This is a genomic window from Stutzerimonas azotifigens, assembly GCF_013522725.1.
Taxonomy (GTDB): domain Bacteria; phylum Pseudomonadota; class Gammaproteobacteria; order Pseudomonadales; family Pseudomonadaceae; genus Stutzerimonas; species Stutzerimonas azotifigens_A.
In genome coordinates this window covers 1-56278 of the sequence record NZ_JAAMRF010000009.1, presented here as the reverse complement: position 1 = coordinate 56278, position 56278 = coordinate 1, and the positions used below count along the sequence as shown (strand labels likewise).

At 61.2% G+C, this 56278-nt stretch carries 50 protein-coding genes, 3 tRNA genes and 3 pseudogenes; 32 read left to right on the top strand and 24 right to left on the bottom strand.

Features of this window, described 5'->3' with window-relative positions:
- The first annotated feature begins 82 nt into the window (after positions 1–82).
- The 6 genes from G7026_RS17105 to G7026_RS17080 are packed head-to-tail and all read left to right on the top strand — an operon-like array spanning position 83 to position 6009.
- Positions 83–1165, top strand: a complete 1083-nt coding sequence (locus tag G7026_RS17105) for an ABC transporter ATP-binding protein (RefSeq protein WP_181072123.1) — start codon at positions 83–85, stop codon at positions 1163–1165.
- Positions 1166–1174: 9 nt separating this feature from the next.
- A complete protein-coding gene (locus G7026_RS17100) occupies positions 1175–2272 on the top strand; it encodes an ABC transporter ATP-binding protein (protein ID WP_181072122.1) in 1098 nt (365 codons plus the stop codon).
- The gene (locus G7026_RS17095; RefSeq protein ID WP_181072121.1) at positions 2269–3135 is read left to right on the top strand and encodes a carbohydrate ABC transporter permease; all 867 of its coding nucleotides are present in this window, start codon (positions 2269–2271) and stop codon (positions 3133–3135) included. The genes G7026_RS17100 and G7026_RS17095 overlap by 4 nt, the downstream gene beginning before the upstream one ends.
- 10 nt (positions 3136–3145) lie before the next feature.
- A complete protein-coding gene (locus G7026_RS17090) occupies positions 3146–3946 on the top strand; it encodes a carbohydrate ABC transporter permease (protein ID WP_181072120.1) in 801 nt (266 codons plus the stop codon).
- A gap of 9 nt (positions 3947–3955) precedes the next feature.
- Positions 3956–4228 carry a DUF2160 domain-containing protein gene (locus G7026_RS17085; protein ID WP_181072119.1) on the top strand — a complete coding sequence of 91 codons (273 nt, stop codon included), beginning with the start codon at positions 3956–3958 and terminating at the stop codon, positions 4226–4228.
- Positions 4229–4269: 41 nt separating this feature from the next.
- On the top strand, positions 4270–6009 hold the full coding sequence (locus tag G7026_RS17080) for an ABC transporter substrate-binding protein (protein WP_181072118.1): 1740 nt from the start codon (positions 4270–4272) through the stop codon (positions 6007–6009).
- 68 nt (positions 6010–6077) lie between these two features.
- Here the strand turns inward: G7026_RS17080 and folD are convergent, their stop codons facing one another.
- The gene (gene folD / locus G7026_RS17075; protein ID WP_181072117.1) at positions 6078–6932 is read right to left on the bottom strand and encodes a bifunctional methylenetetrahydrofolate dehydrogenase/methenyltetrahydrofolate cyclohydrolase FolD; all 855 of its coding nucleotides are present in this window, start codon (positions 6930–6932) and stop codon (positions 6078–6080) included.
- A 268-nt stretch (positions 6933–7200) separates the two neighbouring features.
- Between folD and G7026_RS17070 the strand changes: the two genes are divergently transcribed.
- From G7026_RS17070 to G7026_RS17060, 3 genes are all read left to right on the top strand, one after another.
- A tRNA-Arg gene (locus tag G7026_RS17070) sits at positions 7201–7277 on the top strand.
- Positions 7278–7308: 31 nt separating this feature from the next.
- Positions 7309–7384: transfer RNA gene (locus G7026_RS17065), tRNA-His, on the top strand.
- Between the two features lie 54 nt (positions 7385–7438).
- A tRNA-Leu gene (locus G7026_RS17060) sits at positions 7439–7523 on the top strand.
- A gap of 156 nt (positions 7524–7679) precedes the next feature.
- Here the strand turns inward: G7026_RS17060 and G7026_RS17055 are convergent.
- Together G7026_RS17055 and G7026_RS17050 are read right to left on the bottom strand one after the other, a co-directional pair.
- Positions 7680–8372 (bottom strand): RES family NAD+ phosphorylase, encoded by a 693-nt coding sequence (locus G7026_RS17055; RefSeq protein ID WP_181072116.1) that lies wholly within the window; start codon positions 8370–8372, stop codon positions 7680–7682.
- Positions 8366–8770, bottom strand: a complete 405-nt coding sequence (locus G7026_RS17050) for an antitoxin Xre-like helix-turn-helix domain-containing protein (protein WP_181072115.1) — start codon at positions 8768–8770, stop codon at positions 8366–8368. Before G7026_RS17050 ends, G7026_RS17055 begins: the two co-directional genes overlap by 7 nt.
- 393 nt (positions 8771–9163) lie before the next feature.
- Here G7026_RS17050 and tig point away from each other — a divergent pair, with 393 nt between their 5' ends.
- The 6 genes from tig to G7026_RS17020 all read left to right on the top strand — a co-directional run bounded on the left by tig (position 9164) and on the right by G7026_RS17020 (position 17583).
- Positions 9164–10474 carry a trigger factor gene (tig, locus tag G7026_RS17045; protein ID WP_181072114.1) on the top strand — a complete coding sequence of 437 codons (1311 nt, stop codon included), beginning with the start codon at positions 9164–9166 and terminating at the stop codon, positions 10472–10474.
- Positions 10475–10564: 90 nt separating this feature from the next.
- The gene (gene clpP / locus G7026_RS17040; protein WP_138407454.1) at positions 10565–11209 is read left to right on the top strand and encodes an ATP-dependent Clp endopeptidase proteolytic subunit ClpP; all 645 of its coding nucleotides are present in this window, start codon (positions 10565–10567) and stop codon (positions 11207–11209) included.
- A 100-nt stretch (positions 11210–11309) separates the two neighbouring features.
- The gene (gene clpX / locus G7026_RS17035; RefSeq protein WP_181072113.1) at positions 11310–12590 is read left to right on the top strand and encodes an ATP-dependent Clp protease ATP-binding subunit ClpX; all 1281 of its coding nucleotides are present in this window, start codon (positions 11310–11312) and stop codon (positions 12588–12590) included.
- 130 nt (positions 12591–12720) lie between these two features.
- The gene (gene lon, locus G7026_RS17030) at positions 12721–15117 is read left to right on the top strand and encodes an endopeptidase La (RefSeq protein ID WP_181072112.1); all 2397 of its coding nucleotides are present in this window, start codon (positions 12721–12723) and stop codon (positions 15115–15117) included.
- 131 nt (positions 15118–15248) lie between these two features.
- Positions 15249–15521 carry an HU family DNA-binding protein gene (locus G7026_RS17025; RefSeq protein WP_004422505.1) on the top strand — a complete coding sequence of 91 codons (273 nt, stop codon included), beginning with the start codon at positions 15249–15251 and terminating at the stop codon, positions 15519–15521.
- Between the two features lie 205 nt (positions 15522–15726).
- Positions 15727–17583: a SurA N-terminal domain-containing protein gene (locus tag G7026_RS17020; protein WP_181072111.1), complete on the top strand. Its 1857-nt coding sequence runs from the start codon at positions 15727–15729 to the stop codon at positions 17581–17583.
- An 88-nt stretch (positions 17584–17671) separates the two neighbouring features.
- Here the strand turns inward: G7026_RS17020 and fabI are convergent, their stop codons facing one another.
- Genes fabI through G7026_RS16990 form a run of 6 tightly spaced genes read right to left on the bottom strand, consistent with a single transcriptional unit; the run spans position 17672 to position 25903 of the window.
- Positions 17672–18466, bottom strand: a complete 795-nt coding sequence (gene fabI / locus G7026_RS17015; protein ID WP_181072110.1) for an enoyl-ACP reductase FabI — start codon at positions 18464–18466, stop codon at positions 17672–17674.
- Entirely contained in the window at positions 18447–20096 is a 1650-nt protein-coding gene (locus G7026_RS17010) for an ABC transporter ATP-binding protein (RefSeq protein WP_181072109.1), read from the bottom strand. Before G7026_RS17010 ends, fabI begins: the two co-directional genes overlap by 20 nt.
- 1 nt (position 20097) lies before the next feature.
- Complete coding sequence (locus G7026_RS17005) at positions 20098–21117, bottom strand: ABC transporter permease (RefSeq protein ID WP_181072108.1); 1020 nt, start codon at positions 21115–21117, stop codon at positions 20098–20100.
- Between the two features lie 3 nt (positions 21118–21120).
- Positions 21121–22194 carry a microcin C ABC transporter permease YejB gene (locus G7026_RS17000; protein WP_181072107.1) on the bottom strand — a complete coding sequence of 358 codons (1074 nt, stop codon included), beginning with the start codon at positions 22192–22194 and terminating at the stop codon, positions 21121–21123.
- 2 nt (positions 22195–22196) lie between these two features.
- Positions 22197–24080 carry an extracellular solute-binding protein gene (locus G7026_RS16995; RefSeq protein WP_181072106.1) on the bottom strand — a complete coding sequence of 628 codons (1884 nt, stop codon included), beginning with the start codon at positions 24078–24080 and terminating at the stop codon, positions 22197–22199.
- A complete protein-coding gene (locus G7026_RS16990) occupies positions 24077–25903 on the bottom strand; it encodes an extracellular solute-binding protein (RefSeq protein WP_181072105.1) in 1827 nt (608 codons plus the stop codon). Before G7026_RS16990 ends, G7026_RS16995 begins: the two co-directional genes overlap by 4 nt.
- 143 nt (positions 25904–26046) lie before the next feature.
- On the opposite strand from G7026_RS16990, the gene G7026_RS16985 reads away from it, so the two are divergent.
- Positions 26047–27489 carry an HDOD domain-containing protein gene (locus tag G7026_RS16985; RefSeq protein ID WP_181072104.1) on the top strand — a complete coding sequence of 481 codons (1443 nt, stop codon included), beginning with the start codon at positions 26047–26049 and terminating at the stop codon, positions 27487–27489.
- 9 nt (positions 27490–27498) lie between these two features.
- Here G7026_RS16985 and G7026_RS16980 read toward each other — a convergent pair whose 3' ends face one another.
- On the bottom strand, positions 27499–29070 hold the full coding sequence (locus G7026_RS16980; protein ID WP_181072103.1) for a LysM peptidoglycan-binding domain-containing protein: 1572 nt from the start codon (positions 29068–29070) through the stop codon (positions 27499–27501).
- A 101-nt stretch (positions 29071–29171) separates the two neighbouring features.
- The gene (gene gloB / locus G7026_RS16975; RefSeq protein WP_181072102.1) at positions 29172–29948 is read right to left on the bottom strand and encodes a hydroxyacylglutathione hydrolase; all 777 of its coding nucleotides are present in this window, start codon (positions 29946–29948) and stop codon (positions 29172–29174) included.
- A 105-nt stretch (positions 29949–30053) separates the two neighbouring features.
- Here gloB and G7026_RS16970 point away from each other — a divergent pair, with 105 nt between their 5' ends.
- From G7026_RS16970 to G7026_RS16935, 8 genes are all read left to right on the top strand, one after another.
- Complete coding sequence (locus tag G7026_RS16970; protein WP_181072101.1) at positions 30054–30812, top strand: class I SAM-dependent methyltransferase; 759 nt, start codon at positions 30054–30056, stop codon at positions 30810–30812.
- Positions 30813–30894: 82 nt separating this feature from the next.
- Positions 30895–31350: a ribonuclease HI gene (gene rnhA / locus G7026_RS16965; RefSeq protein WP_181072100.1), complete on the top strand. Its 456-nt coding sequence runs from the start codon at positions 30895–30897 to the stop codon at positions 31348–31350.
- An 11-nt stretch (positions 31351–31361) separates the two neighbouring features.
- Positions 31362–32108 carry a DNA polymerase III subunit epsilon gene (gene dnaQ, locus G7026_RS16960; RefSeq protein WP_181072099.1) on the top strand — a complete coding sequence of 249 codons (747 nt, stop codon included), beginning with the start codon at positions 31362–31364 and terminating at the stop codon, positions 32106–32108.
- A gap of 75 nt (positions 32109–32183) precedes the next feature.
- Positions 32184–34436: an Orn/Lys/Arg family decarboxylase gene (locus G7026_RS16955; RefSeq protein ID WP_181072098.1), complete on the top strand. Its 2253-nt coding sequence runs from the start codon at positions 32184–32186 to the stop codon at positions 34434–34436.
- A gap of 175 nt (positions 34437–34611) precedes the next feature.
- Complete coding sequence (locus G7026_RS16950; RefSeq protein ID WP_181072097.1) at positions 34612–35424, top strand: crotonase/enoyl-CoA hydratase family protein; 813 nt, start codon at positions 34612–34614, stop codon at positions 35422–35424.
- A 37-nt stretch (positions 35425–35461) separates the two neighbouring features.
- Positions 35462–37144, top strand: a complete 1683-nt coding sequence (locus tag G7026_RS16945) for a ferrous iron transporter B (protein ID WP_181072096.1) — start codon at positions 35462–35464, stop codon at positions 37142–37144.
- Entirely contained in the window at positions 37144–37977 is an 834-nt protein-coding gene (gene nudC, locus G7026_RS16940) for an NAD(+) diphosphatase (RefSeq protein WP_181072095.1), read from the top strand. Before G7026_RS16945 ends, nudC begins: the two co-directional genes overlap by 1 nt.
- A 131-nt stretch (positions 37978–38108) precedes the next feature.
- Positions 38109–38756 carry a hypothetical protein gene (locus G7026_RS16935; RefSeq protein WP_181072094.1) on the top strand — a complete coding sequence of 216 codons (648 nt, stop codon included), beginning with the start codon at positions 38109–38111 and terminating at the stop codon, positions 38754–38756.
- Positions 38757–38816: 60 nt separating this feature from the next.
- On the opposite strand, the gene G7026_RS16930 is transcribed toward G7026_RS16935, so the two are convergent.
- From G7026_RS16930 to G7026_RS16915, 4 genes and pseudogenes are all read right to left on the bottom strand, one after another.
- Positions 38817–39584, bottom strand: a complete 768-nt coding sequence (locus G7026_RS16930) for an SDR family oxidoreductase (protein WP_181072093.1) — start codon at positions 39582–39584, stop codon at positions 38817–38819.
- Positions 39585–39642: 58 nt separating this feature from the next.
- On the bottom strand, positions 39643–40710 hold the full coding sequence (locus tag G7026_RS16925) for a phosphotransferase family protein (protein ID WP_181072092.1): 1068 nt from the start codon (positions 40708–40710) through the stop codon (positions 39643–39645).
- Positions 40711–40911: 201 nt separating this feature from the next.
- A pseudogene (locus tag G7026_RS16920) lies at positions 40912–41238 on the bottom strand (SCP2 sterol-binding domain-containing protein); the annotation flags it as partial.
- 49 nt (positions 41239–41287) lie between these two features.
- The gene (locus G7026_RS16915; protein WP_181072091.1) at positions 41288–41998 is read right to left on the bottom strand and encodes a histidine phosphatase family protein; all 711 of its coding nucleotides are present in this window, start codon (positions 41996–41998) and stop codon (positions 41288–41290) included.
- Between the two features lie 182 nt (positions 41999–42180).
- Here G7026_RS16915 and sohB point away from each other — a divergent pair, with 182 nt between their 5' ends.
- Positions 42181–43206, top strand: coding sequence for a protease SohB (gene sohB, locus G7026_RS16910; protein WP_181072090.1), 1026 nt, complete (start codon positions 42181–42183; stop codon positions 43204–43206).
- Between the two features lie 10 nt (positions 43207–43216).
- Positions 43217–44209: a YhdH/YhfP family quinone oxidoreductase gene (locus G7026_RS16905; protein WP_181072089.1), complete on the top strand. Its 993-nt coding sequence runs from the start codon at positions 43217–43219 to the stop codon at positions 44207–44209.
- A 250-nt stretch (positions 44210–44459) separates the two neighbouring features.
- Here the strand turns inward: G7026_RS16905 and G7026_RS16900 are convergent, their stop codons facing one another.
- The 3 genes from G7026_RS16900 to G7026_RS16890 form a co-directional block, all read right to left on the bottom strand.
- Complete coding sequence (locus tag G7026_RS16900) at positions 44460–44960, bottom strand: DUF934 domain-containing protein (protein ID WP_178077315.1); 501 nt, start codon at positions 44958–44960, stop codon at positions 44460–44462.
- Positions 44944–46602 (bottom strand): nitrite/sulfite reductase, encoded by a 1659-nt coding sequence (locus tag G7026_RS16895; RefSeq protein WP_181072088.1) that lies wholly within the window; start codon positions 46600–46602, stop codon positions 44944–44946. The genes G7026_RS16900 and G7026_RS16895 overlap by 17 nt, the downstream gene beginning before the upstream one ends.
- A 344-nt stretch (positions 46603–46946) precedes the next feature.
- Entirely contained in the window at positions 46947–47165 is a 219-nt protein-coding gene (locus G7026_RS16890) for a DUF2970 domain-containing protein (RefSeq protein ID WP_181072087.1), read from the bottom strand.
- A 284-nt stretch (positions 47166–47449) separates the two neighbouring features.
- On the opposite strand from G7026_RS16890, the gene G7026_RS16885 reads away from it, so the two are divergent.
- Positions 47450–48136, top strand: coding sequence for a substrate-binding periplasmic protein (locus G7026_RS16885; protein WP_181072086.1), 687 nt, complete (start codon positions 47450–47452; stop codon positions 48134–48136).
- On the opposite strand, the gene G7026_RS16880 is transcribed toward G7026_RS16885, so the two are convergent.
- The 3 genes from G7026_RS16880 to G7026_RS16870 form a co-directional block, all read right to left on the bottom strand.
- A complete protein-coding gene (locus G7026_RS16880) occupies positions 48133–48537 on the bottom strand; it encodes a 3-phosphoshikimate 1-carboxyvinyltransferase (RefSeq protein ID WP_181072085.1) in 405 nt (134 codons plus the stop codon). The two genes, G7026_RS16885 and G7026_RS16880, sit on opposite strands and share 4 nt — an antisense overlap.
- 14 nt (positions 48538–48551) lie before the next feature.
- Complete coding sequence (locus G7026_RS16875) at positions 48552–49925, bottom strand: leucine-rich repeat-containing protein kinase family protein (protein WP_181072084.1); 1374 nt, start codon at positions 49923–49925, stop codon at positions 48552–48554.
- A gap of 252 nt (positions 49926–50177) precedes the next feature.
- Positions 50178–51215, bottom strand: coding sequence for an RNA methyltransferase (locus tag G7026_RS16870; protein WP_181072083.1), 1038 nt, complete (start codon positions 51213–51215; stop codon positions 50178–50180).
- A gap of 136 nt (positions 51216–51351) precedes the next feature.
- On the opposite strand from G7026_RS16870, the gene G7026_RS16865 reads away from it, so the two are divergent.
- Positions 51352–51654 carry a DUF1883 domain-containing protein gene (locus G7026_RS16865; protein WP_181072082.1) on the top strand — a complete coding sequence of 101 codons (303 nt, stop codon included), beginning with the start codon at positions 51352–51354 and terminating at the stop codon, positions 51652–51654.
- Between the two features lie 15 nt (positions 51655–51669).
- Here G7026_RS16865 and G7026_RS16860 read toward each other — a convergent pair whose 3' ends face one another.
- Positions 51670–52194, bottom strand: coding sequence for an AAA family ATPase (locus G7026_RS16860; RefSeq protein WP_181072281.1), 525 nt, complete (start codon positions 52192–52194; stop codon positions 51670–51672).
- Complete coding sequence (gene pnuC / locus G7026_RS16855; RefSeq protein ID WP_181072081.1) at positions 52191–52754, bottom strand: nicotinamide riboside transporter PnuC; 564 nt, start codon at positions 52752–52754, stop codon at positions 52191–52193. Before pnuC ends, G7026_RS16860 begins: the two co-directional genes overlap by 4 nt.
- A gap of 58 nt (positions 52755–52812) precedes the next feature.
- Between pnuC and G7026_RS16850 the strand changes: the two are divergent.
- Positions 52813–52935: pseudogene (locus tag G7026_RS16850) on the top strand (IS110 family transposase); the annotation flags it as partial.
- Positions 52936–53071: 136 nt separating this feature from the next.
- Here the strand turns inward: G7026_RS16850 and G7026_RS16845 are convergent.
- The gene (locus G7026_RS16845; RefSeq protein ID WP_181072080.1) at positions 53072–53341 is read right to left on the bottom strand and encodes a DUF2798 domain-containing protein; all 270 of its coding nucleotides are present in this window, start codon (positions 53339–53341) and stop codon (positions 53072–53074) included.
- A 124-nt stretch (positions 53342–53465) separates the two neighbouring features.
- Between G7026_RS16845 and G7026_RS16840 the strand changes: the two genes are divergently transcribed.
- From G7026_RS16840 to G7026_RS16830, 3 genes and pseudogenes are all read left to right on the top strand, one after another.
- Positions 53466–54392, top strand: coding sequence for a LysR family transcriptional regulator (locus tag G7026_RS16840; RefSeq protein ID WP_181072079.1), 927 nt, complete (start codon positions 53466–53468; stop codon positions 54390–54392).
- Positions 54393–54419: 27 nt separating this feature from the next.
- Positions 54420–54587, top strand: a pseudogene (locus G7026_RS16835) (IS110 family transposase); the annotation flags it as partial.
- A 1168-nt stretch (positions 54588–55755) separates the two neighbouring features.
- Positions 55756–56278, top strand: a 523-nt coding sequence (locus G7026_RS16830) for an IS110 family transposase (RefSeq protein ID WP_181072078.1), incomplete at its 3' end; no start/stop codon positions are given.

Genomic DNA, 56278 nt, shown 5'->3' with positions numbered 1-56278 from the left:
AAAAGCGCCGTGCAGACGCGGCCGTGGGGTCGTGGCATGGTTATCGCTATGGAGGTCGGCATGACAACCATAAGGATGCGTCATGTCACTCACCCTGGATCATGTCTCCAGAGCGGTGGACGGCCAGCTTCACATCGATGAGGCGAGCCTGCATTTCGAGCCCGGATCCTTCAACGTGCTGATTGGCCGCACGCTGTCCGGCAAGACCTCGCTGATGCGCCTGATGGCCGGGCTGGACAAGCCGACCCGCGGGCGAATCCTGATCAATGGCGTGGACGTGACCGGCGTGCCGGTGCGCAAGCGCAACGTGTCGATGGTCTATCAGCAGTTCATCAACTACCCGACCTTGAGTGTCTTCGAGAACATCGCCTCGCCGTTGCGCCAGGCTGGCGTAGGCCGGTCCGAAGTCGAGCGCAGGGTCCGTGAAACCGCCGAGATGCTGCACATCGAGGCGTATCTGGAGCGGCATCCGCTGGAGCTCTCCGGCGGGCAGCAGCAGCGTACGGCGATGGCACGTGCGCTGGTCAAGGATGCCGAGCTGGTTCTATTCGACGAGCCTCTGGTCAACCTCGACTACAAGCTGCGCGAGGAGCTGCGCCAGGAGATGCGCGAGCTGTTCCGTACCCGCCGCAGCATCGCGGTATACGCCACCACTGAGCCCAACGAGGCGCTGGCATTGGGTGGAACCGCCACCGTCCTGCACGAAGGGCGGGTGCTGCAGAGCGGGCCGACCGCCGACGTCTACCACCGGCCCAACCAGATGCTCGCGGCCGAGCTGTTCTCCGAGCCGCCGATCAACCTGTTGGCCGGACGCATCGCCGCCGCCGAGGTGAGCTTCATGGATTGCCTGCATTTTCCCCTGAATGCCGACCTGCGAACCCTCGGCGAGGGCGATTACCGCTTCGGCGTAAGGCCGAGCCACATCGGCCTGGTGCCTTCGAACGACGATGATCTTGAGGTGTCGGGTAGCGTCGAGCTGGCCGAAATCAGCGGCTCGGAAACCTTCCTCCACGTGCGCAACGACCACTTCGGCCTGGTCCTGCATCTGCAGGGCGTGCACGACTACCCGGTGGACTCTCCGATCCGCGTCTACATCCCCACCCACAAGCTGTTCGTGTTCGATGCGCAGGGCCGCCTGGCCCAGGCGCCGGCGCGGCGTGCCTAGGAGCTGGCCATGGCTGAAATCCGTTTGCAGAACCTGGCCCACAGCTACGCCGAACGCCCGGTCGGGCCGCAGGACTATGCGATCCGCGAGATGGACCATGTCTGGGAGCAGGGCGGCGCCTACGCCCTGCTGGGGCCGTCCGGCTGCGGCAAGTCGACCTTGCTCAACATCATCTCCGGATTGCTCAGTCCGTCCGAAGGCAAGGTGCTATTCGACTCCCGCGAGGTGAACCGGCTGACGCCGGAGCAGCGCAACATCGCCCAGGTTTTCCAGTTTCCGGTGGTGTACGACACCATGACGGTGTTCGACAACCTGGCGTTCCCGCTGCGCAATCAGGGCCTGGCCGAAACGCGGGTGACGAGCAAGGTGAACGAGGTCGCCGAGGTGCTCGACCTGCAGCGGGTGCTGAGCAGGAAGGCGCGAAACCTGACGGCGGATGAGAAGCAAAAAGTCTCGATGGGGCGCGGCCTCGTGCGTGACGACGTTTCCGCAATTCTCTTCGACGAACCGCTGACGGTGATAGACCCGCACCTGAAGTGGAAGCTGCGGCGCAAGCTCAAGCAGATCCACGAGCAGTTCAACATCACCATGATCTACGTCACCCACGATCAGCTGGAGGCCTCGACGTTCGCCGACAAGATCGCGGTGATGCACGGCGGGCAGATCGTCCAGTTCGGCACGCCGCGCGAGCTGTTCGAGCGGCCTCGCCACACCTTCGTCGGTTTTTTCGTCGGCAGCCCTGGGATGAATCTGATCGAGGTCAAGGCCGAGCAGGGCGGCGTCGGCTTCGGTGAACAGCATCTGCCGCTGCCCGAGGGGCTGCGTCGGCAGCTTCCGGCGCTTGTAGGCAAGCGCCTGCAGATCGGTATTCGCCCAGAGTTCGTCCATGTCGCCGACGAGCCTTGCGCCGGCGCGATGCAGGCCGAGGCGGTGCGTCTCGAAGACCTGGGCACCTACAAGATTCTGAGTTTTCGCCTGCAGGGGCATCTGCTCAAGGCCCGTCTGCCGGAGGAGCAGACCCTGGCGCGCGACGTCGTTTGGGTGTCCTTCCCGGCGCAGTGGCTGATGCTCTATGCCGATGACCTGCTGGTGGAGGCGCAGTCATGAACCGGACGCCCAACAACCGCGCTTGGTGGCTGGTGCTACCGGTGTTCGCACTGGTGGCCTTCAGCGCCATCCTGCCGATGATGACGGTGGTCAATTATTCGGTGCAGGATATTTTCGATTCCTCGACGCGCTTTCTGGTCGGTGCGGACTGGTACCGCCAGGTGCTGCGCGATCCGCGTCTGCACGACTCGCTGCTGCGCCAGTTCATCTTTTCCGGCTGCGTGCTGCTGATCCAGATTCCGCTGGGCATCGCCGTCGCGCTGACCATGCCGACCCGCGGGCGCTGGGCCTCGTTGTGCCTGATCGTGATGGCCATTCCCTTGCTCATTCCGTGGAACGTGGTGGGGACCATCTGGCAAATTTTCGGCCGTGCCGACATCGGCCTGCTCGGCTATGCGCTGAACGCGCTGGGGATCAGTTACAACTATGCTTCCAACACCCGTGATGCCTGGGTGACGGTGCTGGTGATGGACGTCTGGCACTGGACCTCGCTGGTGGCGCTGCTTTGCTATTCGGGGCTTCGCGCGATCCCGGACGTGTATTACCAGGCGGCGCGTATCGATCGCGCTTCGGCCTGGGCGGTGTTTCGCCACATCCAGCTGCCCAAGCTCAAGAGCGTGCTGCTGATCGCCGTGATGCTGCGCTTCATGGACAGCTTCATGATCTACACCGAGCCCTTCGTGCTCACCGGCGGCGGGCCTGGCAACGCGACCACCTTCCTCAGCCAGACGCTGACCAAGATGGCGGTCGGGCAGTTCGATCTCGGGCCGGCGGCGGCGTTCTCGCTGATCTATTTCCTCATCATCCTGCTGGTGTCCTGGCTGTTCTACACGGCCATGACGCACAGCGACCAGACACGCTGAGGAGCCGATGATGAGCCTGCGCAAGCGAGCCGTGCTGCTGATCTACATCCTCTTCCTGATGGTGCCCATCTACTGGCTGGTGAACATGTCGTTCAAGAGCAACACCGAGATACTCGGTGGGCTCACGCTCTGGCCGCGGGACTTCACCCTGGACAACTACCGGGTGATCTTCACCGACCGGTCCTGGTACAGCGGCTACATCAATTCGCTGTACTACGTCTGCCTCAACACGGTGATCTCGCTGGTGGTAGCGCTGCCGGCGGCGTACGCGTTCTCGCGGTTCCGCTTTCTCGGCGACAAGCACCTGTTCTTCTGGCTGCTGACCAACCGCATGGCGCCGCCCGCGGTGTTCCTGCTGCCGTTCTTCCAGCTCTATTCCTCCATCGGATTGTTCGATACCCACATCGCCGTGGCGTTGGCGCATTGCCTGTTCAACGTGCCGCTGGCGGTGTGGATTCTCGAAGGGTTCATGTCGGGCGTGCCCAAGGAGATCGACGAGACGGCCTACCTCGACGGCTACAGCTTTCCCAAGTTCTTCGTGAAGCTCTTCATCCCCTTGATCGGCTCGGGGATCGGCGTGACGGCGTTCTTCTGCTTCATGTTTTCCTGGGTGGAGCTGCTGCTGGCCCGCACCCTGACGTCGGTCGACGCCAAGCCCATCGTCGCGGTGATGACCCGAACCGTATCGGCCTCTGGCATCGACTGGGGCGTGCTCGCGGCGGCGGGAGTACTCACCATCCTACCCGGGATGCTGGTTATCTGGTTCGTTCGCAATCATGTGGCCAAGGGTTTCGCCCTTGGCCGGGTATAGGAGGGCGACATGAGCTGGATGGCCTGGACCCTGCCCACGGCGCTGTTCTTCTGCGCGATAGGGCTGACGCTGGTGACCATGACGGTATGGGAGCTACGCCATCCCTGCGCGCCACGCCGCGGCTGGCTGCCGATCACCACTACCCGGGGCGACCGGCTGTTCATCGGATTACTGGGCAGCGCCTACTGGCACCTGATGCTGGTGGGGCTGACCGACTGGAGCATCTGGATAGCGTCCGCGCTGTCCGTCGTCTGGTTGTTTGTGGTGATGCGCTGGGGGTGAGCCACAAGGCCGCTCTTCCGAATAACCCAATGGAGGTGTCTATGTTCGACAATAAAAACAACACCCGACAGGGCATGGCGCTGGCGGCCCTGCTGACGTTGTCCGGCGCCGCAGGCTCGGCCTGGGCCGATGCCTATGAAGAGGCAGCCAAGAAATGGATCGAATCCGAGTTCAACCCCTCGACGCTGACGCCCGAGCAGCAGATGGAGGAGTTGCGCTGGTTCATCAAGGCGGCCGAACCCTTCCGCGGCATGGATATCAACGTGGCGTCGGAGACCATCACCACCCACGAGTACGAATCCAAGACTCTGGCGCGCGCCTTTCAGGAGATCACCGGCATCAGGCTGCGCCATGACCTAATGCAGGAAGGCGATGTGGTTGAGAAACTGCAGACCCAGATGCAGTCAGGCAAGAACATCTACGACGGCTATATCAACGATTCGGACCTGATCGGCACCCATTTTCGCTATGGCAAGGCCGTCGCCATCAGCGACATGATCGAGAACGAGGCCAAGGACTACACCCTGCCGACCCTCGACCTGCAGGATTTCATCGGCCTGTCGTTCACCACCGGGCCGGACGGCAAGGTGTATCAGCTGCCGGTCCAGCAGTTCGCCAACCTCTACTGGTTCCGCGCCGATTGGTTCGAGCGGCCGGAACTCAAGGCCCAGTTCAAGGAGCGCTACGGCTATGAGCTGGGTGTGCCGGTCAACTGGTCGGCCTATGAGGACATCGCCGAGTTCTTCAGCAAGCACGTCAAGGAGATCGACGGGCAGCGCGTGTATGGCCATATGGATTACGGCAAGAAGGACCCGTCGCTGGGCTGGCGTTTCACCGATGCCTGGTTCTCCATGGCGGGCGCCGGCGACAAAGGTCTGCCCAACGGGCTGCCGGTGGACGAGTGGGGTATTCGCGTCGAAGACTGTCATCCAGTGGGCTCGAGCGTTTCGCGCGGCGGTGCGACCAACGGTCCGGCGGCCGTCTACGCCACCCAGAAATACGTCGACTGGATGCGCGAGTACGCGCCGCGTGAAGCGCAAGGCATGACCTTTTCCGAGTCCGGTCCGGTGCCTGCGCAGGGCAACATCGCCCAACAGATATTCTGGTACACCGCCTTCACGGCCGACATGACCAAGCCGGGGTTGCCGGTGGTCAACGAGGACGGCACGCCCAAGTGGCGCATGGCGCCGTCGCCGAAGGGGCCGTACTGGGAGGAGGGCATGAAGCTGGGTTATCAGGACGCCGGCGCATGGACCTTCCTTGACTCGACGCCGGAGAAGCGCCGGCTGGCGGCCTGGTTGTACGCGCAGTTCACCGTGTCCAAGACCGTATCGCTGAAGAAGACCCTGGTGGGGCTGACGCCGATTCGTGAGTCGGACATCAACTCCCAGGCGATGACCGAGGCGGCGCCGAAGCTGGGCGGCCTGGTGGAGTTCTATCGCAGCCCGGCACGGGTGCAGTGGACGCCGACCGGTACCAACGTGCCGGATTATCCGCGCCTGGCGCAGCTCTGGTGGCAGTTCATCGCCGAGGCGGCCAGCGGGGACAAGACGCCCCAGGAGGCGCTCGATGGCCTCGCCGAAGCCCAGGACACCATGATGGCGCGGCTGGAGCGCGCCAAGGTGCAACCCAAGTGCGGCCCCAAAATGAACGAGCCGCGCGACCCCGAGTACTGGCTGAGCCAGCCCGGCGCGCCGAAGCCCAAGCTGGCCAACGAAAAGCCGCAAGGCCAGACGGTGAGCTATGGGGAGCTGATCAAATCCTGGCAGACGCCGCGCTGATCGCTCGATACCCGTAACGCAAAACGGCACCCGAGGGTGCCGTTTTTTATGCCTGTTTCAGGCGGGCATCAGGCGTGCAGATGCTCGGCCGCATGCAGGGTGTTTTCCAACAGGCAGGCCCGGGTCATCGGGCCGACGCCGCCTGGCACCGGCGTGATCCAGCCGGCTCGCTGCGACGCCGGCTCGTACTCCACGTCGCCGACCAGCTTGCCATCGGCCTGCCGATTGATGCCGACGTCGATGACGATCGCCCCAGGCTTGATCCACTCGCCCTTGACCAGACCGGTAATGCCGGTGGCCACCACCACCAGGTCGGCGCGCCGAACGTGATCGGCCAGATCGCGGGTGAAGCGGTGAGTAACGGTGGTCGTGCAGCCGGCCAGCAACAGCTCGAGTGCCATCGGCCTGCCCACGATGTTCGATGCACCCACCACCACGGCGTCGAGTCCATAAAGGTCGACTCCGGTGCTCTGCAGCAGGGCCATGATGCCCTTGGGGGTGCAGGGGCGCAGCAGCGGCATGCGCTGAGCGAGTCGGCCAATGTTATAGGGATGGAAGCCGTCCACGTCCTTGTCGGGGCGGATGCGCTCGAGCAGCAGGGAGGCGTCCAGATGCTTGGGCAGCGGCAGCTGCACGAGAATGCCGTCTACAGACGCGTCTTCGTTGAGCTGGTCGATCAGTTCGAGCAGGGCATCCTGCGCGGTGTCGGCGGGTAGGTCGTAGGCCTGGGACTTGAAGCCGACCTCTTCGCAGTCCTTGCGCTTGTGGGCCACATATACCTGCGAAGCCGGATCGGTGCCGACCAGGATCACCGCCAGGCCAGGTGCCCGCAGACCCTGCTCGCGGCGCTCGGTGACCCGCTTGGCTATCTGCTGGCGGATATTGGCTGCGATCGTTTTACCGTCGATCAATTGTGCGGTCATGACGCTTGGCTAACCATCGGATGGGTTGAAAAAGGACGCGCATTCTCGCATGGTGAGTCGGTCCGGCAAAGGCGGCGAGTCCCGGTTTTCCTGTAACTCCTTTATCTCGCTGAAATTTTTCGAAATTTGCTGTTGACGGGTAGCGGGCTGCTCTATAAGATTCGCCCCGCTTGTCGAGCACAGCCTGGCGCTGGGTAAGATGGCAGTGAAGGAGCAATCCTTCGCAGCCGGAGCTTCAAGTCTGCGCTCCGAACAGAATGCAGATAAAGCGCCCGTAGCTCAGCTGGATAGAGCATCCGCCTTCTAAGCGGATGGTCGCAGGTTCGAGTCCTGCCGGGTGCGCCATTAGGCCTCTGGCACAAGCAAATGTAATATGGTGGGCGTAGCTCAGTTGGTAGAGCACAGGATTGTGGCTCCTGGTGTCGTGGGTTCGATCCCCATCGTCCACCCCATATTCGAAAAGCGCCAGGCACCTCGCCTGGCGCTTTTGTTTAAAGCCCGTTTTTGCGGACGTGGTGAAATTGGTAGACACACCAGATTTAGGTTCTGGCGCCGCAAGGTGTGAGAGTTCGAGTCTCTCCGTCCGCACCATTACATATCGCTGTAATGACGAGTTGCTGAAAGCCCCTTAATTGGGGCTTTTTTGTGCCTGTCGTTTAGCGATTGGGCGTTATCAGGCGCGGGGTAGGGCGCTGATGTCTTCAGGTCGACGCATGCAGAGTGGGCGAACGCTGGTCTCTGCCCTGCTTATACGGCGCTGATGGCGCTGATGCTGGAGATGCGGCCGTTCCAGATCATCTCGTAATGGGCTGTCTGGATGATCGAGAAAACAGGCTTGGGCGTCATCAGTGCCCAGCAATCCTTTCCTTCTTCTCTTACCGATCGATAACGCAAGCCTGGCCTCACTGCCTCCTTGATCAATCTTCCAAGATGCCGTGAATGCCTGTAGTCGCTTGGGTGGTAGAGGGGGTCGGTGGCTGGTATGCCCGTGGCGTCAAGCATGCCGGTTTCGTCGAACAGGCACGACAATCCGCGAAAGACGAATCGCTCGAAGTTCAGATCGTCGACTTTCGACCAATACAGTTCTTGATGATGGTGCACCTCCGCCAGGGCTGTGTCCATGGTCGCTGCAAGGTAAAGCACACCGTAGGTGCCATCGCTGAAACGCGACCCCGAGGGGTTCACGTGGGTGAAGGGTGCTGTTGCGTAAGAGCAGCCCGGGATGCCGAAGGGGATTTCGCTGCGAGGGATCAGTTCCAGCCGGCCGGCCTCGTTTTGCAGTCTTGGATTGGTCAGGGCCTGCAACTGATACAGCGTTTCGAAATCGCTGGCGTCCGCGACGTCATCGAACAGCGCAATGGGTGGAAATTTGGAGTTGACCAGTCGATAGGCCTGCAGCTCGCCGCCGGTTCGCCCCGGTAGCTGGTCGGGCGTTACCACTGCGCGCCTCGCAGGCTGTCGATGCGTCTGAACGTTTCGTAGAGGGAGATCATGTCCCCTTGTGACATGACGTCCAGTGGGGATCGCCCGTTGAAAAAGGCGTTGCGGTTGGCCATGGCCGGGAAGCCGTATGCGTTTTCCGGATTGTCGAACATCGCCCGCAGCGCGGCATGAATATTCAGTACGAAGCTGATGCGCTGCATCTGGTCCGAGTCGAGGCTCACCGACCACGCGGAATCGCGGAGCTTGGCCCTGGTGTGAGTGCTGCGTGAGATCCGCAGGATTCGGCAGGCTTGTTCGGTCGATGCCTGCCATTTATCGAGAATACTCACGGCGGCTCTTAGCCCGGTGGCGCCCTGATCCTTGGTAAGTGGTTGCGCTTGAAGAATTGCGGTCATGGCTGATTCCTCGTGTCTGTAGATGCAATATAGCATCCAATGAGTCTGTAGAAGAAATAGCGCGCATTGTGCGCTACGCGGCCGGCTTCGTTAGTAGGGCGGTGTGCTCCGCCTAAACTGGCAGTTGTCGTGGTTGCACCTGGGCTGTCGTCGAGGCCTGATCCTGTTTGCCGATCTGTGATTTGCGACGCTTGGAACTGGCTGCGCTACCCTTCCTTTTCTTTTCGCATTTTTCTTCTTTTGCTTTCCCGGAGCCTGTAGGCCGCGTCATGCGTCTGCTGCGAGCGATACGGGAAGCGGGTGCGGGGTGACTTCTGTCAGTCGAGTCACTAGAATGCATGCCCATTCTTGGGCCGGAACGCCCGGCTAATGTCTGTGCAACGAGGAAAATACATGCAAGTTTCTGTTGAAAGCACCTCCGCTCTTGAGCGCCGCATGACCATCGGCGTGCCCGCCGAGCGCATCGAGACCGAAGTCAACAAGCGTCTGCAGCAGACTGCCAGCCGGGCGAAGATCCCGGGCTTCCGCCCTGGCAAGGTGCCCATGAGCGTCATTCGTCAGCGTTACGAAGCCGCTGCGCGCCAGGAAGTGCTGGGTGATGTCATTCAGGCGACCTTCTATGAGGCCGTGGTTTCCGAGAAGCTGAATCCGGCCGGCGCACCGGCTGTCGAGCCGAAAGTGTTCGAAAAAGGTAAGGATCTGGAATACATCGCTACCTTCGAAGTATTCCCGGAATTCGAAGTGGCCGGTTTCGATGGCATTGAAGTCGAACGCCTGAGCGCGGATGTTGCCGATTCGGACGTCGACAACATGCTGGAAATCCTGCGCAAGCAGAATACTCGCTACGAAGCGGTCGATCGCGCTGCCGAGAATGGCGACCAGCTGACCATCGATTTCGTAGGCAAGATCGACGGCGAAGCCTTTGCCGGCGGTTCGGCGAACGGCACTCAACTGGTGCTGGGTTCGGGCCGCATGATCCCGGGCTTCGAGGATGCGCTGGTTGGCGTCAAGGCTGGTGAGGAGCGTGTGATCAACCCGACGTTCCCCGAGGATTACCAGAATCTGGATCTGGCCGGTAAAACCGCCGAGTTCACCGTAACCGTCAGTGCAGTTGCTGCACCCCAGCTGCCGGAGCTGAACGAAGAGTTCTTCGCCCAGTTCGGCGTTCAGGAAGGCGGTCTGGACGGCTTCCGCGCCGAGGTTCGCAAGAACATGGAGCGTGAGCTGCGCCAGGCGATCAAGTCCAAGGTGAAAAACCAGGTAATGGAAGGGCTGATCACCACCAACCAGATCGACGCCCCGAAATCCCTGATCGACAACGAAGTCAATCGCCTTCGCGTCCAGGCTGTCCAGCAGTTCGGCGGCAACATCCAGCCCGATCAGCTGCCTGCCGAGCTGTTTCAGGAGCAAGCCAAGCGCCGCGTCGTGCTGGGTCTGATCGTGGCCGAAGTGGTCAAGCAAAAAGAGCTCAAGCCTGACGAAGCCCGCGTCCGCGAGCTGATCGAAGAGATGGCTTCGGCCTATCAGGAGCCTGAGCAGGTGGTGTCCTGGTACTACAAGAACGACGAGCAAATGAACGAAGTCCGCTCGGTTGTGCTCGAAGAGCAAGTTGTAGATACTGTTCTGCAGCAGGCTAAAGTGACCGACAAATCGGTCTCCTACGAAGAAGCAGTGAAGCCTGTGGAAGCGCCGCAAGCCGCCTGACTTTCTTCACATCGTTTGATGCGCAACCATAAGCCAGCCTCGTGCTGGCTTATGTCTTTGACGGCATGACATAGGGAGTATCGCTGGAACATGTCCCGTAATTCTTACATGCAAGCGCAAGCACCGGACATTCAGGCCGCCGGCGGTCTGGTCCCGATGGTTATCGAGCAATCGGCCCGCGGTGAGCGTGCGTACGACATCTATTCTCGCCTCCTGAAGGAGCGCGTGATTTTCATGGTCGGTCAGGTCGAAGACTATATGGCCAACCTGATCGTCGCGCAGTTGCTGTTCCTTGAGGCGGAGAATCCGGACAAGGACATCCACCTGTACATCAACTCGCCGGGCGGTTCGGTTACCGCTGGGATGGCCATCTACGACACCATGCAGTTCATCAAGCCCGACGTTTCGACGATCTGCATCGGTCAGGCCTGCAGCATGGGTGCTCTGCTACTCGCCGGCGGCGCCGCTGGCAAGCGCTACTGCCTGCCGCATTCGCGGATGATGATTCACCAGCCGCTGGGCGGTTTCCAGGGGCAGGCCTCGGACATTGAAATCCATGCCCGTGAAATCCTGACGATCCGCGAGCGGTTGAACAAGGTCCTGGCCGAGCATACCGGTCAGCCGATCGAGGTCATTGCCCGCGATACCGACCGCGACAACTTCATGAGCGGCGACGATGCCGTCACCTACGGCCTGATTGACCAGGTTCTGCGTCACCGTCAGGTCGCCAGCTGATTCCACTAGGGTCTGCGATGTCCGGCTACCTCGTGGGCTTGAAAAAGCCCACGATTGCCTTCATCTTGTGTTCCAAGCCTTCCCCGATTGGATTGATCGAATGACTGACACCCGTAACGGCGAAGACTCCGGCAAACTGCTTTATTGCTCTTTTTGCGGCAAAAGCCAGCACGAAGTTCGCAAATTGATTGCTGGGCCTTCGGTCTTTATCTGCGACGAGTGCGTCGACCTGTGCAATGACATCATCCGCGAGGAGGTGCAGGAAGCTCAGGCCGAAAGCAACGCGCACAAGCTGCCTGCGCCAAAGGAGATCAGCGGTATCCTGGACCAATACGTCATTGGTCAGGAACGCGCGAAGAAGATCTTGGCGGTGGCCGTTTACAACCACTACAAGCGGCTGAACCAGCGCGACAAGAAAGAAGAAGTCGAGCTGGGCAAGAGCAACATTCTCCTCATTGGACCGACTGGCTCCGGCAAGACGTTGTTGGCCGAAACCCTGGCTCGCCTGCTCAACGTACCGTTCACTATTGCTGATGCGACCACGCTCACCGAAGCGGGCTATGTTGGTGAAGATGTCGAGAACATCATTCAGAAGCTGTTGCAGAAGTGCGATTACGATGTCGAGAAGGCCCAGATGGGCATCGTCTACATCGACGAGATCGACAAGATTTCCCGGAAATCCGACAACCCGTCCATCACTCGCGACGTTTCGGGCGAGGGCGTGCAGCAGGCGCTGCTCAAGCTGATCGAAGGCACCGTGGCTTCGGTTCCTCCTCAGGGTGGGCGCAAGCATCCGCAGCAGGAATTCCTGCAGGTAGATACCCGCAACATCCTGTTCATCTGTGGCGGTGCTTTCGCGGGGCTGGAGAAGGTCATTCAGAACCGATCTACCCAGGGCGGTATCGGTTTCAATGCCGAAGTTCGCAGCAAGGATCCGGGCAAGAAAATCGGCGAGGCGCTGCGGGCGGTCGAGCCGGACGATCTGGTCAAGTTCGGTCTGATTCCGGAATTCGTCGGCCGCCTACCGGTCATCGCGACCCTGGACGAGCTGGACGAAGCGGCGCTGATCCAGATTCTGACCGAGCCGAAGAATGCGCTGACCAAGCAGTATGCGAAGTTGTTCGAACTCGAAGGGGTAGATCTGGAGTTCCGCCCCGACGCGCTTCGCTCGGTTGCCCACCGGGCGCTCGAGCGGCGCACCGGCGCGCGTGGTCTGCGTTCGATCCTCGAAGGCGTGCTGCTCGACACCATGTATGACATCCCGTCGCAGAAGGATGTCAGCAAGGTGGTCATCGATGAGAGTGTCATCGAAGGCACGTCCAAGCCGCTGTTGATTTATGAGAACAGCGAGCCGCCCGCCAAGGCGGCACCTGACGTGTGACTGTAAAGGGGCCTCCGGGCCCCTTTGCTTTTTAGCCGCTGTCCTTGTTTTTTAAGGGTGACACCCTCATCTTAATTCGAAGGGCATCCTGTCCGTTTCGGCCCCAGGGCCGCAATAGAGCTGAGACTTTATGAAGACAACCATCGAATTGCCCCTCTTGCCGCTGCGCGATGTCGTGGTGTATCCGCATATGGTGATCCCGCTGTTCGTTGGCCGCGAGAAATCCATAGAGGCGCTCGAATCCGCCATGGCGGGCGATAAGCAGATCCTGCTATTGGCGCAGAAGAACCCAGCTGACGACGACCCGGGCGAAGACGCTCTTTATCGGGTCGGCACTGTGGCCACGGTCCTGCAATTGCTGAAGTTGCCCGACGGTACGGTCAAGGTGCTGGTCGAGGGCGAGCAGCGGGGACAGATCGAGCGCTTTTTCGAGATCGACGAGCATTGCCGCGCAGAAGTGAGCCTGATCGACGAATCGGACATGGCCGATCGCGAGGCTGAGGTGTTCGTGCGCAGCCTGCTCAGCCAGTTCGAGCAGTACGTGCAGCTGGGCAAAAAGGTGCCAGCCGAGGTGCTTTCCTCGCTCAGCAGCATCGACGAACCGTCGCGCCTGGTGGACACCATGGCGGCGCACATGGCGCTGAAGATCGAGCAGAAGCAGGAAATTCTCGAGATCACCGATCTGGCAGCCCGAGTCGAACATGTGCTGGCGTTGCTGGATGCCGAAATCGATCTGCTACAGGTCGAGAAGCGCATCCGTGGGCGGGTGAAGAAGCAGATGGAGCGCAGCCAGCGCGAGTACTACCTGAATGAGCAGATGAAGGCCATTCAGAAGGAGCTGGGCGATATCGATGAAGGTCACAATGAAATCGATGACCTGAAAAAACGTATCGAGAACGCTGGTCTGACCAAGGATGCCCACGCCAAAGCGCAGGCCGAGCTGAACAAGCTCAAGCAGATGTCGCCGATGTCCGCCGAAGCGACCGTGGTGCGAACCTATATCGATTGGCTGGTCAACGTGCCCTGGAAAGCGGCGAGCAAAGTCCGGCTGGATCTGGGTAAGGCTGAGGAGGTGCTCGACGCTGACCACTACGGCCTGGAAGAGGTCAAGGATCGAATTCTCGAGTATCTCGCCGTGCAGAAGCGGGTGAAGAAGCTCAAGGGGCCGGTGCTCTGTCTGGTGGGGCCTCCCGGCGTGGGCAAAACGTCGCTGGCCGAGTCCATAGCGCGCTCGACCAATCGCAAGTTCGTACGCATGGCCCTGGGTGGCGTGCGGGACGAGGCCGAGATCCGCGGGCATCGCCGAACCTACATCGGCTCGATGCCAGGGCGGCTGATTCAGAAAATGACCAAGGTGGGGGTCCGCAACCCGCTGTTCCTGCTCGACGAGATCGACAAGCTGGGCAGTGACATGCGAGGCGATCCGGCCTCGGCGCTACTTGAGGTGCTTGACCCCGAGCAGAATCACAATTTCAACGATCACTATCTGGAGGTCGATTATGACCTGTCGGATGTGATGTTCCTCTGCACCGCCAACTCGATGAATATCCCGGCGCCGCTGCTCGACCGCATGGAAGTCATCCGCTTGCCAGGGTACACCGAGGACGAAAAGGTCAACATTGCCCGGCGTTACCTGGCACCCAAGCAGATTCAGGCCAACGGCATGAAGAAGGGTGAGCTGGAGTTCGACGAGGCGGCGTTGCTCGACATCATCCGCTACTACACTCGCGAGGCTGGCGTTCGCAGCCTGGAAAGGCAGATTGCCAAGGTCTGCCGCAAGGCGGTCAAGGAGCACGCTGCCGAGAAGCGTTTCAAGGTTCAGGTGACCGCCGACTCGCTCGAGCACTTCCTCGGCGTGCGCAAATTCCGCTACGGCCTTGCCGAGCAGGAGGATCAGATTGGCCAGGTGACAGGCCTGGCGTGGACTCAGGTCGGTGGCGAATTGCTGACGATCGAGTCCGCCGTGGTTCCGGGCAAGGGTCAGCTGATCAAGACTGGCTCGCTGGGCGACGTTATGGGTGAATCCATTACCGCTGCGCTGACCGTAGTACGCAGTCGCGCGAAGAGCCTCGGCATCGCTGCCGACTTCCAGGAAAAGCAGGACATTCACATCCATGTGCCGGAAGGCGCAACGCCGAAGGATGGTCCAAGCGCGGGCATCGGTATGTGCACGGCATTGGTATCTGCCTTGACTCACATACCGGTGCGCGCGGATGTCGCAATGACGGGTGAAATCACTTTGCGAGGTCAGGTCCTCGCGATCGGCGGGCTGAAGGAGAAATTACTTGCCGCTCATCGCGGTGGAATCAAGACGGTGATCATCCCGGAAGAGAATCAACGTGATCTGAAAGAGATTCCTGAAAATATTAAGCAGGACCTGCAGATTAAACCGGTCAAGTGGATTGACGAGGTCCTGCAAATTGCGCTGCAATACGCGCCGGAGCCCTTGCCCGATGCGGCTCCCGATCTGGTTGCAAAGGATGACAAGCGCGAGTCTGATTCCAAGGAGCGAATCAGCACGCATTAGCCGGAGGCTTCCTTGACACAATTTTGAGGCCCTTGTTATAAACCGGCTCTTTGTGTCTGTGCCATTCCAGCACCGCTTTGCTTACACCTAAAAAATTATAGATAGACTCAACAGAAATAAGGGGACTTAGAGTGAACAAGTCGGAACTGATCGATGCCATCGCTGCATCTGCTGATATCCCGAAAGCTGTTGCTGGCCGTGCGCTGGACGCAGTGATCGAATCCGTCACTGGCGCCCTGAAGGCTGGTGACTCTGTGGTACTGGTTGGTTTCGGTACTTTCGCCGTGAAAGAGCGCGCTGCTCGCACTGGCCGCAACCCGCAGACTGGCAAGCCGATCAAGATCGACGCTGCCAAGATCCCGGGCTTCAAAGCTGGCAAGGCTCTGAAAGACGCTGTTAACTAAGCGTTTTCCGATCCGGTCCGTGCTCGGTTAGACTGGCACTGATCTGGAGCGGTTGAACCGGCAGGCAGCGCCTGTTGCGCGCCGGCTCGGGGATAAGCCCAACCGCTCCAAAGCTCCGCGAAGGCGCATCCATGGATGCGCCTTTGTTCTATCTGGATTCCACCCATGCTGCGGTAAGCACGTGCAGCTGTTACCTGGGGGACGCATGCTTCAGAACATCAGGGACAATTCACAAGGCTGGATTGCCAAAACCATCATCGGCATCATCGTCATGCTTCTGGCGCTGACTGGTTTCGACGCGATTTTCAACGCGGTGAGCAACAGTCGAGATGCCGCGTCGGTAAATGGCGAAGAGATCTCACAGGATGAGCTCACTCAGGCGATAGACATGCAGCGCCGCCAGCTAGCTCAGCAGCTTGGCCGTGATTTCGATCCGACGTTGCTAAACGACAGGTTATTGCGCGAGTCGGCGTTGAACTCCCTGATTGAGCGGATGCTCCTTCTACAGGCAGCTAAGTCTTCCGATTTCGCCTTTTCCCAGCAGTCGCTTGACCAGCTGATCCTGCAGACTCCCGAGTTTCAGGTCGAGGGCGCTTTCAATGCTGCGCGCTTCGATCAGGTACTGCAGCAGATGGGCTACACCCGTATGCAGTTCCGTAGACTGCTGGAGCAGGAGATGCTGATCGGTCAGCTGCGGGCGGGTATCGCGGGAACGGGTTTCGTTACTGATCGCCAGATCGAGGATTTCGCTCGGCTGGAAAGGCAGACCCGTGATTTCGCAACCGTGACCATCGCAGCCGATGCCGCCGCTGTCGAGGTTGGCGACGATGAGGTGCGCGCTTACTACGAAGCGCACGCCGATCAGTTCCGTACCCCTGAGCAGGTGGTTCTGGAATATGTGGAACTCAAGAAAGACGCATTTTTCGATCAGGTCGAGGTATCCGACGAGGAATTGCAGGAGCTGTACCACAACCAGATCGCCAACCTCGCCGAGCAGCGTCGTGCAGCGCACATCCTGATCGAGCCGGGTGATGATCTGAGTGACGAACAGGCGCGTGCGAAGGTCGAGGAGATCCGCAAGCGTGTCGAGGCGGGTGAGGACTTCGCGGCGCTGGCCAAAGAGCTCTCACAGGATCCGGGCTCGGCAGGCGAGGGTGGTGATCTTGGCTACGCAGGCCCAGGCGTCTACGATCAGGCGTTCGAAGACGCGCTCTACGCGCTCAACGAGAATCAGCTCTCTGAGCCGGTGCGCTCCGAGTTCGGCTGGCACCTCATCAAGCTGCTCGGTGTGCGTTCGCCGGAAGTGCCGACTCTCGAAAGCATGCGTCCGCAGCTAGAGCGCGAGATCAAGGCCCGCCAAGTCGAACAGCGTTTCGTAGAGGCCAGCAAGCGGCTTGAAGATGCCGCCTTCGAGGCGTCCGATCTTAGCCAGCCGGCCGAAGAGCTGGGCCTGAAGGTCCAGACGACGCCTGCCTTTGGGCGCGAAGGCGGAGAGGGGATCGCTGCCAACCGTCAGGTGATCCAGGCGGCCTTCAGTGAGGAAGTTCTGGTTGATGGCAACAATAGCAGCGTGATCGAGTTGGATCCGGATACCTCGATCGCCCTGCGGGTCAAACAGCATCTGCAACCCGAAGCGCTCGAGTTGGACCAGGTTCGTGACGGTATCGTCGAGCAGCTGCGCCGCGACAAGGCCACCGAGCGGGCGCGTAGCGAAGGCGAGAAGCTGCTGGCCAGCCTTCGTGATGGGGAGGAGAGTTCGGCTGAATGGCAACAGACAGAAGCTGCCACGCGTAACCAGGAGGGGGTAGACCCTGTGTTGTTGCAGACGGTGTTCCGCATGCCCAAGCCTGAAGTTGCCGACAAGCCGAGCTATTCCGGCGTTTCCCTGCCCGACGGCGATTATGTTGTGCTCCGCTTGAGCGGTGTCAGCGAGCCGGCAGAAGCCTTGTCCGACGAAGAGAAGCAGGACTATCGCCGCTTCCTCGCCTCGCGTGCAGGTCAGCAGGACTTCGCTGCTTTCCGCGGAAAGCAGCAGGCTGAGGCTGAGATCGAGCGTTATTGATACCTAAAAGGCGCCTACAGCCCGCTGTAGCGCGCTTGGAGGCAACAAAAACCCGCATCGCTGCGGGTTTTTTGTTTTCAGGTGACGATCAGTCCTCGATCGCGCCCATCGCGGTGGTATTGAAGCCACCATCGACGTACAGGATTTCACCACTGATGCCCGAAGCCAGGTCTGAGCAGAGGAAAGCGCCGGCATTGCCAACTTCCTCGATGGTCACGTTGCGGCGCAGTGGGGTCTGGCGCTCGTTTGCTGCCAGCATCTTGCGGAAACTCTTGATCCCGGACGCTGCGAGGGTGCGGATAGGGCCTGCCGATACCGCGTTCACGCGGGTGCCTTCTGGCCCCAGGCTGCCGGCCAAGTAGCGAACGCCGGCCTCGAGGCTGGCCTTGGCCATGCCCATGACGTTGTAGTTGGGCATGGTACGCTCGGCGCCCAGGTAGGACAGCGTCAGGATGCTGCCGCCGCGGCCGTTCATCATCGGGCGACCGGCCTTGGCCAGGGCAACCAGGCTGTACGCACTGATATCGTGTGCGATACGGAAGCCCTCGCGGGTGGTGACTTCGGTGAAGTCGCCGTCCAGCTGGTCGCCAGGTGCGAAGCCTACCGAATGGACAATGATGTCCAGACCGTCCCATTTCTGGCCGAGCTGTTCGAAGACCTTGGCGATTTCCTCGTCGTTTGCCACGTCGCAGGGGAAGCACAGTTCCGGTCCCGAGCCCCAGCCGGCGGCGAATTCCTCGACGCGGCCCTTGAGCTTGTCGTTCTGGTAGGTGAACGCCAGTTCGGCACCTTCGCGATGCATGGCCGCAGCGATGCCCGAGGCGATGGACAGTTTGCTGGCAACGCCAACGATCAGTGCGCGCTTACCGGTTAGAAAACCCATGTGCTTGTTCCCTCTCATGTTTATCGTCGCCAGTGCCGGGTGCCAGAAAGGCGGACTCCAGCAACTGCTGCGTGTATGGATGTTGGGGCGCAGAAAAGATGCTGTCTGCGGGGCCCTGTTCCACGACCTGTCCCTGTTTCATCACGATCAAATGATGGCTCAGGGCCCGAACAACGGCCAGGTCGTGGCTGATGAACAGGAAGGTCAGGTTGTACTTGGCCTGCAATGAACGCAGAAGCTCCACCACCTGGCGCTGTACCGTTCGATCAAGCGCGGAGGTCGGCTCGTCGAGAAGGATCAGCGCTGGTTTCAAAACCAGAGCCCGGGCAATGGCGATGCGCTGCCGTTGCCCACCTGAAAACTCGTGCGGATAGCGATGCCGGGTTTCCGGATCAAGACCTACCTCCACGAGCGCGTCGATGATTGCCTGTTCTCTCTCCGCCGGCGTCCCCATTCGATGGATCTGCAGCCCTTCGCCAATGATCTGCGCGACCGACATGCGTGGGCTCAGGCTACCAAATGGGTCCTGGAACACCACCTGCATCTGTCGGCGTAGCGGGCGAACCTCGCGCTGCGACATCTTTTCTATCGCCTGGCCCTGGAAGCGAATCTCGCCTGCGCTCGAAAGCAGACGCAAGATGGCCAAACCAAGGGTCGACTTGCCGGAGCCGCTTTCGCCAACGATGCCGAGCGTCTGCCCCTGACGGAGGCTGAAGCCGATTCCGTCGACCGCCTTGACATGATCGACCGTGCGCCGAAGCAGCCCTTTTTTGATCGGGAACCACACGCGCATGTCGCTCACTTCCAGCAACGGCTCGCCCGGCGAGGCTTCTACCGGTCTGCCGCTGGGCTCTGCACCGAGCAGTTCCTGGGTATAGGGATGCTGCGGCGAGCGAAACAATTCCTCACACGACGCCTGTTCGACGACGCGACCGCGCTGCATGACACATACGCGATGGGCAATGCGTCTGACGAGGTTCAGATCATGGCTGATCAGGAGCAGGGCCATGCCAAGGCGCGCCTGCAATTCCTTGAGCAATTCCAGGATCTTCAACTGAACGGTAACGTCCAGAGCGGTAGTCGGTTCGTCGGCGATCAGAAGCTCAGGCTCGTTGGCCAGCGCCATTGCGATCATCACCCGCTGGCGCTGCCCCCCGGAAAGCTCATGGGGAAACGCGCGGATCCGCTTGCGCGGCTCGGGAATGCCGACCATCTCTAGCAATTCCAAGGTGCGCGCTGTCGCTTGCTTGCCTCGTAGCCCTTTGTGCAGGGCGAGGATCTCGTTGATCTGCTTGCCCACGGTGTGCAAGGGATTGAGCGAGGTCATCGGCTCCTGAAAGATCATGGCGATCCGGTTGCCGCGCAGCTTGCGCATCGACTTTTCGTCTGCCTGGAGCAGGTCCTTGCCCGCATAGAGAATCCGCCCGGCCGGGTGCGATGCCTTGGGGTAGGGCAGCAAGCGCAGGATCGAATGCGCCGTCACGGACTTGCCGGACCCGCTTTCACCGACCAGCGCGAGCGTTTCGCCTTTGCGGATATCGAAGCTCACGCCTTCGACCACCCTGTGCGGCGTACCGGCGGAATCGAAGTCGACGGCGAGATCCCTGACTTCTACGAGTGTCTCGTCCATCTTATTTCCTCGGGTCGAACGCATCGCGGGCCGCTTCGCCGATGAATACCAGCAGCGTCAGCATGATCGCGAGCACCATGAATGCGGTGATACCCAGCCAGGGCGCCTGCAGATTGGCCTTGCCCTGGGCCACCAGCTCACCCAGCGAGGGCTCTCCTGGCGGCAGGCCGAAGCCCAGGAAGTCGAGCGCGGTGAGCGTGCCGATGGCTCCGGTCAGGATGAAGGGTACGAACGTCATGGTCGACACCATGGCATTGGGCAGGATGTGGCGGAACATGATCGCGCCGTTCTGCATGCCCAGGGCACGGGCCGCGCGCACGTATTCCAGGTTGCGCCCGCGAAGGAATTCGGCACGTACCACGTCGACCAGGCTCATCCAGGAAAACAGCAGCATGATGCCCAGCAGCCACCAGAAATTCGGCTGTACGAAGCTGGCCAGGATAATGAGCAGGTACAGGACCGGAAGGCCCGACCAGATCTCCAGCAGCCGCTGGCCGACGAGGTCGACCCATCCGCCGTAGAACCCCTGGAGCGCGCCGGCGATCACCCCGATGATCGAGCTGAGCACCGTCAGCGTGAGGGCAAACAGCACCGAGATGCGGAACCCGTATATCACCCGGGCGAGTACGTCCCGCCCCTGATCGTCGGTACCCAGCCAGTTCATTGTCGAAGGCGGCGCGGGGGCCGGCACCTGCAGATCGTAATTGATGCTCGAGTAGTAGAAAGGAATTGGCGGCCAGATCATCCAGCCGTCCTTCTCGGCAATGAGTTCCTTTATGTAGGGGCTCTTGTAGTTCGCCTGCAGCGGGAATTCCCCGCCGAAGGCGGTTTCCGGGTAACGCTTGAATACAGGGAAGTACCACTCGCCGTCATAGCGCACCACGATAGGTTTATCGTTGGCGAGAAACTCTGCGCCCAGGCTCAGCACGAAGAGCGCGAGGAACAGCCACAGCGACCACCAGCCACGGCGATTGGCCTTGAACAGGGCGAATCGACGTTGATTCAGAGGAGACAGCGCCATTTTTCAGGCCTCCCTGCTTTCGAAGTCGATGCGTGGATCGACCAGGGTATAGGTCAGGTCACCGATCAGCTTGACCACCAAGCCGAGAAGGGTGAACAGGAAAAGCGTGCCGAACACCACCGGATAGTCGCGGTTGATCGCCGCCTCGAAACTGAGCAGACCCAAGCCATCGAGAGAGAAAATCACTTCGATGAGCAACGAGCCGGTGAAGAACATGCCGATGAACGCAGCGGGGAAACCGGCAATGATGATCAGCATCGCGTTGCGGAACACATGCCCGTACAGCACGCGATTCTTGCTCAGGCCCTTGGCTCGGGCCGTTACCACGTATTGCTTGTTGATCTCGTCCAGGAAGCTGTTCTTGGTCAGTAGCGTCAGGGTCGCGAAGTTGCCGATCACCAGGGCTGTCACCGGCAGCGCGAGATGCCAGAAGTAGTCGAGAATCTTGCCAGCCATGGTCAGCTCGTCGAAATTGTTCGAGGTCAATCCGCGTAGCGGGAACCAGTTCCAGTAGCTGCCGCCGGCGAACAACACGATCAGCAAAATGGCGAACAGGAAGGCCGGAATGGCGTAGCCGACGATGATCGCCGAGCTGGTCCAGACATCGAACGCGCTGCCGTGGCGAGTCGCCTTGGCGATGCCCAGTGGGATCGACAGCAGGTACATGATCAACGTGCTCCACAGCCCCAGCGAGATCGAGACGGGCATCTTCTCGATGATCAGGTCGGTGACTTTCGCGTCGCGGAAGAAGCTTTCGCCAAAGTCGAAGCGCAGGTAATTGCGCAGCATGATCCAGAAGCGCTCCGGTGCCGGTTTGTCGAAGCCGTACAGGCGCTCGATTTCGGCGATCAGCTCCGGGTCCAGCCCTTGGGCTCCGCGGTAACTGTTGCCGGCGACCGCCACTTCGGAACCACCGCCGGAAATCCGGCTAGTCGCGCCCTCGAAGCCTTCGAGCTTGGCGATGGCCTGTTCGACCGGGCCGCCTGGCGCGGCCTGGATGATGATGAAGTTGATCAGCAGGATGCCGAAAAGGGTCGGAATGATCAGCAGCAGACGTCGAAGGATATACGCGAGCATGCTCAGTGCTCCGCTGCGTCTTCGGGTGCCGCGTCGTCGGCGAGCTTCTCGGCTTCCTTGACCTGTTCCGGGTCGGCCTTGGGCATGGGCGTGTCAGGCTTGCGCCACCAGGTCATCAGGCCGATGTCCTGGTCGGGCGTTACTTGCGGATGGCCGAACTGGTTCCAGTAGGCCACGCGCCAAGTCTTGATGTGCCAGTTGGGTATCACGTAGTGCCCCCAGAGCAGCACGCGATCGAGCGCGCGGGTGCGGGTCACCAGTTCCTTGCGCGAGTCGGCGGCGATCAGCTTGTCGACCAGGGTATCGATGGCCGGATCCTTCAGGCCGATGAGGTTGCGACTGCCGGGATTGTCAGCGCTGGCCGAATGCCAGAATTCGCGCTGCTCATTGCCGGGGGAGTTCGACTGGCCGAAGCTGCTGACGATCATGTCGTAATCACGCGAGCGCAGCCGGTTGATGTATTGCGAGACGTCGACCCGGCGGATTTCTAGCTCGATACCGAGATCTGCGAGGTTGCGTTTGTAGGGCAATAGGACCCGCTCGAATTCGGCCTGTACCAGGAGAAACTCCAGCTTCACCGGCTTGCCTTCGGCGTCGACCATACGGTCGTTCTCGATCTTCCAGCCAGCGTCTAGCAGCAGCTTGTAGGCCTGACGCTGCTGGTCGCGGATGATGCCGTTGGCCTCGCTCTTGGGCAGCTCGAAGGGCCGCTCGAATACCTCGTCGGGTATCTTGCCGCGCAGAGGCTCGAGGATCTTCAGCTCCTCGGCGTCCGGCAGGCCGGTGGCGGCCATCTCGGAATTGTCGAAGTAGCTGGCAGTGCGGGTATAGGCGCCATTGAACAGCTGGCGGTTGGTCCATTCGAAGTCGAACAGAAGGCTCAGTGCCTCGCGCACGCGGCGGTCGTGGAGCAGTGGCCGGCGGGTATTGAGGATGAAGCCCTGCATGCCGGTCGGGTTGTGGTTCTCGATCTCTTCCTTGACGATTCGCCCGTCCTTTACCGCAGGGATGTCATAGGCGGTGGCCCAGTTCTTGGCGCTGGTTTCCAGCCAGAAGTCGAACTGGCCGGCCTTGAACGCCTGCAGCGCCACGTCGTTGTCGCGGTAGTAGTCAAAGCTGACACGGTCGAAGTTGTAGAAGCCACGGTTGACTGGCAAGTCCTTGCCCCAGTAATCCTCGACGCGCTGATAGCGCACCGAACGTCCGGCCTGAACCCGCTCGATGCGGTAGGGGCCGCTACCCAGCGGCGGCTCCATGCCGCTGGAGGTGAAATCGCGTTCAGCCCACCAATGCTTGGGCAGCACTGGCAGCTGGCCAAGAATCATCGGAAGCTCGCGGTTGCCGGCGTGTTTGAAGTCAAAACGAACCCGGCGATTGCTTTCGGCGGTGACCTTGGCGACGTCAGCGTAGTAGGCGCGGTACATAGGCGCGCCCTGGCTGATCAGTGTCTCGAACGTGAAGACCACGTCTTCGGCCGTGACCGGCTCGCCGTCATGGAAGCGTGCTTCTGGGCGCAGATGGAAACGTACCCAGCTATTGTCCGGGGCACGCTCGATCTTTTCGGCCAGCAGGCCGTAAACGGTGAACGGCTCGTCGAGGCTATTGGTCGTCAGGGTGTCGTAGATCAAACCGATTTCGTCGGCCGATACACCCTTGCTGATGAAGGGGTTGAGTGAATCGAAGCCACCAAAGCCCGCGCGCCGGAGCGTGCCGCCCTTGGGGGCGTCGGGATTGGCGTAGTCGAAGTGTTCGAACGTCGCCGGGTACTTGGGCTTCTCGCCATAGAGCGTCAGCGCGTGCTGCGGTGCCGCCTGGGCCATGCCCGTCAGGCAGAGAAGGGACAGCAAACCGGCGCGCAAGAGCGGGTGCCGAAAGCGTTGTGTCATCTGGTTTTCTCCAAATCCTTCAGCCACCAGGCACGCAGGCCCAGGGTATAGGGCGGTGCGGCGACATGGGCGAACCGGTTGCGATAGGCCAGTCGGTGGTTGCTGATGAACCAGTTGGGGATGATGTAGTGATTCCAGAGCAGCACGCGATCGATGGCTCGCGCTGCCGCTATCTGTTCGTCGCGGGTGCTCGCGTTGACGAGCTTGCCCAGCAGTTCGTCGATGATCGGGTTGGCGACGCCTGCATAGTTGCGCCCGCCCTTGACGTCGATTTGGCTGGAGTGGAAGTACAGCCATTGTTCCTGACCGGGACTGAGACTCTGGCTCAGGGTCATGAGAATCATGTCGTAGTCGTAGTTGTCGAGCCGCTGCTTGTACTGCGCGCGGTCGACGGTGCGCAAGTTGGCCTGGATGCCGATTCGGCTGAGGTTTTCGGCGTAGGGCTGGAGTATCCGCTCCAGACCGGGATTGACCAGCAGGATCTCGAACGTCAGCGGTTTGCCTTCCGCGTTGCGCAGCCGTTGGCGCGACGGCTTCCAGCCTGCTTCTTCGAGCAGCCCCAGCGCGCCGCGCAGGGTCTCGCGAGGAATGCCCCGGCCATCAGTGTGCGGCAGCTTGAACGGCTCGGTGAACAGGGTAGGCGGTAACTGCTTGCGAAAGGGCGAGAGCAGCAGCCATTCGCCGCCTTCCGGAATGCCGGTCGCGGCGAATTCGCTGTTGGGGTAGTAGCTCTCGCTGCGCCGATAGGCGCCGTAGAACAGCGCGCGGTTGGTCCACTGGAAGTCGAACATCATGCCCAGTGCTTCGCGGACCCTGGGGTCGGCAAAAGTGGCGCGACGGCTGTTCATGAACAGCCCCTGGGTCTGCGTCGGGATCTGGTGGGGAATTTCCGTGCGGATCACATCGCCGCGCATCACGGCTGGAAACTGATAGCCGTTGTTCCAGTTCTTCGCCTGGTGCTCGATATAGAAGTCGAACTCGCCGGCCTTGAAGGCTTCGAAGGCGACGATATTGTCGCGGTAGAACTCCACCTCGACGCGGTCGAAATTGTATTTGCCGCGGTTGACCGGAAGGTCGGCGCCCCACCAGTTCTTCACGCGTTCGAAAATCACCTGACGGCCCGGCTGGACCTGGGCAATGCGATAGGGGCCGCTGCCCAGTGGTGGCTCGAACGTCGTGGCCTTGAAGTCGCGGTCTTTCCAGTAATGCTGCGGTAGCACTGGCAGCTCACCCAGACGCATGATCAGCATCGGATCGGAGTTTTCGAAAACGAAGCGGACCCGATGTCGGTTGAGGATATCGACGCGCTTGATGCCCTGCAGGTTGGTACGGTACTGCGGATGCCCGTCACGGATCAGCAGGCGGTAGGAGTAGGCGACGTCGTAGGCGGTGATCGGCACGCCGTCATGAAAGCGCGCTGCCTCGCGCAGGTTGAATACCACCCAGCTGCGGTCTTCGTTGTACTCGAGCGATTGGGCGATCAACCCGTAGTAGGACGCCGGCTCGTCGCCGGACGGGTCGTAGCTGCCGCCACCGACCATCAGCGGTTCGTTGAACTCGCTGATGCCATACTGGAAGAAACCAGGTGTGGCGACGGGACTGGTGCCTTTGAAGGTATAAGGGTTGAGCGTATCGAACGAGCCTGTGGCCATCAGCCTGACCGTGCCGCCTCTCGGCGCGTCGGGGTTCACCCAGTCGAAATGGGTAAAGTTGGCCGGGTATTTGAGGTTGCCGAACTGCGCATAACCATGGCTTTCGCTCAGGGTCGCGAGGGCGGGGAAGCTCAAGGCCAGGCATGTAACCAGTAGGAAGAGGGGTCGCATCAGACGGAGATCCGATCCATGGCTGCTTCGAGGCTTTCTGGCTGTTCGGCCCGGTACAGTAACAGCTTGTCTGTGCAGGAAAAAGGCTGTACACCTAAGGCAAAATGCCATTATCGCGCTGGCCTTCGGGCAAGGTAGTCATCGTGAATACAATCAGCCATGGTCTGCAGTCCTGGCTTGAACGCTTCAGTCAGGCGGAACTGCCCGCCTTGGCCGCAGTGGTCAACGACCTTCAACGCCTCACCCTCACCGACGACGCATCGGTCGGACAGCTTGCCGATGTGCTCCTGCGCGACGCAGCCCTGACTTCCAAGGTGCTGCGGGTCGGCAACAGCAGCTATTACAACCCCTCCCAGGAAACCATCAAGACCATCTCGCGAGCCATCGTCATGATCGGTTTCGAGAATGTTCGGCTGATCAGCCTTTCGGTGAGCCTGATCGACGGGTTGCTGACCCACGCGCCTCGCGAGCAGTTGCAGGAGTTGCTGGCCCGCTCGTTTCACGCCGCGGTGCAGGCCCGCAACATCGCCGGATACGTATCGCGCCAGGAAGAGGAGGTGTTCATCGCGGCGCTGCTGTTCAACCTCGGCGAACTCGCCTTCTGGGGCTGTGGCGAGACCCAGGCCGACGCGCTTGCCGAAGCCCTTGCAAGGCCTGGCGTGAAGCGCGAAGAGGCGGTTAAGCAGGTGGTCGGCACGAGTTTTCGCCAGCTTACCCTTGGGCTGATCAAGAACTGGAACCTGGGCGAGTTGGCGGCGCTCGCGCAAAGCCCGGGGCGGTCCGCCGATGCGGCGGTGCGTGCGGTGACGTTGGGGGTGCGCATCAGCGAAGCGGCGCTGGACGGTTGGAGCAGCCCAGGGATGCAGCAGGCGATCGAGGAGATGGCTGCCTTCATTCACGTCACGCCGCAGGAGGCTCTGTCGCAGGTGCTGGCCAGTGCGGATGAGGCGGTCAAGGTGGCCACCACTTTCGGCGCGGGCCGGCTGAGTAGGCTGATCCCCAGTACGGATCCGGAGCAGATCCAGTTGCAGCAGGCCCAACGCAAGGCGAGTCTGCTGCAGCCGGACCTGGCCCTGATGCAGCAAGCGCTGCAGGATCTCGGCCTGCAGGCTTCGGGCCGCGGTGAAGTCGGTCTTGTCCTCGACACTCTGCTCAAGGGGCTGCACAGAGGGGCAGGACTGGAGCGGGTGATGCTGGCCGTACTTGCCGATCAGCAGACTGTGTTTCGCGCCAAACGTGTCGTGGGCGAGGGGACGGAATCCTGGCTCGATGATTTCGTCCTGCCGGTGGCGTCGCCGCAACAGCCGCACATCTTCAATTACGTGCTGCGTCATCGCGAGGCGCTGTGGATGGGCGTCCCTGCCAGCTGCAACCTCAACGACATGGTCAGCGAACCGATTCGCCAATGGCTGGGCAAGGGAATGTTCTTCATTGCGCCGCTGATGGCCGGGACGCGTCAGATCGGTGTGCTTTACGCCGACAGCCGATCGTCCGGTCGTGCCTTGAAGCACGAGCAGTTCGTGGCGTTCCAGCGTTTTACGCAGCTGACCGGACGCTGCCTTGAGGGGCTCAGTCGACGCGCCTGAAGGCACGTCTCAGGGAAGATAAAGCGTCAGCGTCTGGCCCGGCTTGAGCACGCTGCTGCTGGGATTCCAGCTCTGCAGACTTTGCAGCTGAACGTTGAAGCGCTTGGCGATCATGTACAGCGAGTCGCCGCGCTGCACCTTGTAATAGGTTGGGCTGGAGTCCTGACTGGCCCGAGGTTTCGCCGCGGCCAGCTTGACTGCGGGGCCCTGCAGGAAAAGCGCCTGGCCGACACGCAGGTTGCTTCCGGAGAGACGGTTCCAGCGCTGCAGATCCTGTACCGACACGTTCTGCGCCTTGGCGATGCCCCAGAGGTTGTCGCCTTGGCGCACGCGGTAGCTGCGTGGTGCCGAGGCATTGCTTTTGGCTACGGCCTGGCCGAGTGGCGAAGCGGGTTCGGGCGTCGTCGAGCCCGGGATGCTGAGCGACTGGCCAATGCTCAGGCGATCGTCGGTCAGGTGATTGATTTCGCGCAGCGTGCTCACCGTCAGTTGATGACGGGTGGCGATGGCGCTCAGGGTGTCGCCACGGCGCACCTGATATTGCTGCCATAGCACCACGTCGGACGGTTTCATCAGCGCCAGGCTGGCAGCAAGCATTTCCGCTTTTTCCGCCGGAACCAGCAATTGCTGTGGGCCGTCGAGGGTGATGCGTTGCTTGTAGGCGGGGTTGAGCTGGAACAGCTCGTCTTCGTCCAGATCAGCCATTGAGGCGAGCTGGGCCAGATTCATCCGTTGTTTGACGGGGATGGCTGCGAAGTAGGGCTCGTTGGCGATGGGGCTGAGCGCGATGCCGTAGGCCTGCGGCGACATCACCATCTGCGACAGCGCCAACAGCTTGGGCACGTAGTTACGTGTTTCCTGCGGAAGCGCCAGGTTCCAGTAATCGGTCGGCAAGCCAAGCTTCTGGTTGCGCTCGATCGCGCGGCTGACGGTGCCTTCGCCGGCGTTGTAGGCCGCCAGCGCCAGTAGCCAGTCGCCATTGAACATGCCGTGCAGACGGGTGAGGTAGCTCAGCGCGGCGTTGGTTGAAGCTGTGATGTCGCGTCGGCCGTCATACCAGTTGGTCTGGCGCAGGTTGTAGTGCAGCCCGGTGGACGGAATGAACTGCCAAAGGCCAACGGCATGGGCGCGGGAATAGGCCAGAGGGTTGTACGAGCTTTCGATCACCGGTAGCAGCGCCAGCTCCAGCGGCATGTCGCGTTCTTCGAGGCGTTCGACGATGTAGTGGATATAGGGGGCGCCGCGCTCGGTGGCCTGCTCCACGGAGCGTGTGTTGTTGGCGAACAGGAGACGCTGTTGCTCGATGCGAGGATTGGCGTCGGTCAGATCCTGCAGCTTGAACCCTTCACGCAGACGTTCCCATATGTCCTCATGCGTCACAGGTGACGGCGTATCCGTCAGCCAGACCGGCTCTTGCTGCAGGCCGCGGGCGAACGGGCTCGGCTTGCGGGGCGCGTCTACGTCGTGCTGACCGGTGGTGGTCTGACAGCCGGTAATGGCCAGGCAGACCGCGAGGGCGAGGACCCGACCGGAGGCTGCCAAAGCGTCCGAGTCGAGGCGTTTTAGAGGGACTGACTGCATTGGCTGGAGGGGTTCCCGGGCGCAAAGGTCGGGCGATTCTAGGAACGCATCCTGGGAGGGTCAAGCGAAGCAGCCCCGATTTGGGGCACCGTCGACCTTCTTCAGAAGCGATCCTTCCAGGCGCGAAGCGCGGCGAATACGTCGATTTCGGTAGTCAATTCGGTGCCACTCTGGCGGCTCGCCGCGTCCCGTACGTCGGGCTCGGCACTGCGCAGGAATGGATTCGTCTGAAGCTCCAGCGCGAGTGTGCTTGGCAGGCTGATATCACCCCGTTCACGCCACTCGGTGACCTCCTGTAACCGTTTGTGAATAGCAGCGTTGCCCGGCTGGACGGCTTGGGCGAAGCGCAGATTGCTCAGCGTGTACTCGTGCGCGCAATACACGAGGGTCTCGGCGGGCAGGGCGGTGAATTGCTGCAAGGACTCGAACATCTGCGCAGCGGTGCCTTCGAACAGTCGTCCGCAGCCCGCTGCGAACAAGGTGTCGCCGCACAGCAGCCAAGGCTTGGGGCCGTTATGGAAGTAGGCGATATGCCCCAGCGTATGGCCGGGTACGGCGATCACACGCAGCGCGAGGCCAAGCAGTTCAACACGGTCTCCGTCGGCCAGGGCGACGTCTCGGCCGGGAATAGATTCGCTGGCAGGGCCATGAACGCGAGCGCCGGTCGCGGCCTTCACCGCGTCGACGCCACCGACGTGATCGTGGTGATGGTGCGTGATCAGGATATCGCTCATCTGCCACCCCGGATTGGCCTCGAGCCAGCGGAGCACCGGCGCCGCATCGCCCGGATCGACCACTGCGCAGCGCTGCGTATCGTCGTCTTGAAGGAGCCATATATAGTTGTCGGTGAAGGCAGGCAGTGCGGTGATGGTGAGCATATTGCGGTCGCCAAGAGAGGGACAAAGGCGCATCCTAGCAGGCTCATTGAACAGATGGCGGGCGCTCCGGCGGGGTGCCGGCGCAATCGATGAACGGAGTTGACGATGAAGCCTTTACCGTCCACCCAGCTCGATTCCCCCTGGTCGAACATGATCCGCGACGCCAGTGAATGGTTCGCCGGTCCCCTTGGCCAACAGCTTCTGGCGCAAGAGAAGCGGGCTCTAGGCGACGAATTGGATCGCTGCTTCGGCAGTTATCTGGTGCATTACGGTCCCTTTGTCGATTCGCTGCCCGAGTCGCCGATGATCAAGCGCAGCGTGAGAATCGGCGCGGCACTGCCGGGTGTCGAAATTATCTGCGACGAGCAGGCCTGGCCCTTGGGCGAGCATGCGGCGGATATCGTGGTGCTCCAGCACGGACTCGACTTCAGCCATTCACCCCACGCGTTGCTGCGCGAAGCGGCGCGCAGTGTGCGACCAGGCGGGCATCTGCTGATCATCGGAGTCAACCCCTGGAGCGCTTGGGGCGTGCGGCGTGCAGTCTCGCGTGAGGCGTTCCGCCACGCGCGCTGCATACGCGCTAGCCGCGTCGGGGACTGGCTGAACCTGTTGGGATTCGCACTGGAGAAACGCAGGTTCGGGTGCTATTGTCCGCCGCTTTCGTCGAGCCGCTGGCAATCGCGCCTGGCGCGCATGGAACCGGTTGGCCAGCGAATCCAGGTGCCGGCTGGCGGGTTCTATCTGCTCGTGGCACGCAAGCTGATGGTGGGGCTCCGGCCTTTGCGCCAGGACCGCCGCGAGCGGATGGGCAAGCTGATCCCCATGCCCGTCGCCAAGATCAGTCGCCGAGACGTCGAGCAATAGCCTCGCTTGACCTGGTCTTGGCGCCCACATTGTCGGTACTCCTTCAATTTGCCTTTTCAGGGCGCAAGGTGTTTTTTCATTCATGAGCGATACCCAGGTTGAGATCTATACGGACGGCGCGTGCAAGGGCAATCCTGGCCCCGGCGGTTGGGGCGCGCTGCTGATCTACAAGGGCGTCGAGCGCGAACTCTGGGGCGGTGAGGCCGAGACCACCAACAATCGAATGGAGCTGATGGCTGCTATCCGGGCGCTGGCCGAACTCAAGCGTTCCTGTGAGGTGCGTCTGGTGACCGATTCCCAGTACGTCATGCAGGGCATTACCGAGTGGTTGCCGAACTGGAAGAAGCGGGGCTGGAAGACAGCCGCCAAGCAGCCAGTGAAGAATGCCGATCTCTGGCAGCAGCTCGACGAGCAGGTCAACCGACACCAGGTGCGCTGGGAATGGGTCCGCGGTCACACCGGCCATCCAGGTAACGAGCGCGCCGACCTCTTGGCCAACCGCGGCGTGGTCCAGGCCAAACGACAACCCATTTTGTAAGCGAGCAACAGATGCGCAGCGTAGTACTCGATACCGAAACCACTGGCATGCCAGTCACCGATGGTCACCGAATCATCGAGATCGGTTGTGTGGAAGTCATCGGCCGAAAGCTGACCGGCCGGCATTACCATGTCTATCTGCAACCTGATCGGGAAGTGGACGAGGGCGCCATCGCGGTACACGGGATCACCAACGAGTTTCTGGTGGACAAGCCGCGCTTTCGGGACGTTGCCGACGAATTCTTCGAGTTCATCAAGGACTCGCAGCTGATCATCCACAACGCGGCGTTCGACATCGGCTTCATCAATAACGAATTCGCCCTGCTCGGTCAGCGCGATCGTGCCGAAATCACTGATCATTGTTCGGTGCTCGACACCCTGCTGATGGCGCGCGAGCGCCACCCGGGTCAGCGCAACAGCCTCGATGCCCTGTGCAAGCGCTATGGTGTCGACAACTCCGGTCGCGACCTGCACGGCGCCTTGCTCGACGCCGAGATCCTTGCCGACGTCTACCTGACCATGACCGGCGGACAGACCAACCTGTCCCTGGCCGGTGATGGTGCCGACCAGAACAGTGGCGGCCGGGCGGTGCCCACGCCGATTCGGCGTCTACCCGCGGATCGCCGCCACACGAAGGTTCTGCGTGCCAGCGAAGAGGAGATCGCGCTGCATGTCGCGCGGCTGGCGGCCATCGAGAAGTCGGCCGGTGGCGCCTCGCTTTGGGCACAGCTGGAGCAGCCTTCCGCGCCAAATGCCTGACGGGCGCCTCGCGACCGGGTTTGCCAGCGGGCCTCAAGCCTCTACCCTGAAGGAGAATTCCTTCAGGAACGGCGCATGTACAAAGACCTCAAGTTTCCGATCCTCATCGTCCACCGCGACATCAAGGCCGACACCGTCGCTGGCGAGCGCGTGCGTGGTATTGCTACGGAGCTGGAGCAGGACGGCTTCACCATTCTGCCGACGGTGAGTTCGGCCGAGGGGCGGATCGTCGCCTCGACTCACCACGGATTGGCCTGCATTCTGGTGGCCGCCGAGGGCGCTGGGGACAACCAGCGCTTGCTGCACGACGTCGTCGAGCTGATTCGAGTGGCCCGACGGCGTGCGCCGAAGCTGCCGATCTTCGCCCTTGGCGAGCAGATCACCATCGAGAACGCACCGGCTGAAGCCATGGCGGACCTCAACGAGCTGCGTGGCTTGCTCTATCTCTACGAGGACACGGTGCCGTTCCTGGCTCGCCAGGTGGCCCGCGCGGCGCGCAACTACCTGGAAGGGCTGTTGCCGCCATTCTTTCGCGCCCTGGTTCAGCATACCGGCGAGTCCAACTATTCCTGGCATACGCCAGGGCATGGCGGCGGCGTGGCGTTTCGCAAGAGTCCGGTCGGTCAGGCATTCCATCAGTTCTTCGGTGAAAACACGCTGCGTTCGGATCTCTCGGTCTCGGTGCCCGAACTCGGTTCGCTGCTGGACCATACCGGCCCGCTGGCCGCTGCCGAGGAGCGCGCCGCGCGCAACTTCGGTGCCGACCATACCTTCTTCGTCATCAACGGCACCTCTACCGCGAACAAGATCGTCTGGCACTCGATGGTCGCGCGCGACGACCTGGTGCTGGTGGATCGCAACTGCCATAAGTCGATCCTGCACTCGATCATCATGACCGGGGCGATTCCGCTGTACCTCACGCCGTCACGCAACGAGCTGGGCATCATCGGGCCGATTCCGCTAAACGAGTTCAGTCGCGAATCGATTCAGGCAAAGATCGATGCCAACCCGCTGACCCGTGGGCGAGAACCGAAGGTTCGTCTGGCCGTGGTGACCAACTCCACCTACGACGGGCTCTGCTACAACGCCAATCTGATCAAGCGCACGCTGGGTGACTCGGTCCAGGCGCTGCATTTCGACGAGGCCTGGTACGCCTATGCGGCGTTCCATGAGTTCTATGACGGCCGCTACGGGATGGATACCCGGGAGCAGGGGCCACTGGTGTTCACCACCCATTCGACCCACAAACTGCTGGCGGCCTTCAGCCAGGCTTCGATGATCCATGTGCTGGACAGCCAAACGCGTCAGCTCGATCGCGACCGTTTCAACGAAGCCTTCATGATGCACATCTCCACCTCTCCGCAGTACGGCATTCTCGCGTCGCTGGATGTCGCTTCGGCGATGATGGAGGGGCCTGCCGGGCGTTCGCTGATCCAGGAGACTTTCGACGAGGCGCTGAGTTTTCGCCGTGCGCTGGCCAACCTGGGCGCCAACCTCGCTGCGGATGACTGGTGGTTCGGGATCTGGCAGCCCGAGTCGGCCGACGGTGTCGATGAGGTGACGGTGCGAGACTGGCTGCTGGAGCCCGATGCGTCCTGGCACGGCTTTGGCGAGATCGCACCCGACTACGTACTGCTCGACCCGATCAAGGTCACTCTGGTCACGCCCGGGCTCACCGCATCCGGCGGGCTGGGCGAGCGGGGCATCCCGGCGGCTGTGGTCAGCAAGTTTCTCTGGGAGCGCGGGCTGGTGGTCGAGAAGACCGGGCTGTACTCGATGCTCGTGCTGTTTTCCATGGGCATCACCAAAGGCAAGTGGAGCACGCTGCTGACCGAACTGCTGGAGTTCAAGCGGCACTACGATGCCAACCTGCCTCTGTGCGATGCCTTGCCTTCGGTAGCACGGGCAGGTGCCTTGACCTACCAGGGCATGGGGTTGCGCGACCTTTGCGACGCCCTGCATGGCTGCTATCGGGAGAATGCCACTGCACGCGCGATGCGCAGGATGTACACCGTTCTGCCCGAGCAGGCGATGAAGCCCGCCGATGCGTATGACAAGCTGGTGCGCGGGGACGTAGAGGCGGTCCCGCTCGATGAGCTGGAAGGGCGCGTGGCCGCGGTGATGCTGGTGCCTTATCCGCCGGGCATTCCGCTGATCATGCCCGGCGAGCGCTTCACGGCCGAGAGCCGTTCGATTCTGGATTACCTGCGCTTCGCCCAGACGTTCGCGACGCGCTTCCCTGGATTCGACGCCGATGTCCATGGCTTGCAGAACGAAGTGGACCCGTCAGGCGCGATCTACACGGTGGACTGCATTCGTGGGATTTGAGACCGCTTTGTGCCATTCATCAGAGGCTTATGTGTGTAATGTCAAAAATCTTCTTAACTCATGCCGTGGGCTGATTCACATCGTCCCGCATCGACATTCCCCCTGCGCTTGTTATAGTTGCGCGGCTTAGATCTTTGCCTTGCGTCTAAGTGCCCTGGCTGTCGAGGGAGATAGCGTGATCGAGTACAAAGCCTTCCGTATAGAGCTGGCCGACAAGGTCGCCCATGTGGTGATCAACCGACCCGATAAGGTCAACGCCATGAACGCCGACTTCTGGTCGGAGATCGTCGAGATCTTCCGCTGGATAGACGAGACGGACGAGGTGCGCGTGGTCGTTTTGTCCGGTGCGGGCAAGCATTTCTCTTCGGGTATCGATTTGCTGCTTCTGGCCCAGGCGGCCAGCGAGCTGGGCAAGGATGTCGGCCGCAATGCCGAGCGGCTGCGGCGCAAGATCCTTTCGTTGCAGGCGTCGTTCAATGCCGTGGACCTGTGTCGCAAGCCGGTGATCGCGGCCATCCACGGTTACTGTCTGGGCGGCGCGATCGATCTGGTCTCGGCCTGTGACATGCGCTATTGCACGCTCGATGCGCAGTTCTCGATTCGCGAGATCGACATGGGCATGGCGGCGGATGTAGGCACGCTACAACGGCTGCCACGCATCATCGGCGATGGCATGATGCGCGAACTGGCCTTCACTGGCCGTACCGTCGAGGGTGAAGAGGCCAGGGCTATCGGCCTGGTCAACCGCACCTATGCCGATCAGGCAGCACTGCTCGATGGCGTATTCACGCTGGCGCGGGAAATTGCCGAGAAATCCCCGGTGGCGATTCGGGGGACCAAGGAAATGATCCGCTACATGCGCGATCACCGTGTCGACGACGGCCTGGAATACATCGCCACCTGGAATGCCGCCATGCTGCAATCGGCCGATCTGAAAGTGGCCATGGCAGCGCATATGAGTAAACAGAAGCCGGACTTTGCCGACTGATGCACCACCTGAACGTTGCGCGGGAGGCGCACTAGGCATGGTTACTGGAGCTACATCACTCAGTCTCGTTCGCGATGAGTTGTTCGCCACCATGGAAGAGGCCGAGCAGAGCCTCGAGCACTTCATCGTCGATCGCAACAACGGCAGCCTGCTACAGCAGGCGGTCGAAAGCCTGCATCAGGTTCGCGGTACGCTGAACCTCATCGAGCTCACTGGTGCCGAACTGCTTGCGCAGGAAATCCTGCAGCTTGCGACCGACATACCGGTCGGCGCCGGGGAAGATCGCGACACCCAGCTGGCGGCGTTGAGCAATGCGCTCTATGTGCTCGGGCGCTACCTGGAAAGCGTCGACGCCAGCCGTCAGGAGATCCCCGAACTGTTACTGCCGGCGATCAATGCCTTGCGTCTCGCCGCGGCGCAGCCGCCGTTGCCGGAAAGCTTCTTTTTCAGCGTACGCCTCGACCAGCCGCGTCCGGATCTCGGGCGTGCATCCAAGGCCCCGGCAGATCTGGCAGGCGAAGCGCGCCGGTTGCGGCACATGTACCAGGTCGGCCTGCTTGGCTTCCTTCGCGAACAAAACCTGCAGGCCAGCCTGAAGCTGATGGTTCGTGCGCTCACTCGTCTTGATGCGCTGCTCTGTCATTCCCCCAGCGGCCGGCTGTGCTGGCTGGGCAGTGCGGCGCTGGAGGCTCAGCTCGACGGCCAGTTGCTGCCGCGCAAATCGCGCAAGCAGCTGTTTTCCCGACTCGACCGCGAACTCAGACAGGTCGTCGGTAATCCGGGCTACGAGGCGCCGCGCAACCTGCTCAAGGAACTTCTCTATCTGGTGGCCTTGGCCGACAGCGCAGGTCCTACCGTAAGCCAGGTACGCGATGTTTTCGGTCTGGCCTCGCTGCCGTTCACCGATCACATGCTTGAAGAGGAATACCATCGTCTGTCTGGTCCGGGGCAGGCGGTGATGAAATCCCTGTCTTCGGCCATTCGCGAAGAGATGGCCAGCCTCAAGGACCTGCTCGATCTGGTCGAGCGCGGTACCGCGCCGGCCGAAGCCTTCTCCTCGCTGCATACCCTGATCGCCAAGCTGGCGAAGACCCTGGGCATGGTGGGGCTTTCTTCTGCGGCCAACGCGCTGCACGCGCAGCTGCAGGTGGTCAGTGCCTGGAGCCATGAAGAGGCGCCGCAGCCGGAAGTGCTGCAGAAGCTTGCCGATGCCGTGCTCTATGTAGAGAGCATGGTCGCCAGCCTGGAGCGTGGCGAGCGTCGCGATGCGCGTCCGCAGATTGCGCAGCCTGGCCAGGAAGGCGAGACCTTCGCCAACCATCAGCTGACCGAGGCGCGCATCGTCGTGCTCGACGAGGCTACTGCCGGCCTTGCGCTGGCCAAGCGGGCGATTACTGCTTACCTGGAGTCCAACGGCGACAAGCTGCATTTGGCCAACGTGCCGTTCAGCCTGCTGGCCGTGCGTGGTGGCCTGACGTTCCTCGACCAGGCACGCGCGGCGGAACTGATCGGTGCGTGCGCCGAGTACATCCAGAAGGAAATGATCGACAGCCCGCAGATGCCATCCGAGCAAATGCTCGAGACGCTTGCCGACGCACTGACCAGCCTCGAGTACTACCTTGAAGGCGGGGCCATACTGCGCCGCGATCAGAGCCGCTCCAGCGTGCTCGACCTCACGGCCGAAAGCGTGCGAGCCCTGGGTCTCCCGGTGGCGGCCTGATGAGCCTTCGCTGGCAACCAGAGCTGCTCGATCCGGCACAGCCGGGCGGGTGGGCTCTGGTGCATAGCCAGCAGCAATTTTTATTCGACGACAACGGCGTGCTTTTTCCACGGGACTGGCTGTACCGGCTTGATCTGGGCGTGGTCAGCGAACAGGGGCTGGGGTATTTCGACGGGGAGCCGGTGTTCCTCTTCGAGATCGCGCAGAATGAAGACGTCCCTGGGGCGCGCTGGCAGGGCCTGAGGCAGTTCATGCTGCAGGACGGCGACCGCGATCTGTTCCGCATGCTGGGATTCGCGGCGCAGATCGGTACCTGGGCGCATCAACATCGTTTCTGTGGTAGCTGCGGCACGCCCATGCAACAGCGTACCGGCGAGCGGGCCATGCATTGCCCGGCATGCGGACTGCATCAGTACCCACGCCTGTCGCCAAGTATGATCGTGCTGGTTACCCGTGGCGACGAGCTGCTGCTGGCGCGCTCGGCACGCTTCGCGCCTGGGGTCTACAGCACCCTGGCCGGTTTCGTCGAGCCGGGAGAATCGGTCGAGCAGTGCGTCGAGCGTGAGGTGCGTGAGGAAGTGGGCGTGGCCGTTCGCGACCTCAGGTATATCGGCAGCCAGGGCTGGCCTTTTCCTCACTCGCTGATGCTCGGCTTCCATGCGCAGTACGACAGCGGAGAGATCGTGCCGCAGCCCGAAGAGATCGAGGATGCTCGCTGGTTTTCCATCCATGCGCTACCCGTGTTGCCCGCACGACAGTCTATTGCGCGATACCTGATCGATCTCTACGTGGCGTCGCGCCTGGGCCTTGAGCCACCGGCCTTTCCGCGCTGAGCGCGACTGCGAACCACTCCCCATCGCCTTCATGCGCCATCCTTTATCATGATCAATGTGCCAAGCAGTCGTCGGTAGACAGCTGAGTGGGTACGGATAATTTCGACTTTCACAGGGAAGGATGAATCCTCATGCAATACCTTGGGCTGGCAATGGCCGTCGCGTTTCTGGCATTGATCGTGGTGTTGGTGGCGTTGCGCCTGTTGCTGGGCGGGCAGTGGTTGCTGGGTTGGCTGCGCGGCACGTTCGGGCTTGCGGTGCTGGCGCTGGGCTCGTTGATCGGGGTGATTGCGTATGACGTACACAACTACCGGCCGCTGCCGGACACCGGTCCCGTGGTGACGTTGACCTTCAATGCCGATGGCGCGCAACGCTATGACGTCAGGTTGGTGCAGGGTAATGATGAGCGCCGCGTCACCCTGGAAGGTGATCTTTGGCAGCTGGACATGCGCATCCTGCGCTGGAAAGGCCTGGCTGAGCTGATCGGACTGGAGCCCGGCTACCGCCTCGACAGATTGTCGGCGCGTTACCTGGCCGTCGAGCAGCAGGGTCAGGCACGGCATGCGCTGGTGTCGCTTTCCGAAAGCCCACTGGGACTGGACTTCTGGCGCTGGCTGCGTCTGGCCGGGCGTGACCTGTACCTCGTCGATTCCGAAGCGCGCCGAGTCAACTACATGCCGATTGCCAACGGTGCGGTATTCCAGGTGAACCTGGCGCCAACCGGCCTGATGGTGCAGCCTATGAATCCAGCGGCCACCCAGGCGCTCAAAGACTGGTGATACCGGGTAGGTATAAAAAAGGGAGCCGATCAGGCTCCCTTTTTTTGTAACGGCGCGCTATCAGGAAAGGTAGCCACCGTCGACATTCAGCGACACGCCGGTGGTGTAGCTGGAGGCGTCGCTGGCCAGGTAGAGCACGGCGCCTGCCATCTCGCCCGGGTCCGCAACGCGGCGCAGCGGGATCTGCTGCAGCGCGAGTTCGCGGATGGCGTCGTTCTTGACCAGCGCGGAAGCGAACTTGGTGTCGGTCAGGCCCGGCAATAATGCATTGCAGCGGATGCCGAACTGGGCGCATTCCTTGGCGAACACCTTGGTCATGTTGATGACTGCGCCCTTGGTGATCGAGTAGATGCCCTGGAAGTTGCCGGGAGAAACGCCGTTGATCGAGGCCACGTTGATGATGCTGCCGCCACCGTGCTCGCGCATCAGCTTGCCGGCCTCGATCGACATGTAGAAATAACCGCGAATGTTCACGTCGATGGTTTTCTGGAAGGCCGACAGGTCGGTGTCCAGCACATGGCCGAACTGCGGGTTGGTCGCGGCGTTGTTGACCAGGATATCGAGGCGACCGAACTGTTCGCGGATCTGCGCGAAGACCGACTGGATCTGCTCCATCTCGCCGATGTGGCAGGCAACGGCGGTAGCCTTGCCTCCGGCCGCGGTGATCGCATTGGCCACTGCCTGGCAACCGTCGAGCTTGCGACTGGAAACGATCACATGAGCGCCCTGCTGGGCGAGCAGCTTGGCGATGGCTTCGCCGATGCCGCGGCTGGCGCCAGAGACGAAGGCGATCTTGCCGTCCAGGTCGAAAAGGGTGGTCTTGGGCATGTCGGATTCCTTGTTTTTGGTCAGCGGCGCAGCTGGCCGCGATGTTTGAAGTACGAACTCAAAGCGAAGACTGGCCTATCACCTGCAAGGCCTTCTGTTCCAGCAGCCTGTTCATGTGGATGAACTGGGCGAAGCGCTTGTCCTGGGTCTGGCCGAGGTGGAAGCGGTAGTAGATCTGCTGGACGATCCCGGCCAGGCGAAACAACCCATACACATAGTAGAAGTCGATGCAGGGGATCTCGATCCCGGCACGGCTGGCGTAATAGTCGGCGAAGCCCTGGCGGGTGAGCATGCCGGGCATATGGCTCGGCTGGCGGCGTATCAGTTGCATTGGCTGCGGGTCGTCCGCTTCGATCCAGTAGGCGAGGGTATTGCCCAGATCCATCAGCGGATCGCCGAGAGTGGTCAGTTCCCAGTCGAGCACGCCAATGATCTGCATCGGGTTCTCGGCGCTGAGAATGACATTGTCGAAGCGGTAATCGTTGTGGACGATCGCGGGCTTGGGGTGGTCGGCGGGCATCTTGTCCTTCAGCCATGCCTTGACCGGCTCCCAGCTGGGGGCATCGGGGGTCATGGCTCGTTCGTAACGGTCGATCCAACCCTCTATCTGGCGCTTCACATAGCCCTCGGGCCTGCCCAGATCGCCCAGGCCGCACGCCTGGTAGTCGACGTTGTGCAATTCGACGAACTTGTCGATGAAGCTTTCGCAGAGCGCTCGCGTCTGGGAGGCATCGAAGCTTAGCTCCGATGGAAGTTCGGCGCGCAGGATGATGCCCTTGACGCGCTCCATCACATAGAACTCGGCGCCGATCACCGATTCGTCGGTGCAATGCACGTAGGCTTTGGGGCAGTAGGGAAAGCCTGAGTTGAGCTGATTGAGGATCCGGTACTCGCGGCCCATGTCGTGGGCCGATTTGGCCTTGTGGCCGAACGGTGGTCGACGTAGGACGAATTCCTGGTCCGGGTACTCGAGCAGGTAGGTCAGGTTGGAAGCGCCGCCGGGAAACTGGCTGATGCGAGGTGTGCCCACGAGGCCGTCGATATGCGTCTTGAGGTAGGCGTCAATGACGTCCGCGGGCAATTCCTCACCCTGGCGAATCGCGCTGGTCTGGTCGGTAAGCGCCATGTCTATCCCTTCTAATTATGTTCGGAGCTCGAGGCGATCCGCTAATCTAATGGGCAGCCCCGGTATCGCCAACCCCGCTCCTGGCATTATCGGCGCGGGTGTTGCCCTTAGATCAGAGCGCATGATTGCCACTGATGGCTGGGCGAAAAAAAACCGAAGCCAGAGGGCTTCGGTTTCTTTTTTCACGGCGAACGAGCGATATCAGTTGGGGAACAGTTCGCCCAGTTTCAACGCCAGCATCATGTCGCCCTCGGTGCGCAGCTTGCCCGACATGAATGCCTGCATGCCGTCGGTTTCGCCGGTCATGATGCCCTGCAGCGTCTCGCTATCCATGATCAGGGTGACGTTGGCGTCGCTGGAGTCGCCCTGCTGGATGTCACAGGTGCCGTCCTTGACCACGATGTAGTAGTTGTCGGCATCGGTGATGTTGAACTGGAAGATCAGGTCCAGACCGGCAGCCGCGCTGGAGTTGAATTTCGCCTTCATGCCTTGGATGGTTTGGTCGACGTTGCTCATGGTCATTTCCTTGTAAGTGTGGGGAGAAACATGCCGCGATACCTCGCGGGCTGGCTGGAGCCTATCGGTAGGTGACAAGCTCCGGCTTCTTCAACAGTTCCAGGTGCACGTGACTATTGAAGGAAGCCAGTGCGACCTCTCGGTCGCGAAACTTCAGGAGGCTGATGGACGTGTTGACGATCTGCCAGTTCAACTCGAACGCCTTGATGGGCGGCACGCCGATAACCAGTTGCAACAGCGCAGTGATGGTCCCGCCGGATGTGAACACCGCGATGCGGTCCTTGTTCCCGGCCTGGGCGAGCAACCGCTCAAGGCCGCCTTGGACGCGATTGACGAAGGTCTGCCAGCTTTCCAAGCCTTCCTTGTCGTGCTCGCCCGATACCCAGCGCGCGATCACATAGCTGAACAGGCGTTGAAACTCGGCACGGTGATTGGCCGCGTTGCGGAAGATCTCCATGGCTTGCGGCTCGACAGCGAGCAAATCCTGCAGGTGCGCTCGAATGACCTCATCGGCATGGAATTCATTGAAGGCAGCGTCGACCTCCAGCTCCACCGGCGGGCTTCCAGCCTCGCTCATGCGTTGTAGCGCGGCTCGCGCGGTATCGCGCTGGCGGTCCAGTTCGCCACAGACACAACGATCGAGCCGGACATCGAGCCGGCCCAGATGATCTCCCAGGGCTTGCGCCTGCTGGTGACCGAGCGGGGAGAGCACATCATAGTTATCTGCGCCGAAAGACGCCTGACCATGCCTGATCAGGTAGATACTGCCCATGCTCGCTGCCCCGCTAGCGCTATTTTTCGCGAGGGTAGGGACATCACCCACGGGTGTCAACGATAAATCATACGCCTGTTTGAATTGTGCTCGCTGGCCCGTATCCCACCGCGCCGGTATGCTTGAGCGACTACGCCAGGCAGCGCTCTGCGGGCGGTTGGCGTGTGAACCTAGGAGGACGTGTGGATTTTCTTGCCGATTACGCAAGCTTTCTGGCCAAGACCGTGACGCTGGTCGTGGCCATCATCGTCGTGCTGGTGGCCATCGCGGCCCTGCGCAGAGGCCGCGCCAAGCAGGCCGGCGGTCATCTGGAAGTGCACAAGCTCAACGATTTCTACAAGGCGTTGCGCGAACGCCTGGAGCTGGCGATCTGGGACAAAGACACATACAAGGCGCAGCGCAAGCGCGAGGCCAAAGCGGCCAAGCAGGCCAAGAAGAGCGGCGCGGAAAAGCCTCGGGTCTTCGTGCTCGATTTCGATGGGGATATAAAGGCCTCGGCAGTCGATAACCTGCGCCACGAGATCACCGCACTGCTGACCATGGCCACGCCAAAAGACGAAGTAGTGGTTCGCCTGGAGAGTGGCGGCGGCATGGTCCATGGCTATGGCCTGGCGGCCTCGCAACTGGTGCGCATCCGCCAGGCGGGCGTGCCCCTGACCGTCTGCGTCGACAAGGTGGCTGCCAGCGGCGGCTACATGATGGCGTGTATCGGTGAGAAGATCCTAGCGGCGCCGTTCTCGATCCTGGGGTCAATCGGCGTGGTCGCTCAGTTGCCCAATATCCATCGTCTGCTCAAGAAGCACGATGTAGACGTCGAGGTACTGACGGCAGGTGAATACAAGCGCACCCTGACGGTGCTCGGCGAAAACACCGAAAAAGGGCGGGAGAAGTTTCAGGACGATCTGGAAACCACCCACGAGCTGTTCAAGAACTTCGTCGCCCGTTACCGCCCGCAACTGGCGATTGACGAGGTGGCGACCGGCGAGGTGTGGCTGGGTACGGCAGCGCTGGGCAAGCAACTGATCGACGAGATCAAGACCAGCGATGAATACCTGGCCGAGCGCGCCGGCGAGTGCGAGCTGTTCCAGCTGCACTACGCCCAGAAGAAGAGCCTGCCCGAGCGTTTTGGCATGGCGGCGAGCGGTGCGCTCGAGCACAGCCTGCTCAAGGGCTGGAGCCGGCTGAACGAACAACGCTTCTGGCAATAGGGGACTCCCGATGAGTAGCTTCAAGGCATTGCGGGCCAGTGAGGGCGCGGACGGTCGGTTCACGACCATGGTGGTCGAACGCAACATCGACGATCTGCCGCAGGGCGAGGTGTTGATTCGGGTTCGCTATTCATCGCTCAACTTCAAGGATGCGTTGTCGGCGAGCGGCAATCGCGGCGTTACCCGCCAGTACCCGCACACTCCGGGCATAGACGCGGCGGGCGTGGTGGCCGCATCCAGCATTGCCGAATTCGCTGAAGGCGACGAGGTCATCGTCACCGGCTATGACCTGGGCATGAACACCGCTGGGGGCTTCGGGCAGTACATCCGCGTCCCGGCGGCCTGGGTGATCAAGCGCCCACAGGGCCTGAGCCTGCGCGAAGCGATGATCCTCGGCACCGCGGGTCTGACCGCCGGGCTTTGCGTCGACAAGCTCGAGCAAGCGGGGCTGCATCCTGATGCCGGCCCGATCTTGGTTACCGGCGCCACCGGCGGGGTCGGTAGTATCGCCGTGGCGCTGCTAGCGAGCCTTGGTCATAGCGTGGCGGCAGTGACGGGCAAGGCGCACCAGGGCGAATTTCTGACCCGCCTGGGGGCCAGCCAGATCGTCGATCGCGCGGCGTTACAAGCTGGCGGGGAGAAGCCGCTGCTCAAGGAGCAATGGGCCGGCGCAGTCGATACCGTGGGCGGCGACATTCTGTTCAGCGTGGTCAAGTCGTTGCAGCGCGGCGCGAGCGTGGCCTGCTGCGGACTGACCGCCGGGACGGAGTTCAAGGGCAACGTGCTGCCGTTCATTCTCAGGGGCGTGAATCTGCTGGGCGTCGACTCGGTCGAGCTGCCGCTGGTGGTCAAGGCTTCGATGTGGGACAAGCTCTCGCTGCAATGGAAGATCGAGACCCTCGAGGATCTGGTGCATGAAGTGGAGCTGGCACAACTGCCGGCCGAGATCGAGCGGATCCTCGGGGCAGGACAGGTCGGGCGCACGCTCGTCAGGCTTGACTGAGCGCCAATCGAAACGATAGAGAACGCCAACTACCCTGCAGGGATCGATTGAGGAATATTAGCGCCACCTCAAACGCAACTACAGGGAATCACCATGAAAGCACTGGCCGCATTGTTCAAGCGCAGCACTTCCGAGAAAGCCGAGAAGCCGTCGAGTCAGATGCCCCTTGAGCATCCCAATTTCTGGATGTACCAGTGACAGAAAACGAAAAACCCGCCGGTCGGCGGGTTTTTCGTTCAAGCGGCGGGGCTCAGCCCTGGCGTCGGCGAAACAGCGGCAGCGGCTGATCCACCGCGGCCTGGTATGTCTCGCTGAAGTCGCCGAGGCTTTGCAGCGCGTCGTACGGATCGCGATCCGGGCGCACGGCGAAGGCGTCGAAACCGCAGCGCTGCATCATGAACAACTGGTCGCGAAGCACATCGCCGATGGCGCGTACCTCGCCCTTGAAGCCATAACGCTCGCGGAGTAGGCGTGCGGTGGAGAAGTGGCGACCGTCGGTGAAAACCGGGAAGTTCAGCGCGATGACCTGGAATTTCTCCAGGTCATCGGCGATCAGTTCGATTTCCTCATCGCTGTCGAGCCACACGCCCAGCCCGCCGTCGCGCGCGCGCAGGGCATGGCCGTGTTCGAGCCACAGCCCCAGCGGGACGATAATGTCATCGCAATTGGACAGCCCTTCCAGAGCCGTGTCCTTGGGCAGCAGGTGCCAGGACTCGTCGATCACCTGGCCGTTCTTAATGATTCGCTGCATAGACGCGTTCCTTGAAGGGGGCGATGCCGATACGGCGGTAGGTGTCGATGAAGGGCTCGTCTTCCTCGCGGCTCTCCACGTACACATCGATGATCTTGCTGATGACATCCGGCATCACGTCCTGGGCGAACGAGGGGCCGAGGATCTGCCCGAGGCTGGCGTTGCGGCTCGCACTGCCACCCAAGGAGACCTGATAGAACTCCTCGCCCTTCTTGTCCACGCCGAGGATGCCGATGTGGCCGACGTGATGGTGGCCGCAGGCGTTCATGCAGCCGGAGATGTTGAGGTCGAGATCGCCGATGTCGAAGAGGAAATCCAGGTCTTCGAAGCGGCGCTGGATCGCCTCGGCGATCGGGATCGACTTGGCGTTGGCCAGCGAGCAGAAATCACCGCCAGGGCAGCAGATGATGTCGGTCAGCAAGCCGATGTTCGGCGTCGCGAAACCAAGCTCGCGCAGCTCGCCCCAGAGAGTGAACAGATCGCTCTGGCGGATATCGGCAAGGATGATGTTTTGGTTGTGCGAGGTACGGACCTCGCCGAAGCAGTAACGGTCGGCCAGGTCGGCCAATGCGTCGAACTGCTTGTCGGTGATATCGCCGGGCGCCGTCGCGGTAGGCTTGAGCGACAATGTCACCGCGGCATAACCCGGCTTCTTGTGGGCGAAGACGTTACGCGTGCGCCAGCGGGCGAAGCCGGGATGTTCGGCATCGAGTGCCTGAAGCGCGGCAGTCTGGTCTTCCAGCGCTTCGTAGGGCGGCTCGACGAAGAACGCCGAGACGCGCGCGACTTCCGCTTCGGTGAGGGTGGTCGGGCCATCCTTGAGGTGCGCCCATTCGGCTTCGACGCGCTCGGCGAAGACTTCTGGTGTCAGCGCCTTGACCAGGATCTTGATACGCGCCTTGAACTTGTTGTCGCGACGGCCGTAGCGGTTGTACACCCGCAGGATCGCCTCGAGGTAGGACAGCAGGTGCTGCCACGGCAGGAATTCGTTGATGAAGCTGCCCACGATCGGCGTCCGGCCCAGGCCGCCACCCACCGAGACGCGGAAGCCCAATTCGCCGTCCCCGTTGCGCACGGCTTCCAGGCCGATGTCGTGCACTTCGATCGCCGCGCGATCACTGACCGCGCCATTGACGGCGATCTTGAACTTGCGCGGCAGGTGCGCGAATTCGGGGTGGAAGGTCGACCACTGGCGGATGATTTCGCACCAGGGGCGCGGATCGACCAGTTCGTCCTTCGCTACGCCGGCGAACTGATCGGTGGTGGTGTTGCGGATGCAGTTGCCGCTGGTCTGGATGGCATGCATCTGCACCGTGGCGAGCTCGGCGAGGATCTCGGGCACGTCCTCGAGTTCGGGCCAGTTGAACTGCACGTTCTGACGGGTACTGATGTGGGCATAGCCCTTGTCGTAGTGACGGGCGATGTGTGCGAGCTTGCGCAGCTGGTGACTACCCAGCAGCCCGTAAGGCACGGCGATCCGCAGCATCGGCGCATAGCGCTGGATATAGAGACCGTTCTGCAGGCGCAGCGGGCGGAATTCCTCTCCGCTCAGTTCGCCGGCCAGATAGCGGCGGGTCTGATCGCGGAACTGCTTTACGCGGTCCTCGATGATCCGTTGATCGTACTCGTCGTATACGTACATGAAGATTCCTGTCGGTCAGGCTGCTTACGGCTGAATGCGCGCACGGCCGCGCACTTCGCAGAGCCGGGCACGATAGCAGCAAGGTGTTATGTGCAAAAGTGATGTTTTTATATATGAAGCAAACTAATAGTGCTAACGCAGACGCAGGCGACTGACTTGAGCGAGGGGCGCTTGTCGTCTTAACTCAAGCCGATAATCACAACAACAGGGGATTGGCCATGACCGAGAAATTCGATCCGCACAACCGTGACAGTGGCGTCGATGCCGTCGCGATCTTCGTTCTGATCATGCTGGCCGTCGCCACAGCGGTGTTCTGGGTCAGCCACCAGTAGCGAGGCCGCGGGCTAAGGTGTCGCGAGGTGTATCACTAGCAGCACGATGCCCAGTAGCGTCAGAGCGAAAACCGCCGTGAAGCCCACTCCCAGCAGGATGAAGTGCACCGGCTTGCCGCGTGAGAAATCGCGGGCGCGGTTTTTGCCGCTCTGCACGCCAAGGGCAGCGGCCAGTACGCTGGATAGCATTTCACCAAACGTCAGGGGTTTATCGTCCGATTCTTCGGTCATGGGAAGGCCCTCCGTAACGGGAGTCTAGCAGCGCGAACCCGCCTGGCGAGGCGAGCTGCCGCAACGTCTCCGTTCGTCGAGGTTGATTTAAGACGCCACGCACTTTAAAACTCCAGCATGCCGCGTTCATGCGTCGATGCGACCTCGGTCGGGGGGCCAATGGGCGCCCGTGATGTCAGGGTAAGGAGAAGTCGGTGGCAAGGGACTTAAAGGAATCGAACTGGCGATGCGGGGCGGTTGGCCTGCTGTGGGCTTGCACGACGGCCTCGGCGACTGCCGCGCCGATGAATATTTATGTAGGCCACGGGCAGATGCCATTCGCCGGCGGCACCGAGCAGGCGCCGGGCCTTTTTGGTGAACTCAGCGAGCAGCTCTGCGCGCGGTTGCAGCTCGAATGCCTGTTTCGCAGCGTCCCCTGGCGCCGTGTCCAGTACGAAGCAGCAGACGATCCGTCTGGGCTGGTACTGAACCTGGGGCGCTTTCCCGAGCGCGAAGACAAGTTCATCTGGCTGCTGGATGTGCTCGCTACGCGCTATTCGGTGGCAAGCCTCGGTCGGCCATTCGACACACTGGCCGATGCCCTTGCGGCCGGCCCCGTTGCGGTCATGGGCGGCACGCCGAGAGCGCAGGAGCTCCGGGCAGAGCTCGGGGAGGGCCAGCAGATCGTCGAGGTGGCCGACCCCGAACAGGGTGCCGAGCTGTTGAACAGTGGGCGCGTGGTGGCCTGGTACGAGATCGAGCTGCGCGCCCGTTACCTGTGGCGACGGCTGGGTTATTCGCAGGCCCTGACCATGGGGGAGCCTATCGGGCAGTTGGACAGTTATATTGCCGGCAACGCTCAGTTGTACGGCGGCCAGGCGTTACAGCAACGCATGGCCGATACCTTCGTCGAAATGCAGCGTGACGGCAGTTGGCGGCGGATTCTCGTTGAATACCTGGGAGAAGAAGACGCCGCGCGGCTGCTGCGCTAGCGCAGGGTGGTCTTGAACCAGTCCCACAACCCTAGCGAAAAGCCGGGGAACACATCGATTCCCAGCGCCGACTTGATCAGATACAGCACCGCCAGGCCGAGCAGCAGGGAAAACAGCAGGAAGAGCGCGATGGTGCCAGCCTTGGCCGCGCGCGACAGTTCCTGCTGACCGCGAGTGAGGTCGCGTTTGTTGCGTCCGGCCAGTAGCACGAAATAGTAGCGCCAGCGCCAGAGGCGGACAGTGGCCCGCAGGTCGACCCGATGCTGGCCCCACTTCCGAGCGCCGAAGGCTATTTTCAGGGCTTCGAGCTGCTCATCGCTGAAACTCTCCCGCAGTTCTCCCGGCAGACGCTCCTTCAGGCCGATGACGAAGGGGTCCTGCTGGATATCGAGGTCTTGCATCTACCGCATCCTTATCACTGGCTGGCGCTGAAAGTGTATCGCCGTTTACGTTTCGGCCTCTGACGCGATAACTCGAGGGTGGCCAGTTGCCCGGATAGCCATTCGAAGGTTGGCCGCTCAAGGCTTTGCTCAGCGACGCAGCGACGCTGCAACTGCCAGAGCGCATCGATGCGTGCCTGCTGATCGGCTGGCTCGGTACGCTTGAGCAGCTCTTCGAGCAGACAACCAAACGCCCGAGCCTCGATTCGCTGCAGCGCCAGCCCTTGAACGGTGTCGGGCTCGAAGAACGAGGCGGCGCCGAAATCGCTGAGCAGGCACTGGCCTGCAGGATCGACCAGCAAGTTATGGGCGTACAGATCCCCATGCAGTATGCCGAGCGCATGCAGGTGAGCCGTGACCGACGCTACACCTCGTGCTATCCCGAGCGTTTGCTCGAGGCTGAAGCGCTGATCCTGCGCATAGCAGTCACGTGTGCAGCTCTCAAGCGAAGGCGGGCCGGCCAGTGGCTGGAACTGCGGTTCGATCAGTTCGAGCAATAGCCCGGGTGCTTCTTCGGCACCCTCGGCCAAGGGCCCGGTCACGCGGACCAGGTTCGGATGCACGCCGGCGGCGATACTGGCGGCCATTTCGCTGTGCGGCAGCCCGTCACTGGTCACGCTGCCCTTGAACAGCTTCGCCGCCATGGCGCGCGCTGGCTGGCCAGCCGGCTGCCATATCGCGCGGTAAATCACCCCTGAGGCCCCCTGGCCGAGCACCTCTTCGAGCGTGATCGTCTCGCGTGACACCGGCGGCAGTGGGTGAAGCGACAACGTTACGGCCTCGTTGGCATCGCTGAACGGGTTGCCGGCGAAGGCGAGCCAGGCGAGGCGGGGCATCGTCAATAACCAGTCGGGCAGCGAAGTCAGCTGGTTGGCTGCAATGCGAATCAGCTCAAGGTTGCTGCATCGGGCGAGGCTCGCGGGCAATGCCTGCAGGCAGTTGCCCGCGAGCAACAACTTTTGCAGCCGCTCGCAGTCGCCCAGGGCTTCCGGCAGATGTTCCAGACGGTTGTCAGTCAGTGTCAGCCAGCGCAACCGTGGCGGTAGCGCCTCGGCCGGTAGGTGGCTGATCTGGTTGGCCTTGAAACCGACCATCTCCAGCTGCTCACACCGCCCGACCGATGCTGGCACTTCGGTGAAGCGATTGTGCGAGCAGAACAGGATCTTCAGGCGATGGAGTCGGTGCAGGTCCGCGGGCAAGCTGCTGAGCCGGTTGCCCGACAGGTTGAGCACTTCGAGGCTATCGGCCAGATCGAAGATTTCTGGCGGAAACTCGGCGAGTTCGGCCGACAGGTCGAGCCGGGTCGTGCCCGCCAGTTCGCCGCGCTTGAGTTGCTCCAGTGTGTGCATGCGTCGTCTCGTCTTCCGTTGGCGTGCGGTCGGGTGACCGTGGGCGCTGCGTTGCGGCTATGTCAGCAGGCGCGATCGAAGTTGCTGCTCCGTACTATGTATGCCGCTACCAGGTCGGGCGCCTATGCAAATAGCGGGGTGATCAGGCAATGATGCTTCAAGGACTGTTCCTTCACGACGGCGTTGTGCTTTTGCTGGGACCACCGATCCGGCCGCCGGTTCGTATCCAGAGAGGGCCGCTGCGAATTGGCACTACAGCGGCTCGTGCCGCGAGCGGCGGGCGATGACCTCGGTGGCCCGCGCGCGCAGCTGGCCGCAACCGCCGTCGATGTCCTGGCCTGCTGAATTACGTACCTTGGTCAACACGCCCCGGCTGTGTAGATAGCGCACCATCTGCACGATGCGCTCGCCTGCGGGACGCTGGAATTCGTCGAGTTCCAGGCTGTTGTAGGGAATCAGGTTCATTACCGCATAGCGCCCTTTGAGCAGGCGCAGGATGCCGTCCATTTCGTCCTGGGTATCGTTGATGCCCTTGAGGAGCGTCCACTGGTACTGGATCGGAAAGCCGACCGCTCGCGCATAGGCCTCACCGAGTTCGACCAGCTCGTCCGGGTCGATGCGCGGCGCACGGGGCAGCAAGGCCTGGCGCAGTTCGGCGTCGGTGGTATGCAGCGAGAGGGCGAGGGCAGGCTTGACCTGCTGCTGCGGCAGTCGCTCGAATACACGCGGATCGCCCACGGTGGAAAACACCAGATTTTTGTGGCCGATACCGCCATCGGTTCCGAGCAGGTCGATAGCTTCTAGCACATTGTCCAGGTTATGGGCGGGCTCACCCATCCCCATGAACACGACCTTCTTCACCGGCCGGAAACGACGTGCAAGGGCGACCTGGGCAACGATCTCGGCGCTGCCCAATTGGCGCAGCAGGCCGCTCTTGCCGGTCATGCAGAACACGCATCCCACCGCGCAACCGACCTGGCTGGAGACACACAGACCATCACGCGGCAACAGCACACTCTCGACCATCTGCCCATCGGCCAGCTCCACCAGCAAGCGGGCCGAGCCGTCGGCGGCGGGATGCTCGGAACGCAAGCGCGCAAGGCCGGCAATTTCCTCGCTGACCTGGGGCAGGCCTTCACGCACGCTCAAGGGCAGGAAATGCTCGGCTTGTTGCTGCCGACGACCAATCTCCAGCGGCTGGCCCTTTAGCCAGGCACGGGTCATCCGCCCGATGTGGCGGGGTTTGGCGCCGAGGTCGGCGAGGCGCTGATGGACGTCCTGGATTCGCATAGGGCGCGGATGCTACCACCGCCACACCCCCGGTGGTATGGGCTCCAAAGCATATACATTATCGATAGGCGTGGTCCGCCACAGCCGGGCGCCGTGCTATTGTCCGCGCCGATCTACAGGCCGACTGGAGCCGACCATGAAATTCATCCACCAGCGCGAACACCTCAATGAAGATGACCTCGTCGTCATCGAATGCTCGCAGCCCTGCAACATCCGCCTGATGAACGATGCCAACTTCCGCAGCTTCAAGAATGGCGGGCGCCACACCTATCATGGCGGCGCGTTTGATCGCTTTCCGGCGCGCATCACTGTCCCGAGCTCCGGCTTCTGGAATATCACTATCGACACCGTTACCCGCAAGGCGATCAGCGTGACACGCAAGCCAACGCTCAAGCACTCGATCAAGATCGTCCGCCGCTCCAGCTCAAATTTCAGCTGAGCACCCCTCTGTTGCTCATTTGCCCAGCAAGGCGCGGGTGACGGAGACGGCCTGCTGCTCACGGCTCGCCCAGTCGCCAGTGATCTCTACGAATGGCTGCGCGTGGCGCTCCAACCAGGCGCGGCACTGGTGATGAAACCGTAAGCGCTCTTCCATCGCCGGTTGGCAGCGCTGGCTGTCAGCGTGCCACTCGACACCCTCGGGGGAGAGCAACAGATGCTGATCGTAACGGCGAGCCAGTAACTCATCTTCAAGCCAGGCAGGGCAGTCACCGAAGAGCGTCTGGCTCCAGAGCATATTGCTCAGTAGATGCGTGTCGAGAATCAGCAACGGCGGCGCTTCGGCCCGGGCGGCGTCCTCCCAGGCAAGCTGCCCGCGCGCGATGGCTGGGATATCGCCAAGGCTAGTATCACGCCCTTTGCATTCGATGAAGTGGCGCACGTACTCATCCACCACCAGCCCACCAAAGCGCTGCTGCAGGCGCGATGCCAACCAACTCTTGCCGGTCGACTCTGCGCCGGTCAGTACCAGCACCTTCATAGCGCGGCCATGCGTGAGCGGTGCCATTCGCGCAGACCCATGACCGCCAGCAACGTGAAGAGGCCGTACAGGCCCGCGGTAAGCCAGTAAGCCTGATAAACGAAGAAGACTACGTAGAGCACATCAACGACGATCCACAACAGCCAGCACTGCCAGCGCTTGAGTGCCATCCACAGCTGCGCAAGCAGGCTGAACGCCGTCAACGCCGCATCAGGCCAGGGCAGGGCGGCCTCGGTGTATCGCGCCATCATCCCGCCAAGCACCAGCGTTACAACCCCAGCAGCCGCAAGCCCAACGAGCACCTCGTGCCTGCTCGCAAGCACGACAGGCCGTCTCCCTTCCTGATCACCGCCCCGCGTCCATGACCACCAGCCATACAGCTGCATTGCCGCAAAGACGCTGTGCAACAGCACCTGCGAATACAGGCGGGCGGCAAAGAAGAACCAGGCATACAGCAGCACCATGGCCAACCCGACAGGCCAGCACCAGGCGTTCTGCCGCACGGTGAGCCATACGGCGATAACGCCTAGCGTCGAGGCGATGAGTTCAAGCGGGGTCAAGGGTGTGTTTACTCGCAACGGATAAGTACAGGGGGAGCGGAATGATACGTCAGCGCATGCATTGCAACGCGCCTGGAGGATTGGCCACAACAAGGGCGCCGTGGCGCTGGCGAACAAGCGGGTAAGGATCTGCCGGGCGGTGTGGTGTCATGAGCGGCGATTCAGCGGCAATGGCTGCTGAAGTACGTTGCTAGCTAAAGGCAAGGCCACCTTGCACGACGGCTCAGACGCCTCGGGAATCATCGCGCGCGTCAATCAACGAGCGCGAGCTCGACCTCGCTTCTCACGCCATCAGCCTAAGCTTTCTTCAAGTCCGCTCATTCGCTGCGTACAGTCATCCGAACCAAACGCATAACCACCGGCCTTACCAGCATCACGCAGACGAAAGCGACCGGCATCGCCAATTGGTAAGCCGTAAGCACCGCGTGAAAATAGCCCGGGCCCATCCCGGTATTTGCGGCAGTGATCACCAGACACATCAGCAACGCCATGATGCTGGACATGAAAAACGCGAAGACAACCGGTGTGGCCTTCACAGGCAGTTTCCACGTTCGAGTCGAAAGCGAATCTACACAACGTTCTTTCATTGACGGCTCCGTTAAAGCAAATGAAGGGCGCCACCGTACCTTGTAGCAGCGGCGTTCAGTAGAGCGATCCGCATGATCCCAGTATCAAGCTAAACTTACGGATCACCAGTGTCGGGTTAGCACCATGGATACGCTTCGCGGCCTTGCAAGCTTCGTCAAAGCGGTGGAAACGGGCAGCATTGCCGCTGGCGCCCGGCTGGCTGGTATCAGCGCGGCGGCGGCCAGCCAAAACATTGCTCGCCTTGAACAAAGTCTTGGCGTACGGCTATTGACGCGCACGACCCGCAACCTTGCCCTGACGGACGCCGGTGCGGTGTATTTCGAACGCGTAAGGGACGTTGTGAACAACCTCGACGCGGCGCGCGCCGCCGTTAGCGAATTGCACGACGAACCCCAAGGGCACCTGCGCATCGCGGCGAGCGCAGCGTTTGGCCGTCATGTATTGGCACCGCTGATTCCAGGCTTCACAGCGCGGCACCCGCGTATCCAGTGCGAATTGCTCACACGGGATGACAGCATTGATCACATCCTCGAATCGGTGGATATCAGCATTCGCATCGCGCAGCACCTCGAAGACGGGATGGTCGCTAAACGCATCGCGACAGCCCAAGCCCTATACTGCGCTGCACCCTCCTACCTCGCGCGCGCCGGGCGCCCGGATGAGCCTGAAGCACTGCGCGATCACGACTGCCTGCTCTTTCGCGTGGCCTCCGACGGCCGATTCCTGCGCTGGCCATTCAGGCGCGACGATGTTTGCTTCGATGCGCCGGTGAAAGCGTCCATGAGCAGCAACGATATCGACGCGCTTGCCCAGTGCGCTGCGGCCGGCGGTGGAATCACTCGTTTGGCAAGCTTCGTTGCTGCGCCTTATCTTGCGCGTGGCGAACTGGTCGAACTGTTTTCCAGCAGCACGCGCACACGCAGCCGCGCAGAAGCCGCGCCCCTGGACTATTACCTCTGCCTGCGCGACCGCCACGCACTGACGCCCAAAGTACGATTGTTCATGGATTATCTAAACCAAGCGCTGCCTATAGATCTTCAGCCTCGATGACACGCGGGGTCTTTGCGAATCGTTGTGCCCGAGCGGCTGACGCAACTGCAAAGCTACGCACTGCACACCGCTGAACGCATCGGTCTCAACAAGGCCGCCGTGGCGCTAGCGAACAAACTGGTAAGAATCTGCTGGGCCGTGTGGTGTCATGAGCGCCGGTTTAGCGGCAACTGGCGCAGCACAAAGCCCGCCTGACGGCGGGGATTAACAAGGTGAAGTGAAGGGTTTCTAGTGGTTGTGGTGAGAAGCGAGACTGTCGGAACAGGCGAGTCCTGCAGCAGAGCAAGGCCGATAACAATCATGATCTTCGTGATCGCTTGATCGCTTGAACGCTTGGCCCCTGCTGCGCGAACTACAGAATGGCCAGGGCAGTGCCCAGAACAGGCCGGATATACGAATGCAACCGCGCTGACGACAGAATCGAAAAGCTATTCCTCACTGCTTGTGGGGAGAGTCCATATACGTTTGTTAGGCTCCGCCACTTTCATTTAGATATTGTTTTTCGATGATATATGTGATGCGCAACATAGCCTGAGTTACACGCAAAAATCAACCAGCCCAAAAGGCACAGAAAAAACCCAAAGGGCGAATCTCCTAAGTGAATGATTGCCTCGGTATGACCCCTCAGTGGAATGGAGATCGTTCCTCTAATTAAGCCGGTGGCGATTTGGTAGAGGCAGAAGATTAACAGGCTTATACATACCAAAAGCAAACTCCATTTTAGTTTTGGTTGTACGGGATAATCTGGGAATTTCATCTTATGCCTAACGTTTGGTTAAATGGCGGGCTTTAGCAAGTCCCAGTGAGCGTAGCGAACGATTTGAACCACTAGTTAAGGATTGGCCGTCTATTCCCTAGAATAAAGCCAAGTATTACGGCTGTTGAAATTATGACGTATGGGGGCAAATAAATAAATGAAAGTAGGTTGCTTGATTGGGGTGTTTGTGTGTGAGTTATTGTTTCCGTTGTAAAAGATATTAAGATGAACAGTGTGAAAATAATAGTTAATGCTTTTAATAATGGTAGGGCGGGGTGCTGCTTTGCCATGAATAACGAAGCAGCGAAGGAATGAATACCCCACGAAATTAAATCAACGGCTAATACTTGAGTATTTGGATTGAGCTTACTTGTACCTGAGAGCAGTGTGGCTGTAAGTAGGTTGTTGCAGAAGAACACAATTATCGATGCAATTACTGAGTATGAAATTTCGCGCATTAATATCAGTCATCCCTAACGTTTGGTTAAGGGGCGGGCTTTAGCCCGTCCCAGTGAGCGAAGTGAACGGTTTGAAGGCTGTAATGAACTCTCCCTACACCACGTTTCTTCTATAACACCGTGGTGACTGTTCGCTGGGAGAGGTGCGATGAAACGCATAGCGGTTGATTTGGCCAAGTCCGTTTACCAGGTTGCCGAGAGTGTCCAGGTCGGCCGAGTGGATCGGCGCAGGCGGCTCGATCCGGGGGCATTTGCGCGATATGTACAGGAGCAGGTCGAGCCTGTCGAGTGGGTGATGGAGGCCTGTGGCACCGCTCACCATTGGGGCCGCGTAATGCAGGAGAACGGACATCGCGTCGTGCTCTTGCATCCCCGTTACGTGCGCCCGTATCGGCGGCGCAACAAGACCGATCGCAACGACTGCGATGCCATTCTGGAAGCGGCTCGCTGCCAGGAGATCCGCCCGGTTCCGGTCAAGAGTGTGCAACAGCAGCAAGTGCAACAACTCCACAAGCTTCGCGAGGGCTGGAAGAAATCACGAGTGCAACGCATCAACCTGCTGCGCGGCATCCTACGTGAAGCTGGGGTCGAGGCACCGAGCGGCATCAAGCCGTTTCTACGCCAAGCGTGCGAGCTGATCGAGCGGCCAGAAGTGCGTGCCTTACGCGGTG

Excerpts from the sequence above, each read along its gene's own strand:
- G7026_RS17105 (WP_181072123.1), top strand. The coding sequence starts at position 83 with ATGTCACTCACCCTGGATCATGTCTCCAGAGCGGTGGACGGCCAGCTT.
- G7026_RS17100 (WP_181072122.1), top strand. The coding sequence starts at position 1,175 with ATGGCTGAAATCCGTTTGCAGAACCTGGCCCACAGCTACGCCGAACGC.
- G7026_RS17095 (WP_181072121.1), top strand. The coding sequence starts at position 2,269 with ATGAACCGGACGCCCAACAACCGCGCTTGGTGGCTGGTGCTACCGGTG.
- G7026_RS17090 (WP_181072120.1), top strand. The coding sequence starts at position 3,146 with ATGAGCCTGCGCAAGCGAGCCGTGCTGCTGATCTACATCCTCTTCCTG.
- G7026_RS17085 (WP_181072119.1), top strand. The coding sequence starts at position 3,956 with ATGAGCTGGATGGCCTGGACCCTGCCCACGGCGCTGTTCTTCTGCGCG.
- G7026_RS17080 (WP_181072118.1), top strand. The coding sequence starts at position 4,270 with ATGTTCGACAATAAAAACAACACCCGACAGGGCATGGCGCTGGCGGCC.
- folD (WP_181072117.1), bottom strand. The coding sequence starts at position 6,932 with ATGACCGCACAATTGATCGACGGTAAAACGATCGCAGCCAATATCCGC.
- G7026_RS17050 (WP_181072115.1), bottom strand. The coding sequence starts at position 8,770 with ATGACCGCAATTCTTCAAGCGCAACCACTTACCAAGGATCAGGGCGCC.
- tig (WP_181072114.1), top strand. The coding sequence starts at position 9,164 with ATGCAAGTTTCTGTTGAAAGCACCTCCGCTCTTGAGCGCCGCATGACC.
- clpP (WP_138407454.1), top strand. The coding sequence starts at position 10,565 with ATGTCCCGTAATTCTTACATGCAAGCGCAAGCACCGGACATTCAGGCC.
- clpX (WP_181072113.1), top strand. The coding sequence starts at position 11,310 with ATGACTGACACCCGTAACGGCGAAGACTCCGGCAAACTGCTTTATTGC.
- lon (WP_181072112.1), top strand. The coding sequence starts at position 12,721 with ATGAAGACAACCATCGAATTGCCCCTCTTGCCGCTGCGCGATGTCGTG.
- G7026_RS17020 (WP_181072111.1), top strand. The coding sequence starts at position 15,727 with ATGCTTCAGAACATCAGGGACAATTCACAAGGCTGGATTGCCAAAACC.
- fabI (WP_181072110.1), bottom strand. The coding sequence starts at position 18,466 with ATGGGTTTTCTAACCGGTAAGCGCGCACTGATCGTTGGCGTTGCCAGC.
- G7026_RS17010 (WP_181072109.1), bottom strand. The coding sequence starts at position 20,096 with ATGGACGAGACACTCGTAGAAGTCAGGGATCTCGCCGTCGACTTCGAT.
- G7026_RS17005 (WP_181072108.1), bottom strand. The coding sequence starts at position 21,117 with ATGGCGCTGTCTCCTCTGAATCAACGTCGATTCGCCCTGTTCAAGGCC.
- G7026_RS17000 (WP_181072107.1), bottom strand. The coding sequence starts at position 22,194 with ATGCTCGCGTATATCCTTCGACGTCTGCTGCTGATCATTCCGACCCTT.
- G7026_RS16995 (WP_181072106.1), bottom strand. The coding sequence starts at position 24,080 with ATGACACAACGCTTTCGGCACCCGCTCTTGCGCGCCGGTTTGCTGTCC.
- G7026_RS16990 (WP_181072105.1), bottom strand. The coding sequence starts at position 25,903 with ATGCGACCCCTCTTCCTACTGGTTACATGCCTGGCCTTGAGCTTCCCC.
- G7026_RS16980 (WP_181072103.1), bottom strand. The coding sequence starts at position 29,070 with ATGCAGTCAGTCCCTCTAAAACGCCTCGACTCGGACGCTTTGGCAGCC.
- gloB (WP_181072102.1), bottom strand. The coding sequence starts at position 29,948 with ATGCTCACCATCACCGCACTGCCTGCCTTCACCGACAACTATATATGG.
- G7026_RS16970 (WP_181072101.1), top strand. The coding sequence starts at position 30,054 with ATGAAGCCTTTACCGTCCACCCAGCTCGATTCCCCCTGGTCGAACATG.
- rnhA (WP_181072100.1), top strand. The coding sequence starts at position 30,895 with ATGAGCGATACCCAGGTTGAGATCTATACGGACGGCGCGTGCAAGGGC.
- dnaQ (WP_181072099.1), top strand. The coding sequence starts at position 31,362 with ATGCGCAGCGTAGTACTCGATACCGAAACCACTGGCATGCCAGTCACC.
- G7026_RS16955 (WP_181072098.1), top strand. The coding sequence starts at position 32,184 with ATGTACAAAGACCTCAAGTTTCCGATCCTCATCGTCCACCGCGACATC.
- G7026_RS16945 (WP_181072096.1), top strand. The coding sequence starts at position 35,462 with ATGGTTACTGGAGCTACATCACTCAGTCTCGTTCGCGATGAGTTGTTC.
- nudC (WP_181072095.1), top strand. The coding sequence starts at position 37,144 with ATGAGCCTTCGCTGGCAACCAGAGCTGCTCGATCCGGCACAGCCGGGC.
- G7026_RS16935 (WP_181072094.1), top strand. The coding sequence starts at position 38,109 with ATGCAATACCTTGGGCTGGCAATGGCCGTCGCGTTTCTGGCATTGATC.
- G7026_RS16930 (WP_181072093.1), bottom strand. The coding sequence starts at position 39,584 with ATGCCCAAGACCACCCTTTTCGACCTGGACGGCAAGATCGCCTTCGTC.
- G7026_RS16925 (WP_181072092.1), bottom strand. The coding sequence starts at position 40,710 with ATGGCGCTTACCGACCAGACCAGCGCGATTCGCCAGGGTGAGGAATTG.
- G7026_RS16915 (WP_181072091.1), bottom strand. The coding sequence starts at position 41,998 with ATGGGCAGTATCTACCTGATCAGGCATGGTCAGGCGTCTTTCGGCGCA.
- G7026_RS16905 (WP_181072089.1), top strand. The coding sequence starts at position 43,217 with ATGAGTAGCTTCAAGGCATTGCGGGCCAGTGAGGGCGCGGACGGTCGG.
- G7026_RS16900 (WP_178077315.1), bottom strand. The coding sequence starts at position 44,960 with ATGCAGCGAATCATTAAGAACGGCCAGGTGATCGACGAGTCCTGGCAC.
- G7026_RS16895 (WP_181072088.1), bottom strand. The coding sequence starts at position 46,602 with ATGTACGTATACGACGAGTACGATCAACGGATCATCGAGGACCGCGTA.
- G7026_RS16890 (WP_181072087.1), bottom strand. The coding sequence starts at position 47,165 with ATGACCGAAGAATCGGACGATAAACCCCTGACGTTTGGTGAAATGCTA.
- G7026_RS16885 (WP_181072086.1), top strand. The coding sequence starts at position 47,450 with ATGAATATTTATGTAGGCCACGGGCAGATGCCATTCGCCGGCGGCACC.
- G7026_RS16880 (WP_181072085.1), bottom strand. The coding sequence starts at position 48,537 with ATGCAAGACCTCGATATCCAGCAGGACCCCTTCGTCATCGGCCTGAAG.
- G7026_RS16875 (WP_181072084.1), bottom strand. The coding sequence starts at position 49,925 with ATGCACACACTGGAGCAACTCAAGCGCGGCGAACTGGCGGGCACGACC.
- G7026_RS16870 (WP_181072083.1), bottom strand. The coding sequence starts at position 51,215 with ATGCGAATCCAGGACGTCCATCAGCGCCTCGCCGACCTCGGCGCCAAA.
- G7026_RS16865 (WP_181072082.1), top strand. The coding sequence starts at position 51,352 with ATGAAATTCATCCACCAGCGCGAACACCTCAATGAAGATGACCTCGTC.
- G7026_RS16860 (WP_181072281.1), bottom strand. The coding sequence starts at position 52,194 with ATGAAGGTGCTGGTACTGACCGGCGCAGAGTCGACCGGCAAGAGTTGG.
- G7026_RS16845 (WP_181072080.1), bottom strand. The coding sequence starts at position 53,341 with ATGAAAGAACGTTGTGTAGATTCGCTTTCGACTCGAACGTGGAAACTG.
- G7026_RS16840 (WP_181072079.1), top strand. The coding sequence starts at position 53,466 with ATGGATACGCTTCGCGGCCTTGCAAGCTTCGTCAAAGCGGTGGAAACG.